This window comes from Actinoplanes sp. KI2 (assembly GCF_025630775.1).
In the GTDB taxonomy this organism is placed as follows: Bacteria; Actinomycetota; Actinomycetes; order Mycobacteriales; family Micromonosporaceae; genus Actinoplanes.
Genome location: NZ_JAOSZE010000009.1, coordinates 167,166 through 224,658, shown reverse-complemented (window position 1 = coordinate 224,658; position 57,493 = coordinate 167,166). Strand labels below are relative to the sequence as shown.

The 57,493-nt window shown below is 72.4% G+C and carries 46 protein-coding genes (1 of these 46 running past the window's edge); 21 read left to right on the top strand and 25 right to left on the bottom strand.

Going from position 1 to position 57,493, the window contains the following annotated elements:
- Nucleotides 1–35: 35 nt before the first annotated feature.
- Both ODJ79_RS12000 and ODJ79_RS11995 read left to right on the top strand, forming a co-directional pair.
- Entirely contained in the window at nucleotides 36–749 is a 714-nt protein-coding gene (locus tag ODJ79_RS12000; protein WP_263023459.1) for a DinB family protein, read from the top strand.
- Nucleotides 750–875: 126 nt separating this feature from the next.
- Entirely contained in the window at nucleotides 876–3,599 is a 2,724-nt protein-coding gene (locus ODJ79_RS11995; protein WP_263023458.1) for a glycoside hydrolase family 5 protein, read from the top strand.
- A 94-nt stretch (nucleotides 3,600–3,693) separates the two neighbouring features.
- Here ODJ79_RS11995 and ODJ79_RS11990 read toward each other — a convergent pair whose 3' ends face one another.
- Nucleotides 3,694–4,437, bottom strand: a complete 744-nt coding sequence (locus tag ODJ79_RS11990) for a hypothetical protein (protein WP_263023457.1) — start codon at nucleotides 4,435–4,437, stop codon at nucleotides 3,694–3,696.
- A 113-nt stretch (nucleotides 4,438–4,550) separates the two neighbouring features.
- Here ODJ79_RS11990 and ODJ79_RS11985 point away from each other — a divergent pair, with 113 nt between their 5' ends.
- Nucleotides 4,551–5,027 carry a CoA-binding protein gene (locus ODJ79_RS11985; RefSeq protein ID WP_263023456.1) on the top strand — a complete coding sequence of 159 codons (477 nt, stop codon included), beginning with the start codon at nucleotides 4,551–4,553 and terminating at the stop codon, nucleotides 5,025–5,027.
- Between the two features lie 46 nt (nucleotides 5,028–5,073).
- Here the strand turns inward: ODJ79_RS11985 and ODJ79_RS11980 are convergent, their stop codons facing one another.
- From ODJ79_RS11980 to ODJ79_RS11965, 4 genes are read right to left on the bottom strand one after another with little or no spacing between them, the layout of a single operon-like run.
- Entirely contained in the window at nucleotides 5,074–5,376 is a 303-nt protein-coding gene (locus ODJ79_RS11980; protein WP_263023455.1) for a ribulose bisphosphate carboxylase small subunit, read from the bottom strand.
- Between the two features lie 11 nt (nucleotides 5,377–5,387).
- The gene (locus tag ODJ79_RS11975) at nucleotides 5,388–6,815 is read right to left on the bottom strand and encodes a form I ribulose bisphosphate carboxylase large subunit (protein WP_263023454.1); all 1,428 of its coding nucleotides are present in this window, start codon (nucleotides 6,813–6,815) and stop codon (nucleotides 5,388–5,390) included.
- Between the two features lie 21 nt (nucleotides 6,816–6,836).
- Nucleotides 6,837–7,709 carry a phosphoribulokinase gene (locus ODJ79_RS11970; RefSeq protein ID WP_263023453.1) on the bottom strand — a complete coding sequence of 291 codons (873 nt, stop codon included), beginning with the start codon at nucleotides 7,707–7,709 and terminating at the stop codon, nucleotides 6,837–6,839.
- A gap of 29 nt (nucleotides 7,710–7,738) precedes the next feature.
- Entirely contained in the window at nucleotides 7,739–8,728 is a 990-nt protein-coding gene (locus tag ODJ79_RS11965; RefSeq protein WP_263023452.1) for a class 1 fructose-bisphosphatase, read from the bottom strand.
- Between the two features lie 80 nt (nucleotides 8,729–8,808).
- Here ODJ79_RS11965 and ODJ79_RS11960 point away from each other — a divergent pair, with 80 nt between their 5' ends.
- A complete protein-coding gene (locus ODJ79_RS11960; protein ID WP_263023451.1) occupies nucleotides 8,809–9,741 on the top strand; it encodes a LysR family transcriptional regulator in 933 nt (310 codons plus the stop codon).
- A gap of 34 nt (nucleotides 9,742–9,775) precedes the next feature.
- Here the strand turns inward: ODJ79_RS11960 and ODJ79_RS11955 are convergent, their stop codons facing one another.
- The 5 genes from ODJ79_RS11955 to ODJ79_RS11935 all read right to left on the bottom strand — a co-directional run bounded on the left by ODJ79_RS11955 (nucleotide 9,776) and on the right by ODJ79_RS11935 (nucleotide 15,543).
- Nucleotides 9,776–10,630 carry an FAD binding domain-containing protein gene (locus tag ODJ79_RS11955; RefSeq protein ID WP_263023450.1) on the bottom strand — a complete coding sequence of 285 codons (855 nt, stop codon included), beginning with the start codon at nucleotides 10,628–10,630 and terminating at the stop codon, nucleotides 9,776–9,778.
- Nucleotides 10,627–13,005, bottom strand: coding sequence for a xanthine dehydrogenase family protein molybdopterin-binding subunit (locus ODJ79_RS11950; protein WP_263023449.1), 2,379 nt, complete (start codon nucleotides 13,003–13,005; stop codon nucleotides 10,627–10,629). Before ODJ79_RS11950 ends, ODJ79_RS11955 begins: the two co-directional genes overlap by 4 nt.
- Nucleotides 13,002–13,499: a (2Fe-2S)-binding protein gene (locus ODJ79_RS11945; protein ID WP_263023448.1), complete on the bottom strand. Its 498-nt coding sequence runs from the start codon at nucleotides 13,497–13,499 to the stop codon at nucleotides 13,002–13,004. The genes ODJ79_RS11950 and ODJ79_RS11945 overlap by 4 nt, the downstream gene beginning before the upstream one ends.
- 105 nt (nucleotides 13,500–13,604) lie before the next feature.
- Nucleotides 13,605–14,669 (bottom strand): vWA domain-containing protein, encoded by a 1,065-nt coding sequence (locus tag ODJ79_RS11940; protein WP_263023447.1) that lies wholly within the window; start codon nucleotides 14,667–14,669, stop codon nucleotides 13,605–13,607.
- Nucleotides 14,659–15,543, bottom strand: coding sequence for an AAA family ATPase (locus ODJ79_RS11935; protein ID WP_263023446.1), 885 nt, complete (start codon nucleotides 15,541–15,543; stop codon nucleotides 14,659–14,661). Before ODJ79_RS11935 ends, ODJ79_RS11940 begins: the two co-directional genes overlap by 11 nt.
- 130 nt (nucleotides 15,544–15,673) lie before the next feature.
- On the opposite strand from ODJ79_RS11935, the gene ODJ79_RS11930 reads away from it, so the two are divergent.
- Complete coding sequence (locus ODJ79_RS11930) at nucleotides 15,674–16,267, top strand: hypothetical protein (RefSeq protein WP_263023445.1); 594 nt, start codon at nucleotides 15,674–15,676, stop codon at nucleotides 16,265–16,267.
- Nucleotides 16,268–16,299: 32 nt separating this feature from the next.
- Here the strand turns inward: ODJ79_RS11930 and ODJ79_RS11925 are convergent, their stop codons facing one another.
- Complete coding sequence (locus ODJ79_RS11925; protein ID WP_263023444.1) at nucleotides 16,300–18,528, bottom strand: putative bifunctional diguanylate cyclase/phosphodiesterase; 2,229 nt, start codon at nucleotides 18,526–18,528, stop codon at nucleotides 16,300–16,302.
- A 316-nt stretch (nucleotides 18,529–18,844) separates the two neighbouring features.
- Between ODJ79_RS11925 and ODJ79_RS11920 the strand changes: the two genes are divergently transcribed.
- The 9 genes from ODJ79_RS11920 (at nucleotide 18,845) to ODJ79_RS11880 (ending at nucleotide 29,240) form a co-directional block, all read left to right on the top strand.
- Complete coding sequence (locus ODJ79_RS11920) at nucleotides 18,845–19,822, top strand: quinone oxidoreductase family protein (protein ID WP_263023443.1); 978 nt, start codon at nucleotides 18,845–18,847, stop codon at nucleotides 19,820–19,822.
- Nucleotides 19,823–19,868: 46 nt separating this feature from the next.
- A complete protein-coding gene (locus ODJ79_RS11915) occupies nucleotides 19,869–20,771 on the top strand; it encodes a TauD/TfdA dioxygenase family protein (protein WP_263023442.1) in 903 nt (300 codons plus the stop codon).
- Between the two features lie 31 nt (nucleotides 20,772–20,802).
- Entirely contained in the window at nucleotides 20,803–21,855 is a 1,053-nt protein-coding gene (locus ODJ79_RS11910; protein ID WP_263023441.1) for a 3-keto-5-aminohexanoate cleavage protein, read from the top strand.
- Between the two features lie 108 nt (nucleotides 21,856–21,963).
- Nucleotides 21,964–23,298: an MFS transporter gene (locus tag ODJ79_RS11905; RefSeq protein WP_263023440.1), complete on the top strand. Its 1,335-nt coding sequence runs from the start codon at nucleotides 21,964–21,966 to the stop codon at nucleotides 23,296–23,298.
- Nucleotides 23,295–23,879: an RBBP9/YdeN family alpha/beta hydrolase gene (locus ODJ79_RS11900; RefSeq protein ID WP_263023439.1), complete on the top strand. Its 585-nt coding sequence runs from the start codon at nucleotides 23,295–23,297 to the stop codon at nucleotides 23,877–23,879. The genes ODJ79_RS11905 and ODJ79_RS11900 overlap by 4 nt, the downstream gene beginning before the upstream one ends.
- On the top strand, nucleotides 23,879–25,432 hold the full coding sequence (locus tag ODJ79_RS11895; RefSeq protein WP_263023438.1) for a long-chain-fatty-acid--CoA ligase: 1,554 nt from the start codon (nucleotides 23,879–23,881) through the stop codon (nucleotides 25,430–25,432). The genes ODJ79_RS11900 and ODJ79_RS11895 overlap by 1 nt, the downstream gene beginning before the upstream one ends.
- Nucleotides 25,433–25,459: 27 nt before the next feature.
- Nucleotides 25,460–26,632, top strand: a complete 1,173-nt coding sequence (locus ODJ79_RS11890) for an acyl-CoA dehydrogenase family protein (protein ID WP_263023437.1) — start codon at nucleotides 25,460–25,462, stop codon at nucleotides 26,630–26,632.
- Nucleotides 26,632–27,039 (top strand): hypothetical protein, encoded by a 408-nt coding sequence (locus ODJ79_RS11885; protein WP_263023436.1) that lies wholly within the window; start codon nucleotides 26,632–26,634, stop codon nucleotides 27,037–27,039. The genes ODJ79_RS11890 and ODJ79_RS11885 overlap by 1 nt, the downstream gene beginning before the upstream one ends.
- A gap of 110 nt (nucleotides 27,040–27,149) precedes the next feature.
- Nucleotides 27,150–29,240, top strand: a complete 2,091-nt coding sequence (locus ODJ79_RS11880) for a sensor histidine kinase (protein ID WP_263023435.1) — start codon at nucleotides 27,150–27,152, stop codon at nucleotides 29,238–29,240.
- Nucleotides 29,241–29,252: 12 nt separating this feature from the next.
- Here ODJ79_RS11880 and ODJ79_RS11875 read toward each other — a convergent pair whose 3' ends face one another.
- Genes ODJ79_RS11875 through ODJ79_RS11860 form a run of 4 tightly spaced genes read right to left on the bottom strand, consistent with a single transcriptional unit; the run spans nucleotide 29,253 to nucleotide 34,459 of the window.
- Nucleotides 29,253–31,034, bottom strand: a complete 1,782-nt coding sequence (locus ODJ79_RS11875; RefSeq protein WP_263023481.1) for an acetyl/propionyl/methylcrotonyl-CoA carboxylase subunit alpha — start codon at nucleotides 31,032–31,034, stop codon at nucleotides 29,253–29,255.
- Between the two features lie 31 nt (nucleotides 31,035–31,065).
- The gene (locus ODJ79_RS11870) at nucleotides 31,066–31,269 is read right to left on the bottom strand and encodes an acyl-CoA carboxylase subunit epsilon (RefSeq protein ID WP_263023434.1); all 204 of its coding nucleotides are present in this window, start codon (nucleotides 31,267–31,269) and stop codon (nucleotides 31,066–31,068) included.
- Nucleotides 31,270–31,283: 14 nt separating this feature from the next.
- Nucleotides 31,284–32,849: an acyl-CoA carboxylase subunit beta gene (locus tag ODJ79_RS11865; RefSeq protein WP_411267299.1), complete on the bottom strand. Its 1,566-nt coding sequence runs from the start codon at nucleotides 32,847–32,849 to the stop codon at nucleotides 31,284–31,286.
- 20 nt (nucleotides 32,850–32,869) lie between these two features.
- Nucleotides 32,870–34,459 carry a methylmalonyl-CoA mutase gene (locus ODJ79_RS11860; RefSeq protein WP_263023432.1) on the bottom strand — a complete coding sequence of 530 codons (1,590 nt, stop codon included), beginning with the start codon at nucleotides 34,457–34,459 and terminating at the stop codon, nucleotides 32,870–32,872.
- 98 nt (nucleotides 34,460–34,557) lie between these two features.
- On the opposite strand from ODJ79_RS11860, the gene ODJ79_RS11855 reads away from it, so the two are divergent.
- From ODJ79_RS11855 to ODJ79_RS11845, 3 genes are all read left to right on the top strand, one after another.
- Nucleotides 34,558–35,244 carry a TetR/AcrR family transcriptional regulator gene (locus tag ODJ79_RS11855; RefSeq protein ID WP_263023431.1) on the top strand — a complete coding sequence of 229 codons (687 nt, stop codon included), beginning with the start codon at nucleotides 34,558–34,560 and terminating at the stop codon, nucleotides 35,242–35,244.
- Between the two features lie 88 nt (nucleotides 35,245–35,332).
- Nucleotides 35,333–39,037 (top strand): S8 family serine peptidase, encoded by a 3,705-nt coding sequence (locus ODJ79_RS11850; RefSeq protein ID WP_263023430.1) that lies wholly within the window; start codon nucleotides 35,333–35,335, stop codon nucleotides 39,035–39,037.
- Nucleotides 39,038–39,093: 56 nt separating this feature from the next.
- Complete coding sequence (locus tag ODJ79_RS11845; RefSeq protein WP_263023429.1) at nucleotides 39,094–40,080, top strand: TrmB family transcriptional regulator; 987 nt, start codon at nucleotides 39,094–39,096, stop codon at nucleotides 40,078–40,080.
- Between the two features lie 45 nt (nucleotides 40,081–40,125).
- Here ODJ79_RS11845 and fadD8 read toward each other — a convergent pair whose 3' ends face one another.
- Genes fadD8 through ODJ79_RS11810 form a run of 7 tightly spaced genes read right to left on the bottom strand, consistent with a single transcriptional unit; the run spans nucleotide 40,126 to nucleotide 47,398 of the window.
- Nucleotides 40,126–41,670, bottom strand: a complete 1,545-nt coding sequence (gene fadD8 / locus ODJ79_RS11840) for a fatty-acid--CoA ligase FadD8 (RefSeq protein ID WP_263023428.1) — start codon at nucleotides 41,668–41,670, stop codon at nucleotides 40,126–40,128.
- Entirely contained in the window at nucleotides 41,657–42,820 is a 1,164-nt protein-coding gene (locus tag ODJ79_RS11835) for a thiolase C-terminal domain-containing protein (protein WP_263023427.1), read from the bottom strand. Before ODJ79_RS11835 ends, fadD8 begins: the two co-directional genes overlap by 14 nt.
- Nucleotides 42,817–43,974 carry a thiolase domain-containing protein gene (locus ODJ79_RS11830; protein ID WP_263023426.1) on the bottom strand — a complete coding sequence of 386 codons (1,158 nt, stop codon included), beginning with the start codon at nucleotides 43,972–43,974 and terminating at the stop codon, nucleotides 42,817–42,819. The genes ODJ79_RS11835 and ODJ79_RS11830 overlap by 4 nt, the downstream gene beginning before the upstream one ends.
- Entirely contained in the window at nucleotides 43,971–44,996 is a 1,026-nt protein-coding gene (locus ODJ79_RS11825; protein WP_263023425.1) for a lipid-transfer protein, read from the bottom strand. Before ODJ79_RS11825 ends, ODJ79_RS11830 begins: the two co-directional genes overlap by 4 nt.
- A complete protein-coding gene (locus ODJ79_RS11820; protein WP_263023424.1) occupies nucleotides 44,989–45,528 on the bottom strand; it encodes a Zn-ribbon domain-containing OB-fold protein in 540 nt (179 codons plus the stop codon). Before ODJ79_RS11820 ends, ODJ79_RS11825 begins: the two co-directional genes overlap by 8 nt.
- Nucleotides 45,525–45,953: a Zn-ribbon domain-containing OB-fold protein gene (locus ODJ79_RS11815; RefSeq protein WP_263023423.1), complete on the bottom strand. Its 429-nt coding sequence runs from the start codon at nucleotides 45,951–45,953 to the stop codon at nucleotides 45,525–45,527. Before ODJ79_RS11815 ends, ODJ79_RS11820 begins: the two co-directional genes overlap by 4 nt.
- Entirely contained in the window at nucleotides 45,953–47,398 is a 1,446-nt protein-coding gene (locus ODJ79_RS11810) for an aldehyde dehydrogenase (protein WP_263023422.1), read from the bottom strand. The genes ODJ79_RS11815 and ODJ79_RS11810 overlap by 1 nt, the downstream gene beginning before the upstream one ends.
- Before the next feature lie 154 nt (nucleotides 47,399–47,552).
- Here ODJ79_RS11810 and ODJ79_RS11805 point away from each other — a divergent pair, with 154 nt between their 5' ends.
- A complete protein-coding gene (locus tag ODJ79_RS11805) occupies nucleotides 47,553–48,095 on the top strand; it encodes a SigE family RNA polymerase sigma factor (RefSeq protein WP_263023421.1) in 543 nt (180 codons plus the stop codon).
- Nucleotides 48,092–48,964, top strand: coding sequence for a hypothetical protein (locus ODJ79_RS11800; RefSeq protein WP_263023420.1), 873 nt, complete (start codon nucleotides 48,092–48,094; stop codon nucleotides 48,962–48,964). The genes ODJ79_RS11805 and ODJ79_RS11800 overlap by 4 nt, the downstream gene beginning before the upstream one ends.
- Before the next feature lie 96 nt (nucleotides 48,965–49,060).
- Here ODJ79_RS11800 and ODJ79_RS11795 read toward each other — a convergent pair whose 3' ends face one another.
- The 3 genes from ODJ79_RS11795 to ODJ79_RS11785 form a co-directional block, all read right to left on the bottom strand.
- A complete protein-coding gene (locus ODJ79_RS11795; protein ID WP_263023480.1) occupies nucleotides 49,061–49,552 on the bottom strand; it encodes a helix-turn-helix domain-containing protein in 492 nt (163 codons plus the stop codon).
- A gap of 1,142 nt (nucleotides 49,553–50,694) precedes the next feature.
- Nucleotides 50,695–52,335: an ATP-binding protein gene (locus ODJ79_RS11790; protein WP_263023419.1), complete on the bottom strand. Its 1,641-nt coding sequence runs from the start codon at nucleotides 52,333–52,335 to the stop codon at nucleotides 50,695–50,697.
- A gap of 74 nt (nucleotides 52,336–52,409) precedes the next feature.
- On the bottom strand, nucleotides 52,410–55,262 hold the full coding sequence (locus tag ODJ79_RS11785; RefSeq protein WP_263023418.1) for a glycoside hydrolase family 3 C-terminal domain-containing protein: 2,853 nt from the start codon (nucleotides 55,260–55,262) through the stop codon (nucleotides 52,410–52,412).
- 343 nt (nucleotides 55,263–55,605) lie between these two features.
- On the opposite strand from ODJ79_RS11785, the gene ODJ79_RS11780 reads away from it, so the two are divergent.
- Both ODJ79_RS11780 and ODJ79_RS11775 read left to right on the top strand, forming a co-directional pair.
- On the top strand, nucleotides 55,606–56,124 hold the full coding sequence (locus tag ODJ79_RS11780) for an RICIN domain-containing protein (RefSeq protein ID WP_263023417.1): 519 nt from the start codon (nucleotides 55,606–55,608) through the stop codon (nucleotides 56,122–56,124).
- 104 nt (nucleotides 56,125–56,228) lie between these two features.
- On the top strand, nucleotides 56,229–57,493 hold the start of the coding sequence (locus ODJ79_RS11775; protein ID WP_263023416.1) for a helix-turn-helix transcriptional regulator. The gene runs 1,711 nt beyond the window's last position; 1,265 of the gene's 2,976 nt are visible here — the first part of the coding sequence; the start codon lies at nucleotides 56,229–56,231; the stop codon falls past the right edge of the window.

Sequence of the window (57,493 nt, the reverse complement as noted above, 5' to 3'; positions counted from 1 at the left end):
CGGGATTGTCGGTGGTCGGACCTAGTATGCGGAGCATGACGCGGTATATCGATGAGGATCTGCGCGGTGCGGAGTTCCGCGAGTGTGATCTGACCGGGGCACGCCTGATCGGGGTCGTCATGCAGGACGCCGTGATCGACGGGCTCGTCACCAACCTCGTGGTGAACGGTGTCGAGGTCACGCAGTACGTCGAGGCGGAGCTCGACCGGCGGCATCCGGTGCGGGTGCTGATCCGCTCCGAGGACCCGGCCGATCTGCGCGAGGCATCGCGCCGGCTCCAGGCCGGCTGGGCCGCCACGATCGAGCGGATCCGCCGTACGCCGGGCATCGAGCGCCGCAGCGTGCACGGCGAGTGGTCGGCGGCGCAGACGATGCGCCACCTGGTCTTCGTCCACGACTCGTGGTTCCGCCGCTGCTGCCTGGGCTCGACGGAGCTGTTCACGCCGATGGGCATCGGGACGACCGTCGAGCCCTACCGCGGAGCGCACGGGCTTGACCTGTCGCTCGATCCGGGCCTCGACGAGATCGTGAGCGTGCGTGCCGCGCAGGCCGCCGAGCTCGAGGCCTGGCTCGACGAGGTCACCGCCGAGCAGCTCGCCGCGCGGGCGCCGGTGCCCGACGACGATGTCTGGCCGCCGTACGCCCGGGGCCGCTCGGTGCGGCAGTGCCTCGGCACGGTGCTCAACGAGACCTTCGAGCACCACGGCTTCTGCGTCCGCGACCTCGACCTGATCGAGGACGCCGCGTAGGGCCGCCGCCGGTCGGAGCCCGTTACGCGCCTGTTTGTGCAGCGTGCGCCCGCTCTGCGCGGGATGGTGCGGTTGACCGCGGCAGGGGTTGACAACCCCGGAACACGAGTATTATTCGCGTCCACCATGACCAGCACCGTTCCTGTCACCGCGCGCCCTCGGTCGCGCTGGGTGGCGCCGCAGATCCGGGCCGCCGCGGCCGCCGTTGTCATGCTGCTTGCCGTGCTGGCGGTCGCCGCCGCGTCCGATCCTTCGGGTCTGCTCGCGCCGATCGGCGGCCGGGGGTTGCCGGTGCTCGGCTCGGGTGGCGTCTACCGCTGGGCGCCGCTCGTGGTCGGTCTCCCGGTCCTGCTGGCCGGCACCGCCGTACCGGCCTTCCTGGTCGCCAGGCAGTCGCCGGCCCGGTGGGTGTTCGCAGTCACCTGGATCGCGGTGGTCGGCGCCGGCGCCTGGGCGACGGCGGCGAGCGGCTTCGCGTCGGCCCTGCCGATGGTGGGGCCGCACCTGCCGGCCGGCTCGGCCCTGGCGTATGCGCTGGGCACGAGCGGCTTCGCGGCGATCAAGTTCCTCCTCGTCGGCTGGCTGGTCGCGGCCGGCGCGGCGCTCGCCGCCCGGTTCGGGCCGCGGCCGGTGTCCGGCGCCGAGACCGGCGGCTCCCGGGCGGCGTCGACGACGACCGCCGCCGAGGCCCGCGGCGAGGCGCAGACCGCCGCCGAGGCCCGCGAGGCGCAGACCGCCGCCGAGGCCCGCGGCGAGGCGCAGACCGCCGCCGAGGCTCGCGGCGGGGTGCAGGCCGCCGCTGGCGAAACGTTCCCGGTTGCACTCTCGATGGCCGTCATGGTGGCGGTGACCGCTCTGGCGGCGATCGGACCGGCCGCTCACTGGTGGCACGGCGGGCCGGTCGGCTACGCGTTCGCCGGCTTCGTGGCCGCACCGACGGCGGCCAACGGCGTGCTCGGCTTCCTCGCCGGCGTGACGGCGTTCCTGGCCCTGTTCGCCGGGGCGCTGTGGCTGCTCCGGCGCGGGCTGCAGCAAGGCGGTCCGTTGACGGTCTGCCTGGCGTCCGTGGTGGCGGGTCTCGGCCTCGGTGTGGTCGATGCCGTCCTCGTCGCGATGGCTCCGGACCACCTCGCCGGCGCCGGGCCGGACCAATGGTGGATCGCCACCTCGCTGATCAGCGTCGCGACCGGGATCGGCTACGGCGCAGTGGTCGGCCTCATCGGCGCTGTCGCGGCCGGGGCGGCACAGCGCCTGCGATCGAGGCCGGCGCCCCAGGCACGTACCGGCCGCCGGCCGGTCGTGCTGGTCGCGGCGATCGGCGTGCTCGTTCTGGCGCTCGCACCGGTGATCGGCGCGTCGGCTCCCGCCGGTCCGCCGGCCGCCGGGGCGGTCGCGGCGTCCGGCGGCATGGAATTCCTCCGGGTGCTCCCGGCCCCCGCCGGGAACGAGGCCGCGGACGGGCTCGCGACGATCGGCGACGTCACCGGCCGGCAGGTGATCCTCCGGGGCGTCAACGTGAACCAGCTGATCGACTACTACCTGCGCGATCCGGCCGTCCCGGCGACACAGGCGCTGACCGACGGCGACTTCGAGCAGATGGCGGCGATGGGCTTCAACGTGATCCGGCTCGGCCTGTCCTGGTCGCGGCTGGAGCCCCAGCGCGGCACCTTCGACCAGTCCTACCTCCGGCAGATCCAGGCCGCGGTGGCCGGTGCCAAGGCCCACGGCATCTACACCGTGCTGGACATGCACGAGGACGCCTGGGGCAACGCGCTCGCCCGCCCGGCCGAGCGGTGCGGCGGCGGGACGACCCCGACCACCGGCTGGGACGGCGCGCCCGCGTGGGCGACCATCACCGACGGCACCGCGCACTGCCAGTTCCTGGCCCGCGACCTGGCGCCGGCGGTGGCGACGGCCTTCGAGAACTTCTACACCGACCGCGACGGCATCCAGGGCGAGCTCGTGCGTACCTGGGCGTTCGTCGCGCAGGCCTTCGCCAACGAGCCCGCCGTGGCCGGTTACGACCTGCTCAACGAGCCCGGGATCGGGGCCGGGCCGCCGATCAGCTCGGGGCTGCTGCTCGGCCGGTACTACGACGCCGCGATCACGGCCATCCGCGCGGCCGAGCGGGCCGTCGGCGGGCACACCCACCTCGCGTTCTTCGAGCCCAGCGTGCTGTGGTCGGGCCTCGGCTTCGACGTGGCCCCGGCGCCCGGCTTCACCGACGACCGGCAGGTGGTCTTCGCCCCGCACCCGTACAGCGAGTCGATCAGCATGGACCAGGGCACGGGCCTGACGATCGCGTCGATCGAGCGGAACCAGGCCGTCTCGGCCCGCGCCGCCCGCGCGTACGGGGCCGCGTTGTGGTTCGGCGAGTGGGGCTGGTTCGGCGAGCCGGCGGTGGACGGTGCCAAGCTGCGGCGCTTCGCGGCGGCCCAGGACCGGCTCGGCGCCGGCGGCGCGTTCTGGGTGTGGCGGCAGGGGTGCGGCTCGCCGGAGACCGGCGACGACGCCACGACCTCCGGGAACCTGGTCGCCGTGGACTGCCGCACGGGTGCGTCGACCCCGCCGCCCGCGGCCTTCGCGCTACCCCTGTCGAGGGCCTTCCCGAGGGCGTTGCCGGGCCGGCTGGACTCGCTCACCTCGGGACCGGACGGCGGACTGCGGATCACCGCCACCGCCGCCGACAACCCGGCGAACTGCCTCGTCGACATCTGGGTGCCCGGCATCGTGGCGCCCCGCCTGACCACGACGGGGGTCGCCGATGCGTCGTCGGCGCAGGTCAAGGGCGGCTGGCGGATCACCGGCTGCGCCCGTGGCGCCTACACCGTGTCGGCCTCAGCGGCGTAGGCACCGCCGGCTGCGCCCACGGCGCCTACACCGTGTCGGCCTCAGCGGCGTAGGCACCGCCGGCTGCGCCCACGGCGCCTACACCGTGTCGGCCTCAGCGGCGTAGGCGCTGCACCGCGCGCATCTGGTCGGCCAGCGAGTCCATCACGTTCTGCGCGGTCTGCGAGTCGTAGGGGCCGGGCACCGGCACGTACCGGTACTGCCAGGACACCGTGTTGCTGAGGGCCAGCACGTGCACCGCCAGCTTGGTGCCGTCCCCGGAATCAAGAACATAAGCCAGCTGTACGCGATCGCGCCGCAGCCCGGCCAGCTGCCCGGTGGCCGTCAGCCGGCCGGTCACCGCGACCCGGGTGTCCCGGCAGCCGTCGTAGGCCGCGGCCAGCCGGGCGAACTCCCGGCCGGCCGCCGCGGGACCGGCGAACCGGTAGGTGAACAGGGAGACCCCGGCCGGGCCGAGCGCCCAGAACGTGCCCACGCCGTCCAGCGCCCCGGGCGGCGGCCGGTTGAGCACGCTCGCCTCGAACAGCGGCTCGCAGGCGCCCGGCGCGACCGTCTCGGCCTCCGCGGCGACGCTGCGGGGATCGATCACCGCCGCGTCGTTCTGCCCGTCCGAGCGCACCATCCCCGCGTACACCCCTTGCAGGTCGATCAGGCGGAACGGCGGCGCCGGCCGCAACCGCGCGGCCACCAGGCCCCCGGCCAGCGCCAGCCCGACCACGATCACGACGGCCAGGCCGCGCGGGGAGAGCCGGCGCGGCCGGTCGGAGCCGTGCGTGAGGATGTCGGTGGTGGACGCCGGCGTCACCGGGAGACCTCCGTCCTCGGTGGGTGGATCCACGCTGCCACACGATGAGCCGGTTGGCACTCCGGTGCTGACTTTCGTCCCTGGCCGGCCGGTGGTCACCGGCGGATCGTTCGGGGTGACGGCTCGACCCGGTTGAGGAGGCCGTGATGATCGAGATGAAGCAGGCCGCATCGGAGTTCCTGGCCCACAAGCGGATCGCCGTCACCGGGGTGTCGCGCAACCCGCAGGGTCACGGCAGCAACGCCGTCTACCGGCGACTGCGGGACCGCGGCTACGAGGTGTTCGCGATCAACCCGAACACCGACGAGATCGAGGGCGGCCGGTGCTATCCCGACCTGAGGTCGGTGCCCGGCGGGGTCGAGGCCGTCGTCATCGGCACCCGGCCGGAGACCGCGGAGTCCACCATGCACGAATGCGCCGAGCTCGGCATCAAGTACGTGTGGATGCACCGCGGGCCCGGCGCGGGCAGCGTGTCGGAGGCGGCCGCCGGGTACGGCCGGCAGCAGGGGATCACCGTCATCGACGGCGGCTGCCCGCTGATGTTCGCCCCGACCGCCGACTTCGGGCACAAGGCGATGCGCTTCGTGCTCACCCGCACCGGCAACGTCCCCCGGCAGGTGTGAGGCGGAGCCCGCCCGCGCCGAGGCGCGGGCGGGCTCGGTAAACCCGTCAGCGATGTGTCACGAACGCGAGCCCCACCGTCTGGCGCCTGGGGTCGTACCCGAGCACCCGCACCAGGTGCCCCGGGTTGGCGGCCCGGCAGGCGTCCAGCTCGGCCAGCACGACGTCCGCCTCTTGGACGCCGAACAGCGGGAGCTTCCACATCGACCAGTAGCTGGGCGGCGTGTCCGCGGGCGGGCAATGCTCGACGGCGGCGATCCAGCCCTCGGCCACGATGTGCTGTATCTGCCGGCGGATCTGCGCCGGGGTCAGCGGCGGCAGGTAGGAGAAGGTTTCCGTCTTCATCTGCATGAGCGTCTCCCTCAGGCCCGGTCGATCTTGTCGACCACGTCGAACTCGAAGCGCACGTCGCTCCAGGTTTGCAGGGCGGCCTCGAGCTCCGGGCTGTGCTTGGCCGCCGCGCGCAGGATCGCGGCGCCGTCGCGCTCGATGTCGCTGCCCTCGTTGCGGGCGAGCACGCAGGCCTCGACCGCGACCCGGTTCGCCGTCGCGCCGGCCGCGTTGCCCCACGGGTGCCCCAGCGTGCCGCCGCCGAACTGCAGGATCGAGTCGTCGCCGAAGATGCCGACCAGGGCCGGAATGTGTCCTACATGGATGCCCCCGGAGGCCACCGGGAACACCCCGGGCATGTGCCCGAAGTCCTGGTCGAAGAAGATGCCGCGGGAGCGGTCCTCGGCCACGAACGACTCGCGCATGACGTCGATCCAGCCCAGCGTCGCCTGCCGGTCGCCCTCCAGCTTGCCCACCACGGTGCCGGAGTGCAGGTGGTCGCCGCCGGCCAGCCGCAGCGCCTTGGCCAGCACCCGGAAGTGGATGCCGTGCCGCGGGTTGCGGTCCAGCACGGCGTGCAGCGCGCGGTGCACGTGCAGCAGCATGCCGTGCCGGCGGGCCCAGTTGGCCAGCGACGCGTGCGCGGTGAAGCCGGCGGTCAGGTAGTCGTGCATGATGATCGGCATGCCCAGCTCGCGGGCGAACTCGGCGCGCTCGTACATGGCCTCGACCGTGCCGGCCGTGACGTTGAGGTAGTGGCCCTTGCGCTCGCCGGTCTCCGCCTCGGCCTGCCGGATCGCGCGCGCCACCTGCTCGTACCGGTCGCGCCAGCGCATGAACGGCTGCGAGTTGATGTTCTCGTCGTCCTTGGTGAAGTCGAGGCCGCCGCGCAGGCACTCGTACACCGCCCGGCCGTAGTTGCGGGCCGACAGGCCGAGCTTGGGCTTGATGGTGCAGCCGAGCAGGGGCCGCCCGTACTTGTTCAGCTTGTCGCGTTCGACCCGGATGCCGTTCGGCGGGCCGCCGCAGGTCAGCACGAAGGTCAGCGGGAAGCGGACGTCCTCCAGCCGCAGCGACCGGATCGCCTTGAAGCCGAAGACGTTGCCGGCCAGCGAGGTGAGGACGTTGACCACCGACCCCTCCTCGAACAGATCGAGGGGGTACGCGACGAACGCGTAGAACGCGTCGGGATCGCCGGGCACGTCCTCGATCCGGTACGCGCGGCCCTTGTAGTGGTCGAGATCGGTGAGCAGGTCGGTCCACACGGTCGTCCAGGTGCCGGTGGAGCTCTCGGCGGCGATCGCGGCGGCCGCCTCCTCACGCGGCACGCCGTCCTGGGCCACGATCTTGAAGCAGGCGAGCAGGTCGGTCTCGGCGGGCAGGTATCCGGGGTCCCAGTAGGTCGCGGCGTACGGGTGCACGCCGGCCTGATACATCTTGGCCGGTACCGTCGCTGTCATTCGTGCTCCTCCTTGGGTTGGTCAGCCGGCTCGTCGGCTCTCCACGAGCCGCTGGATCATGGGGGTGAGGATCAGCTGCATGGCGAGATCGAGCCGGCCGCCGGGGATGACGATCGAGTTGGCCCGGGACATGAAGCTGTCGTGGATCATGGCGAGCAGGTACGGGAAGTCGATGCCGCTCTGATCCCGGAACCGGATCACGACGAGCGACTCCGCCGGCGACGGGATGGTGCGGGCCACGAACGGGTTGGACGTGTCCACCGTCGGCACCCGCTGAAAGTTGATGTCCGTCTTGGCGAACTGCGGCGTGATGGTCCCGATGTAGTCGGGCATCCGGCGCAGGATCACGTCGGTGACCGCCTCCGGCGTGTACCCGCGGCTGCTGCGGTCCCGGTGCAGCTTCTGGATCCACTCCAGGTTGATCACCGGGACCACACCGATCTTGAGATCCCCGTACGCGGCGAGGTCCACGGTCGGCGTCACCGCGGCGCCGTGCAGGCCCTCGTAGAACAGCACGTCGACGTCGGGCCCGAAGTCCCGCCAGGGGGTGAACGTGCCGGCCGGGCAGCCGTACGCCCGGGCCTCGATCTCGTCGTGCACGTAGTGCCGGGTGCGCCCGGTGCCCTTCGTGGCGAACTCCTCGAACGTCTCGCCGAGCTCGTCCAGGAGGTTCGCCTGGGGACTGAAGTGGCTGAAGTTGCGGTTGCCGCGGCTGTCCGCCTCGGCGATGGCGGCCACCATGCCCTCCCGGTCGTAACGGTGGAAGGCGTCCCCCTCGATGTAGGCCGCGCGTATCCCCTCCCGGCGGAAGATCTGGACGAAGGTGTTCTTGACGGTGGTGGTACCGGCTCCGGAGGAACCGGTCACCACGATGATCGGGTGCCGGACCGACAACAGACTCTCCTCGATCAGGACCGGAGGGATCAGGACCGGAACAGGCCGCGGTGGGCGAACAGCGGCGACTCCTCGTGCCGGGCGGGCGGGTCGGACAGGTAGCGGCGCACCCGGTCGACCTTGTTGCGGGAGCCGAACACCAGCGGCGTTCGCTGGTGCAGGGCGGCCGGAACCAGATCGAGGGTCGGCGTACGCCCGTCGGTGGCCGCGCCGCCGGCCTGCTCGCACAGCCACGCGACCGGATTCGCCTCGTACACCAGGCGCATCCGCCCGCGCCCGTGCCCCGGTCCGGTCTCGGCGGGGCAGAGGTAGATGCCGCCGCGGGACAGCACGCCGTACGCCTCGGCCGCCAGCGACCCCAGCCAGCGCATGCTGAAGTCCCGCCGCCGCGGTCCGCTGCTTCCGCTGACCAGGTCGGCCACGTAGGACCGGATGCCGCGGTGCCACTGCCGGGCGTTGGCGGCGTTGACCGCGTATTCGCCGGACTCGGGCGGCACCTCGACCCGGCGCCGGAGGCAGGTGAAGCCGTCCGGGCCCAGCGCGTACAGGTCGGTGCCCTCGCCGACGGTGAGTGCCAGCACGGTGGCCGGGCCGAACACGATGATCCCGGCGGCCAGCTGCCGCCGGCCCGCCTGCAGCAGCCCGCCGCCGATGACGTCGGTGACCGGCAACACCGAGAAGATCGTGCCGACGGCCGCGTTGATGGCGAGGTTGGCCGGCTCGTCGACGGCGACCAGGGTCACGACGACGCTGCCGTGGCGGTCGACGGGCACCGGCGCCGCCTCGCCCGCCATGCCGACGGTGGCGACGTCGGCTCCGGCGAGCGCGTCCCGGTAGAGGGCGCGGGCCCGGGAGTCCAGGGTGCACGGTTCGGCCGCTCGGGTCGAGATCAGGTGGGCCAGCACGGCGGCCGCCGCGGTCAGCCGGGCGACGACGTCGGCGGCGGCGAGGGCGGGCCGGCTGGACGGGCCGAGATCTCCGACCGGCGGCAGGGCGAGCGGTACGTGGTCGACAGCCATGACCGAGTGTGTGACCACCGAACACGCAAAGCCAAGGCATGGTTTTCTGCCATTGACAACAGCAAAAGTATGCTTCGGACATGAAGGACGTAACCCTTCGTCAACTGGAGTTCCTGGCCGAGACGATCCGCGCGGGCTCCCTGGCCGGCGCCGCCGAACGCCTGCACCTGACCGGCCCGGCCATCGCTCAGCAGCTGCGCCGGCTCGAGTCGGCGGCCGGGCTGCCCCTGCTGGAACGCGGTCCGCACGGGCAGCGCCCCACCGACGCCGGGCGGCTGCTCGCCGAGACCTACGCCCGCATCCGCGCCGAGCTCGCCGCCTGCGACGACGGCCTGCGCGCGCTGCGCTCGGCCGAGGCGGGCCGGGTCACCGTCGGCGCGGTGAGCACGGCGAAGTACTTCGCGCCCCACCTCATCGCCGCGTTCCGCCTGGCGTACCCGAAGATCGGCATCGAGCTCGCCTTCGGCAACCGCGAGGAGATCATCGCGCTCCTCGAGGGTTACTCGGTCGACCTGGCCGTCATGGGGCGCCCGCCGCAGGGGCTCGCCGTCGAGCAGCAGGTCTTCGGCGATCATCCGTACGTCATCGTGGCGCCGTCGCGGCATCCGCTGGCCGGCGCCGGTCGCCTGCCGTTCCCGCGGGTCGCGGAGGAGACCTTCCTGGTCCGCGAGCACGGTTCCGGCACGCGGCTGCACCTGGAGGCGATGTTCGCCGCGGCCGGCCGCGACCCGGCGATCGGCATGGAGCTGGACTCGAACGAGACCATCAAGCAGGCGGTGATGGCCGGGCTCGGCATCGCCCTGATCTCGGCGCACACCATCGCCGCCGAGGTGCACGACGGCCGGCTCGTGGTGCTCGACGTCGAGGGCCTGCCGATCCACCGGCACTGGCTGCTGGTCCGGATGGCGAGCCGGAACCCGGGGCCGGCCACCCGGTCGTTGTGGAACTTCGTGGCGCTGACCGGCGCCGACTACCTGCCCTCCGACGGGGACGGCGGCCAGGGCTCGGCGTGACGGCCGAGCCCTGGCCGCTCACCAAAGGCCGGCGCTAGACGCCGGCGGCCGCGGCCACCGCCCGCCCGGCCAGCACCCGGGCGAGATGACGCCGATACTCCGCGGAGGCGGTCAGGTCGTCGATCGGCGAGGTGCCCTCGGCCGCGACCGCGCACGCCTCCTCGATGGCGGCCCGCTCGGCGGCGCAGCCCGCGAGGGCCTGCTCGAGCGCGGTGGCCCGCAGCGCCGTCGGGCCCATGTTGGTCAGCGTCACCCGGGCCGACTCGATCGCGCCGTCGTTGCGCCGCACCATCGCCGCCACCCCGACGATCGCCCACGCCTGCACGACCCGGTGGAACTTCTCGTAGTGCGAGCCCCAGCCCTCCACCTTGGGCACCTGGACCTCGGCGAGCACCTCGTCGTCGGCGAGCGCCGTGGTGAACAGGTCGACGGCGAAGTCGGCGGCCGGGACCACCCGCCGGCCGGACGGCCCGGCCAGCACGTACCGCGCCTCCAGCGCGGCCGCCGCCGCGGGCAGGTCGGCCGCCGGGTCGGCGTGCGCGAGCGAGCCGCCCAGCGTGCCGCGGTGACGGACCTGCCGGTCGCCGATCGTGGCCGCCATCCGGGACAGCAGCGGCGCGTACCGCTGCACCAGCGGCGAGGACGCCACCTCGTCGTGCGTGGTCATCGCGCCGATGACCAGCGCGTCGCCCTCCTCGCGGACGCCGCGCAGCTGCGCCACGCCGCCGAGGTCGACCAGCACGCTCGGCGCCGACAGCCGCAGCCGCAGCACCGGGATCAGGCTCTGCCCGCCGGCCAGGACCTTGGCGTCCTCGCCGCCCTCGGCGAGCGCGGCGACCGCCTCGTCCACACTGGTCGGACGCAGGTAGTCGAAGGCAACCGGGATCATGACCGTCCACCCTCCGTTCCGGCTGTTCGGATCGCCCGCCAGACCCGCTCGGGCGTGCACGGCATCGGGACGTCGCTGACCCCGAACGGGCGCAGCGCGTCGACGATCGCGTTGACCACGGCCGGGGTCGCCGCGATCGCGCCGGCCTCGCCGACGCCCTTGACACCGAGCGGGTGCGTCGTCGCGGGGGTCTCGGTGCGGTCGGTGACGATGTCCGGCAGGTCGGCCGCCGTCGGCGGCGTGTAGTCGACGAAGGAGCCGGTCACCAGCGTGCCCGACTCGTCGTAGACCGCCTCCTCGTGCAGCGCCTGGGCGATGCCCTGGGCGACGCCGCCGTGCACCTGCCCCTCGACGATGGTCGGGTTGATCACCTTGCCGACGTCGTCGACCGCGACGTACTTGCGGATCGCCACGTGCCCGGTCTGCGTGTCGACCTCGACCGCGCACAGGTGCGTGCCGTGCGGGAAGGAGAACGTCTCCGGGTCGAACGTCGCGTCCGCGTCCAGCGTGGCCTCCACCCCGTCGGGCAGGTCGTGCGCCGCGAACACGGCGAACGCGGCGTCGGCGACCGTCTTGGCCGCGTCCGGCGTGCCCCGCACCCGGAACGCGCCGCCGGTGAACTCCAGGTCGTCGGGGCTACACTCGAGCATGTGTGCGGCCACCGTACGGGCCTTGTCACGTACCTTGCGGCACGCCTCCACCAGCGCGATCCCGCCGACCGCGAGCGACCGGGAGCCGTACGTGTCGAGGCCCTTGTGCGAGGTGCGGGTGTCGCCGTGCAGCACCTCGACGTCGTCGAAGGCCACGCCGAGCTCGTCGGCGACGATCTGGCTCCACGCGGTCTCGTGCCCCTGCCCGTGCGGGCTGGTACCGGTGACCACCTCGACCTTGCCGGTCGGCAGCACCCGGACCGACGCCGTCTCCCAGCCGCCCGCCGCGTACCGCAACGCACCGAGCAGGCGGGACGGCGCCAAACCACACATTTCCGTGTACGTCGAGGTCCCGATCCCCAGCTGCACCGGGTCGCCGGACGCGCGCCGGAGCTCCTGCTCCTTGCGCAACTCGTGGTAGCCGAGCAACGCGAGCGCCTTGTCGGTGGCGGCATCGTAGTCGCCGGAGTCGTAGACGAGCCCCGCGACCGTGGTGAACGGGAACTCCTCCCGCTTGATCCAGTTGCGCCGGCGGATCTCGATCGGATCGACGCCGAGCTCGACGGCCAGGTCGTCCATCGCCCGCTCGACCGCGAAGGTCGCCTCCGGCCGGCCCGCGCCGCGGTACGCGTCGGTGATCGTCGTGTTGGTGAACACGCCGCTGCACTCGAACCGGTAGGCCGGGAACTTGTAGATGCCGTTGTACATGAAGGCGCCCAGGATGGGCACGCCCGGCCCGACGAGGCCGAGGTAGGCGCCCATGTTGGCGATCAGCTTCACCGAGATGCCGGTGACCGTGCCGTCCCGGCGCGCGGTGAGCCGTACGTCCTGGATCATGTCGCGGCCGTGGTGCGCGGAGAGCATCGTGTCGCTGCGGGTCTCGGTGTACTTGACCGGGCGGCCGACCCGCCGCGCCGCCATGAACGTGATCAACTCTTCCGGGGTCACCTGGAGCTTGCCGCCGAAGCCGCCGCCGACGTCGGGGGCGATCACCCGCACCTTGTGCTCGGGCGTGCCGGTGAGCAGCGCGTAGAAGACCCGCAGGATGTGCGGGATCTGGGTGGCCGACCAGATCGTGTAGTCGCCCGCCCCCGGGTCCACGACGACGCTGCGCGGCTCCATGAACGCCGGGATCAGCCGCTGCTGGACGTACCGGCGTTCGATCACGACCTCGGCGTCGGCCGCCGCGACGTCGGTGCCCGTGCCGGCCTGCGCCGAGTCGAAGACCCAGGTGTACGACTTGTTGGTGCCCTTGTCGGGGTGCACCAGCGGGGAGCCCTCGGCCAGCGCCTGCTCGAGGTCGAGCACCGGCGTCAGCGGCTCGTAGTCGACCTCGATCGCCTCCAGCGCGTCCAGCGCGGCGGCCTGGTCCCGGGCGACGACCACGGCCACGGCCTCACCGTGGTGCCGCACCGTGCCGACGGCCAGCGGCGGCCGGTCGGGATGCACGAGGTCCTCGGTCACCGGCCAGGCGCACGGCAGGCTGCCCTGCACGTCGGCCACGTCGGCGCCGCTGAACGCGGCGACCACATTGGGCCGGGCCAGTGCCGGCGCGGTGTCGATCGAGACGATCCGGGCATGCGCGTACGGGCTGCGCAGGATCGCCATGTGCAGCAGGCCGGGCAGCGTGATGTTGTCGGTCCAGCGGGTGCGGCCGGTGATCAGCCGGGCGTCCTCCTTGCGCAGGCGTTCGCGACCGACCTCGCGGTCGTCGGTGACGGTCACGACGTCACCTCCTCGGCCGCGGCTGCTCGCACCGCTCGGACGATGTTCTGGTAGCCGGTGCAGCGGCACAGGTTGCCGGACAGCCCGTCGCGGATCTCGTCGTCGGTCGGGTGCGGGTTGTCGCGGAGCAGGTCGACCGCCGACATGATCATGCCGGGGGTGCAGAATCCGCATTGGAGGCCGTGCAGCTCGTGGAAGGCCCGCTGCACCGGGTGCAGGGAGCCGTCCGGGCCGGCCAGGCCCTCGACGGTGGTGATGGTCGCGCCGTCGGCCTGCACGGCGAGAACCGAACAGCTCTTGACGCTGCGAGCCGGCTCGTCGCCGGTGCTCAGGAGCACGGTGCACGAGCCACAGTTGCTGGTGTCGCAGCCGATGACCGTGCCGACCTTGCCGACCGTCTCGCGTAGATAGTGGACCAGAAGAGTTCGTACTTCGACGGTGTCGACGTACTGCTCGCCGTCGACGGTTACGGAGAGTTTGGAGGTGGAAGACACGGCGCCTCCCGCGGTGGCCGAGAACGGCCCGCGGCGGACGCACACGGGCCACGCACTTCTGGTGAGTTTCCTCACAGACCCGATCACGCGCAAGGGCTGATCGAGTCAGCGGGACACCTCGCGGAGAAGCTCTTCGATGGCCGCGACGCTGTGCCCGGCAACCAGGGCGTCGACGTGGGGGAGCGCGGCGGCCAGCCCGCCGGCCGTCGGCGCGAAGCCCGGCCGCCCGGCGTGCGGGGTCGCCCAGATCAGCCGGTGCGCGAGCCGGCGTACGTGCGCCGCCGCCTCGCCGAGCGGCGCCGGATCGCCCCGCTCCCAGCCGTCGCTGAACACGACCACGACGGCGCGCCGGGCGACCCCGCGGTGCCCGTACCGGCGCAGGAAATCGGTGAGCGTGTCGGCGAGCCGGGTGCCGCCGCGCCAGTCCGGAATGGCCTGTCCGGCCGCGCGCACGGCGGATGCCACGTCCGGAGCGTGTAAGTGCGGCGTGACCCGGGTCAGCCGGGTGCCGAGGGTGTACACCTCCGTCCATCGGGGACGGCTCTGCACCAGCGCGTGGCCGAGTCGCAGCAGGGCATCGGCGTACGGCGCCATCGACCCGGAGACGTCGGCGAGCAGCACGAGCCGGCGCGGCCGGGGGCGGCGGGCGCGCCGGGCCGGCAGGCGGGGCTCGCCGGCCGCGCGCAGCATCGCCCGCATCGTCCGCCGCGGATCGGTCCGTCCCCGATGCCACGGCCGGTAGCGCCGGCCGGGTCGTCGCGGATCGACGGCCGCGGCCAGCGTCAGCAACCGCATGGCCTCGGCGCGCTCGGCGGCCGACAGGGTGGCCAGGTCCCGGTGGCGCAGCACCTCGGCGTCGGCGGCCTGGACGGCGAGGCCCGGGTCGCCGGCGACGGCTTCGTCCCGCGCCGCTCCGGTGCGGAACAGCGCGCGCTCGGGCAGCCGGCGCACCTGCCACGGGGTGCCCCTCGGCTCGGTGTCCCGGGTGAACCCGGCGAACGCCGCGTCGAACCGGGCGATGTCGTCCGGCGAGCCGCACAGCGTCAGGCGGGCGGCCCAGTACAGCAGGTCGGTGCCGGTCGCGTCGACCGCCCGGACCATCGCCTGGACCCGGTCCGGCGTCGCCGGGACGCCGGCCGCGCGCACCGCGGCGACCAGGTCAAGGAGCATCGGTCAGCTGGCCCGGCGGCAGCGCGCGGACCCGGTCGATGTCGTCCCGGACCTTGAGCACCGCGCCGAGCGTCAGCGCCGTGATCTCGGCGGTGAGCGCGGCGGCGCCGAGCGCCCCGACCGCCGCCGCCCAGTCCACGGCCTCGGCCACGCCGGGCGGCTTGACCAGGTCGAGCGCGCGGAGCCGGGCGGTCGCGACGGCGATCTGCCCGGCCAGCCGCTCGGTCACCTCGGGCAGCCGTACCCGCAGGATCGCGGCCTCGCGCTCCGGCGAGGGATGCCCGACCCAGTGGTACAGGCACCGGCGCTTGAGCGCGTCGTGCACCTCCCTGGTCCGGTTGCTGGTCACCACGACCAGGGGTGGCTCGGCCGCGACGATCCGGCCCAGTTCCGGGATGGTCACCGCGGCGTCGGCCAGCAGTTCGAGCAGGAACGCCTCGAACTCGTCGTCGGCCCGGTCGACCTCGTCGATCAGCAGCACGCAGGGCGCCCGCTCGATCGCCTGCAGCAGCGGCCGGGCGACCAGGAAGCGCCGGTCGTAGAGGCCGGCCTCCAACTCCTCGACGCTGCGCGCGCCGCCGGCGGCGGCCTCCACGGCGCGCAGATGCAGCACCTGCCGCGGGAAGTCCCAGTCGTACAGCGCCTGCGCCGCGTCGAGCCCCTCGTAGCACTGCAGCCGTACCAGCGGGAGGCCGGTCGCCTCGGCCAGGGCGCTCGCGAAGGCGGTCTTGCCGACCCCCGCGTCACCCTCCAGGAAGACCGGCCGGTGCAGCCTGAGCGCGAGGAAGCCGGCGACCGCCAGGCCCTCGTCGGCGAGATAGCCGGCCGCGGCCAGCGCCTTCGCCAGGGCGGCGGGATCGTCGTATCCGTGCACGACTCCACTATGCGCGCACCGGCCGCCGCGGGGTCACCCCCAAGATTGCGAAGATCGCCCCGTGGACCTCGTCGGCGCCTATCCTATTTGAGGGTATTTACGCACATCTTAGGACCGGGGAGCATCGGCCATGCGCGCGGCATTCGACAAGTTGATCTCAGGGGCCGGATTACTGCTGGCGATCGTTTTCCTCGTGGCGGGCGGGATGCTGGCGTACGCGTCCTCGTACGTCGCGGGGGAGGTGAAGGACCAGCTCGGAGCACAGGACATCACGATGCCCGAGGGCGCCGCGCTGGAGAAACTCCCGAAGGCCGACCAGGATGCGCTGAAGCCGTACGCCGGCAGTCCGCTGGACACCGGGCCGGAGGCCAAGGCGTACGCCGATCACTACATCCAGGCGCACATGAACGCGATGTCCGGCGGAAAGACCTACTCAGAAGTCAGCGCTCAGTACCTCGCGATGACGGACGAGCAGAAAGCCTCGCCGGAAGGCCAGCAAATGGGCCAGCTGCGCCTCACCCTGTTCCAGGGCAACACCCTGCGCGGCCTGCTGCTCTACGGCGCCGCGTTCGCGACGATGGGAACTCTCGCGGGCTACGCGGCGATCGTCGCCTTCGTCGGCGCGGCGATCCTGCTGGTCCTCGGAGTCCTGGGTCTGCTGCACGCGCGGCGCGCGGCACCGGCGGCGCCGGCGGCGACGGCGACTCCCGAGCCGGAGTCGTGACCGGCTGACCACAGCCGGCGTGCGGCCGACGGCTACGCGGCGGCCTGCGCCTGACCGAGTGCGAACGGCTGCTCCGTGGGGCGTCCGAAGTGGTAGCCCTGCGCCAGCCGGTAGCCGAGCCGGTACAGCTCGGCCGCCTGCTCGGCGGTCTCGACGCCCTCCGCGACGGCGTTCATGTCGAGCGCCTCGGCGACCTGGATGAGCGTGGCCGCGATGACCGCCCGGCGGCCGCCGGAGGTGACCTCGTCGACGAAGGACTTGTCGACCTTGAGGGCGTGCGCCGGCACCGTCTGCAGCAGCGTGAGCGACGAGTGTCCGGTGCCGAAGTCGTCCAGGGCGATCCGCACACCCATCTCGTGCAGCCGGTGCAGCATCTCGAGCGCGCGTTCGCTTTCGAAGACGGCGGTCTCGGTCACCTCGACCGTGAGGCACGAGGCAGGCAGTCCGCTGTCGGCCAGCGCCGACGCCACCGTCTCCACCAGGCCGGGACGGGTCAGTTGCCGGGCGGAGACGTTGACGCTCACCCGCTGCGGCGCGGCCGCACCGTGCTCGGCGCGCCAGCGCGCCGTCTGGTGGCACGCCTCGCGCAGGATCCAGGCGCCCATCTCGACGATCGTGCCGTTGCTCTCGGCGACCGGGATGAACTCGGCGGGCGAAACCATGCCGCGCTCGGGGTGACGCCAGCGCACGAGCGCCTCGACCCCGACCGTGCGGCCCGTCGGCAGCTCGACGATCGGCTGATAGACCAGGTGCAGCTGGCCGGCCTCGAGTGCGGTGCGCAGGTCCGCGCTGATCCGCGCCTCCTCGCCGGCGCGCCGGTCGAGCTCGGGGAGATACCAGGTGTGCGGCTCGCCGAGTCCCTTGGCCGCGTACATCGCGACATCGGCCCGGCGCAGCACCTCGAGCGGGTCGGTGAGCCGCTCGGTGTCCACCAGGCCGATGTTCGCCCCGATCACCAGGTCCTGACCGGCCACCTGGATCGGCTGGGCGAGCAGCTGGACGACGCGCTCGGCGACGCCGAGGGCGACCTCCGGGGTCCCGCCCGGTATCAGGAAGGCGAACTCGTCCCCACCCAGCCGGGCCACGGTGGCCGTCGCGCCGGCCGCCGCCGTCAACCTCGCGGCGACCTCGACCAGGAGCTGGTCGCCGACGTGGTGACCGAACTGGTCGTTGACCTTCTTGAAGCCGGTCAGGTCGAGCAGGGCGACACACGAGCGGCCGTCGGCGAGAGCGGGGACCAGCGCCGCCTGGAACTGCCGGCGGTTGCCCATGCCGGTCAGCTCGTCGCGCAGGGAGAGGTCCGCCAGCCGGTCGGCCTGCTTCTGCACCTGTTTCACGAAACCGGACATCCGGTAGGACACGAGCAGGAACAGCACCACCGCGCCGGCGGCCACGACCATCCAGTCCCCGCGGCGGGTGGCGACGCCGGGCGCGAACAGGATGGCCGGCGCCAGCAGGGAGCTCGCGGTGAGCAGCACCTGACGTCCGCCGCCGAGCCCGGTCCGGTGGACGCGCGAGGTGGCCTTGCCGCTCTTCGCCATCGACGGGTGCAGCGCCGCGCAGGCCCACAGGACGTACGACAGCATCCACACCGCGTCCAGCGGGTTGCCTTCGGTGTAGGTCAGGTAGTCGGTCAGCACGGAGTAGCCGATGTCGGCGACCAGGAGCGCCAGGGCGGCCACGCCGAGCATCCGGGTGCTGGCGTTGCGGGTGCCGGCGGCGATGAACAGGCCGGTCAGGATGGCCAGCAGCATGGCGTCGGTGGCCGGATAGGCGGTGTTGATGATGCGTTCGAGCGTCGTGTCCGCCTGGGCCGCGGCCGCGGGATGCAGCACGAAGACCCAGAACACCAGGCTGAAGCCGGTCGCCACGATGGCCGCGTCGAGCACCGCACGCGGGTCGCGGTCCCGCAGCTCGCGTGCCATCAGGAGGAAGCCGGCCGCCAGCAGCGGATAGCAGCCGAGGTAGAACACATCCGCGATCGAGGGAAACGGCTCCTGGTGGAGCACGTACACGTAGATGTCCCAGATCAGGTCGCCGGCGGCCGACATGAGTTGGCCGGCCGCGAAGCAGTACCACACCGCCGGCCGAGCCGGCCGGTGCAGCCGCACGCCCACGAGGATCAGCGCCCCGCAGCCGAATCCGACCACGTTGTAGGTCACGGCCTGCGCCAGGCCGCCGCCGGGGAGAAGGAAGTAGCCGCCGATGACGGCGACCCCCGCCGCCAGCACCAGCCACCACCACGACCGCTCCCACTTCACGTGGGTGCTATCGGTCGTACGGCCGCCGAATTCAGGCTTTGCGCCGGCCGAAAGGGGTCGCCGGCGCCACGTCCGGGCGCACGATCCGGCCGGCACAGCCGGGTCAGCGGTCGTCCGCCCGGAAGGGGCGTACCGGACGTTGTGCCCTAAATCTCTCCGCACTGTCCCGGAAAGATAAGAAATTTGTCCCGGTAGGTAAAGGATATGGCCCTTATCACGCCTATTGTTGCCCCCATCACAGGCCCTGGCGGTCGATAGGGCCAGCCGAGCAAAGAGCAACGGCGGGTACTCCCGCCGCTTCGTGAGGGGGCAGTTCGTGGCGAAGGCCATCCGCTTTTACCGTACCGGCGGCCCGGAGGTCATGACCTGGGAGCCGGTCGAGGTCGGCGACCCGGGGACGGGCGAGGTCCGGGTGCGGCACCACGCGGTCGGACTCAACTTCGCCGACACCTACTTCCGCAGCGGCCTGTACCCCGCGGCCCTGCCGGCCGGGATGGGCGTCGAGGCGGCCGGCGTGGTCGAGGCGGTCGGACCCGGCGTCACCGGGTTCGCCCCGGGCGACCGGGTGACCTACACCGGCAGCCCGCTCGGCGCCTACAGCACCGAACGGGTGATGCCCGCGGCCTCGCTGATCAAGCTGCCGGACGCCATCGACTTCGAGACCGCCGCCGCCATGACCATGCGCGGCCTGACCAGCGCCTACCTGCTGCGCCGGATCGCCACGCTGAACGCCGGCGACACCGTGCTGCTGCACGCCGCGGCCGGCGGGGTCGGGCTCATCTTCACCCAGTGGGCGAGCCTGCTCGGCATCAACGTGATCGGCACGGTCTCCACCGAGGAGAAGGCGGCGGTGGCCCGGGCGCACGGCTGCGCGCACACCATCCTCTACAAGCAGCAGGACGTGCCGGCCCGGGTCCGGGAGCTGACCGGCGGGGCCGGGGTGCCAGTGGTCTACGACAGCATCGGCGCCACGACCTTCCACCAGTCGCTCAAGTCGGTGCGGCGCCGCGGGCTGCTGGTCTGCTTCGGCACCTCGTCCGGCCCGATCCCGCCGATCGACGCGATGCAGCTGGCGATCCACGGCTCGGTGTTCGTCACCCGCCCGGCGCTGGCCGACTACATCGCCGACCCCGCCGAGCGGGCCGAGCTCGCCGGCGAGCTGTTCGACCACGTCGCGGCCGGGCGGATCAAGATCCAGATCAACCAGCGGTACGCGCTGGCCGACGCGGTCGCCGCCCACCAGGACCTGGAGTCCGGCCGCAGCATCGGCTCCTCCGTCTTCACCCTCGACTGACGCTCTTCACCCTCGACTGACTTCCGAATTCCCCTGGGAGGCAACCATGCAGGACACCATCGCCGCAGCCGTCGAGCCGGTGGCGACGCCCGAGAGCCCGTTCGAGGTGCACCCGATGACGGTGCACATCGGCGCCGAGCTGCGCGGCATCGACCTGGCCGAGGTCTCGCGCAGCGACGAGCTGTTCGGCGAGCTGCGGTCGCTGCTGCTGCGGTACAAGGTGCTGTTCGTCCGGGACCAGCCGATCAGCCGGGCCGAGCACGTGGCCCTCGCGGAGCGGTTCGGGCCCCTCGAAGACCACCCGGTGGCCGGCAGCGACCCCGACCACCCCGGCCTGGTGCGCATCTACAAGGACCTGGACAGCCCGGCGGAGCACTACGAGAACGCGTACCACTGCGACGCGACCTGGCGGGAGGCCCCGCCGCTGGGCTGCGTGCTGCGGATGGTCGAGGGTCCCGCGGTCGGCGGCGACACGATCTGGGTGAACATGGCCGAGGCGTACCGGCGGCTGCCCGAACAGATGAAGGCCCGGATCGAGGGCCTGCGGGCGCGGCACAGCATCGAGGCGAGCTTCGGCGCGAACATGCCGATCGAACAGCGGCTCGCGCTGCACGAGCGGTTCCCGGACGCGGAGCACCCGGTGGTGCGCACGCACCCGGAGACCGGCGAGAAGGTGCTGTTCGTCAACGCGTTCGCCACGCACTTCACCAACTACCACACGCCGGAGCGGGTCCGGTTCGGCTTCGACTACACGCCGGGCGCGAGCGAGCTGCTCAACTACCTGATCCGCCAGGCCGCCGTGCCGGAGTACCAGGTGCGCTGGCGGTGGACGCCGAACAGCTTCGCGATCTGGGACAACCGCAGCACCCAGCACTACGCAGTGCAGGACTACTGGCCCGCCGTGCGCAAGATGGAGCGCGCCGGGGTCATCGGCGACAAGACGTTCTGATCCCCTCCCACCCCGGACAGGAGTAACCCCCATGTACTTCCACGACGACTCGCTGTGGCCCGAGACCCAGGAGAAGCTGGTCATCACCGCCGCTCCGTACGCGCCGGAATGGGAGCCTGGCGACTTCCCCGAAGACATCCCGGTCACCATGGACGAGCAGATCCAGACCGCGGTCGACTGCTACAACGCCGGCGCCACCGTGCTGCACATCCACGTCCGCGAGCTGAACGGCAAGGGCTCGAAGCGGCTGTCGATGTTCAACGAGATGCTCGGCCGGCTGCGCGAGGCCGTGCCGGACATGATCCTGCAGATCGGCGGCTCGATCTCCTTCGCCCCGGAGAACGAGGGTGAAGCGGCCAAGTGGCTGGAGGACGAGGCCCGGCACCTGCTGACCACCCTGGACCCGGCGCCCGACCAGGTCACCATCGCCATCAACACCAACCAGTTCAACATCGTCGACCTGATGACCGCCGACGACATCGCCGGCACCTCCATCGAGCGGCCCGCGCTGTACGAGGCGTACCGCAACATGATCGTCCCGGCCGAGCCGGCCTGGGTCGAGGAGCACCTCAAGCGGCTGCGTGCGGCCGGCATCCAGCCGCACTTCCAGCTGGCACACAGCGCGCAGCTGGAGACCGTCGAGCGTCTGGTCCGCCGCGGCGTCTACACCGGACCGCTGAACATCAGCTGGGTCGCGATCGGTGGCGGCTTCGACGGCCCGAACCCGTACACCATGATGGACTTCATCCGGCGGGTGCCGGACGGGGCGAGCCTGACCATGGAATCGGTCATGCGCGCGGTGCTGCCGATCAACACCATGGCCGTCGCGATGGGTCTGCACACCCGCTGCGGCAACGAGGACAACCTCTGGTACGCCAAGGGCGAGAAGATGAAGTCCGTCCAGCAGGTCGAGCAGCTGGTCCGCATCGCCGGCGAGCTCGGCCGCAAGGTCGCCGACGGCAAGGAAGCCCGCGACATCTACAAGATCGGCGAGTACTGGAACAGCGCCGACGAGGCCCTCGCCAAGCTGGGCTACGCGCCGAACCGCAAGCCCGGCCAGGTCGGCTTCACCTTCCACTCCTGAGCATTCAATCTCTGACCGTTCGCGTGGGGTGCGGTTCGCCGCGCCCCACGCCCGCACCCCTCTGGTAATCGATATACCCCTAACCCCCGGCTCATTCTTGGAGCAATCATGGCCATACAAGTCAGCGCGGGCGCCGAGTCGCCGGCTTCACCGTTAGCCCGTATCTCCCGGGTCTTTCCGTGGGTCGTCTTCGCGCTCACCTTCGGGTTGCTGCTGTCGGACTACATGTCCCGGCAGGTCCTGTCGGCGGTCTTTCCGTTCCTGAAGCAGGAATGGGGCCTCACCGACACCGAGCTGGGCAGCCTGACCAGCGTCGTCGCCCTCACCGTCGGCATCCTGGCGGTGCCGCTGTCGCTGGTCGGCGACCGCTGGGGCCGGGTCCGGGCCATCGTCGTGATGGCGGCGGTGTGGAGCCTCGCCACGATCGGCTGCGCGCTGGCCGCCAACTACGGCCAGCTGCTCGGCGCCCGCCTGCTCATCGGGGTCGGCGAGGCAGCGTACGGCAGCGTCGGTCTCGCGGTCGTCCTCGCGGTCTTCTCCGCGCGGCGGCGGGCCTCGCTCACCGGCGCGTTCATGGCCGCCGGCTCGTTCGGGTCGGTGCTGGGCGTCGCGCTCGGCGGCGTGTTCGCGACCCACTTCGGCTGGCGCTGGGCCTTCGGCATCATGGGCATCTTCGGCCTCGTGCTCGCCGGCCTCTACTGGGCGCTGATCAGCGAGCGCAAACTGGCCACCCACAAGATCGAAGACGGTGCGGAAACCGGGCCGGTGCTCGCCGCCGGGCAGCAGCGCGCCAAGCTGCGGACCCTGTTCTCCACCCCCGCGGTGGTGCTCGCGTACCTCGGCGGCGGCCTCCAGCTGTTCATCGCCGGCTCGCTGTTCGCCTGGCTGCCCAGCTACTTCAACCGGGCCTACCATCTGCCGGCCGGCCAGGCCGCCAAGGTGGCCGCGCTGTTCATCCTCATCATGGGCGCCGGCATGGTCGTCTGCGGCATGATCACCGACCGGATCGGGCGGAACCGGCCGATCAGCAAGTGGACCATCGCCATCGTCTTCGCCGCCCTGACGGTGCTCTTCCTCGGCGCCGCCTTCGCGATGCACCCGGGCGGTGGGCAGAAGCTGCTGCTCGCGCTCGGCTGCTTCTTCGCGGCCGGCACGACCGGACCCACCGGTGCCATGGTCGCCCGGCTCACCCACGAGTCCATCCGGGCCACCGCGTTCGGCACGCTGACCTTCTTCAACAACGTGCTCGGCCTGGCCGCCGGCCCGATCGTCACCGGCGCCCTCGCCGACCGGTACGGCCTGGTCACCGCGATGAAGTACGTCCCGCTGGTCGCCGTCGTCGCCGTGGTGCTCCTGCTGATCGGGCGGCGTGCCTACCCGTCCAGCATTCAGCGGCTCGAGACCGCCGCGGCGGCCGACGCCGCCGCCGGAGGAGCCGAGTGACCCCCCGCCCGGGCACGGTGATCGTCACCGTGCCCGGGCTCCGGGGAGAAGTGCCCGATCACTGGCAGACCCATCTCGCCGCCGACCTGCCGAACGTCCGGCCCGTCCCGCCGTTGGGACGGCAGAACCCCAGCCTCGACGAGCGGGTGGCGGCCCTCCAGGACACGATCGAGGCGGCCGGCGGACCGGTGCTGATCGTCGCGCACAGCGCCGGCGTGATCATCACCGTGCACTGGGCCGCCCGCCGGCCCGGCGACGCCGCCCGCGTCCAGGGCGCGCTGCTGGTCACGCCGCCGGTGCTGGCGGCGGAACTTCCCCCGGAGTACCCGTCCCTGTCCACTCTGGCCGATCTCGGCTGGCTTCCGATTCCACGGCAGCCGCTGCCGTTCCCCAGCATCGTCGCCGCCAGCACCAACGACTCGCTCGGCGATTCGGCACAGGTCCGGGCCCTCGCCGACGATTGGGGCAGCAGGCACCACGACCTCGGCGCGGTGGGCCATCTCAACCCCGCGTCCGGGTACGGCTACTGGCCCGGCGCCGCAACCCTCATCAAGCAACTCGATCCACCGGAGGCACCCTGATGGCCCTGAACCTCGCCACCCTGCTGGAGGACAGCGCCCGCCGGCACCCGACCCGTGACGCGGTCGTGCTCGGCGACACCAGGCTCTCCTACGCCGCGCTCGACACGGCCGCCGGTCAGGTCGCCGACCTGCTGGTCAGCCGGGGCGTGCGGCCGGGGGACCGGGTCGCCCTGTCCTGCCCGAACCTGCCGTACTTCCCGATCGCGTACTACGGCATCCTCAAGGCCGGCGCGGTGGTGGTGCCGCTGAACGTGCTGCTCAAGCGTCGCGAGATCGCGTACCACCTGGCCGACTCGCAGGCCACGGCGTACCTCTGCTTCGAGGGCACCGCCGACCTGCCGATGGGCACCGAGGGCTTCGCCGGCTTCGAGCAGACCCCGGGGTGCGAGCACTTCTTCCTGATCACCGCCGACCCGGCGGCCGACTCGCCGATCGCCGGCGCGCCGACCCTCGGGCGGGAGCTCGCCGGGCGTTCCGGCGCCTTCGACGCGGTGAGCACCAGCGAGACCGACACGGCCGTCATCCTCTACACCAGCGGCACGACCGGGCAGCCGAAGGGCGCCGAGCTGTCGCACGCCAACCTGGTGCTCAACGCGGTCACCTGCAACCGGCTGTTCGACTCGGCGGCCGGCCGGCACGAGCGGCACCTGATCACGCTGCCGCTGTTCCACTCGTTCGGCTCGACGTTGCAGATGAACGCCGGGATCGCGGTCGCCTCCACGCTGGTGCTGCTACCCCGGTTCGCCGCCGACGAGGCGGTCAGGCTGCTGCAACGGGAGAAGATCACCTTCTTCGCCGGCGTACCGACGATGTACTGGGGTCTGCTCGGCGCCCTCGACGAGAGCGTCGACGTCGCGGAGATCGCCCGCAACCTGCGGGTGGCCGTCTCCGGCGGCGCGTCGCTGCCCGTGGAGATCATCAAGCAGTTCCAGGAGCGGTTCGGGGTCCAGATCCTGGAGGGCTACGGCCTGTCCGAGACCTCGCCGGTGGCGACCTTCAGCGACCCGGAACGCGAGCCGCGGGCCGGCTCGATCGGCGTGCCGATCTGGGGCGTGCAGGTGAAGCTGATCGACCCCGACTGGAAGACGATCGAGGGCACCGACGAGGTCGGCGAGATCGCCATCCGCGGCCACAACATCATGAAGGGCTACTACAACCGGCCCGAGGCGACCGCCGAGGTGATGCGCGACGGCTGGTTCCGCACCGGCGACCTGGCCCGCCGCGACGGCGACGGCTTCTACTACATCGTCGACCGGGCCAAGGACATGGTCATCCGGGGCGGCTTCAACGTGTACCCCCGCGAGATCGAGGAGGTGCTGCTCACGCACCCCGCGGTCTCCCTCGTGGCGGTCGTCGGCGTGCCGCACGACAGCCTCGGCGAGGAGGTCAAGGCGTACGTCATCCGCAGCGGCGAGGTCACCGAGGACGAGCTGGTCGCGTGGTGCCGGGAGAACATGGCCGCCTACAAGTACCCCCGCCTGGTCGAGTTCGTCGAGGCGCTGCCGATGACCGCGACCGGCAAGATCCTCAAGCGCGAGCTGACCGGCAAGTGACCGCCAACCGATGGGAAAAGACCAGCAATGAGCAGCACTGACTTCGACCTGTTCCGGATCTCCGAGGACCACGAGGCCCTGCGCGAGGCGGTCCGCGCGGTCGCCCGGGACAAGATCGCCCCGTACGCGGCGGAGGTCGACCAACAGGCGCGGTTCCCGCAGGAGGCCTACGACGCCCTGGTCGCGACCGACTTCCACGCGCCGCACGTGCCGGAGGAGTACGGCGGGGTGGGCGCGGACGCCCTCGCCACCTGCATCGTGATCGAGGAGGTGGCGCGGGTCTGCGCCACGTCGTCGCTCATTCCCGGCTGCAACAAGCTGGGCAGCCTGCCGGTGATGCTCGGCGGCTCCGAGGACCTCAAGCGGCGCTACCTCACCCCCCTCGCCCAGGGCACCGCCGCGTTCTCGTACGGCCTGTCCGAGCGGGAGGCGGGCAGCGACACCGCCTCGATGACCACCCGGGCCACCGCGGCCGGCGACGAGTGGATCCTCAACGGCCAGAAGTCGTGGATCACCAACGCGGGGTTCTCCGAGTTCTACACCGTGCTGGCCGTGACCGACCCGGACGGCCGCCGCGGCGCCAACATCAGCGCGTTCGTGGTGGAGAAGTCCGACCCCGGGTTCTCCTTCGGCGCCAAGGAGCGCAAGCTCGGCATCAAGGGCTCACCGACCCGGGAACTGCACTTCGACAACGTACGCCTGCCGGCCGACCGCATGATCGGCGCGCCCGGCGAGGGGCTGAAGATCGCCCTGCGGACGCTGGACCACACCCGGGTGACGATCGGAGCGCAGGCGGTCGGCATCGCACAGGGCGCGCTGGACTGCGCGCTGGAGTACGTGCAGGAGCGCAGCCAGTTCGGCAAGAAGATCGCCGACTTCCAGGGCATCCAGTTCATGCTCGCGGACATGGCGATGACCCTCGAAGCGGCGCGGCAGCTGGTCTACGCGGCCGCGGCCAAGTCCGAGCGCAACGACCCCGACCTGCCGTTCTTCGGGGCGGCCGCGAAGTGCTACGCCTCGGACGTCGCCATGCGGGTGACCACGGACGCGGTCCAGCTGCTCGGCGGGTACGGCTACACCCAGGACTTCCCGGCCGAGCGCATGATGCGCGACGCGAAGATCACCCAGATCTACGAGGGCACGAACCAGGTGCAGCGGATCGTGATGGCGCGGCAGTTGCTGGCCCGGGGCGGAGCCTGATGTCAGGCACCGCGCTGGCCGTGGGCGGCGACCCGCTGACCCTTGCCCGGCAGGCCGACCAGCTCGAAGGGGCCGGTCGGCCGGCCGAGGCCGAGCGGTTGTGGCGCGGCGCCCTCGCCGGGCCGCTCGCCCGGTTCGCCCGGTTCCGCCTCGCCGCTCTCCTGGAGCGGCTGGGCCGCACCGGCGACGTCGAGCAGATCTGGCGCGAGGCCGCCGAATCGGGCGACCCACTCGCCCGCATCCACCTCGCCGTCCTCCTGGAACAGCGAGGCGACCTGGCTGCGGCCGAACCCCTGTGGCGCGCCGCCGCCGACGCCGGAGACGCACGCGCCCGGCGGCGGCTCGTCGACCTGCTCCACCGGCAGAGCCGCACCGCCGAGGTCACCGGGCCGGTCAGGAGGCGCTGACCCCTCGGGCGACGGCACGGCCGCCGTCCGGCCGCGCCGAGCCGCTCAGTTTCCGTCGGTTTCGGCCGATAAGGGGTAAGTCGGACGCTTCCGGGGAGGCCTCGGTCACGATGAGCTACCGGCGCTCTCTCGCCCGGACCGCATCGTTCGCGCTTCTCTACGGCGCCGCGGTGCTGCTGGGGCGGAAGACTGCGCTCGGGCCGGCCGGTATCGGCCTGGTGTGGCCCGCGGCCGGAGTGTCCGCGGTGTGGTTCTGCGCCCAGTGGCGCGCCCGCGCTCGATGGGCGGACGCCGTCGCGCTCCCGCTGGTGCTCCTCGCGACGACGCTGGTGATCAGGCCTCCCGGGGTGGCCGCCGCCATCCTTGCCATCGGAGTGGCCGGGGTGGTGCAGGCCGTCGTCTTCTGCCGGTTGCTGTCCTGGCTCAGGCCGAATCTGTGGGGCGCCGGCGGTACCGAGCCGTTGCTTTGCACCCGAGACCTGTGGGGTCTGCTCGGCGCGGCGGCGGGAGCCAGCCTCTGCGGAGCGGGCCTCGGGGTGGCCGGCGAGTGGATGGTCCACGGTGGTTGGCACTGGTCGCACTTCGCGCTCTACCTGACCCGGCACGTGGCCGGCATCCTGGTCGTGGGTTCGGTCGGGGTGTTCGCCGGGTCGGCTCTCGCCACGTTCCGCGACCGCTACGGTTCGGTGGCCGAATGGCGCCGGTGTCAGGCTCGGATGCTGGCCGGCACGTCGCGGTGGCGGATCGCCGAATACGTCGTGATCATCGCCGGCACCACCGGCGCCTACCTGATCTGCTTCGGATACGCCGGGCGTCTGCCGGTGTCGTTCACGCTGCTCGGCGGGAGCGTGCTGGTGGGCGCCCGGCTCGCCTCACCCCTTGTCGCGCTGTACAACGTCGCGGTGGCCGGCATCGCCGTGCGGTACACGCTCGGCGGGACCGGCCCCTTCGCGCACGTCGCGGACCCGCTAACCCAGAACGTCATCTTCCAGCTCTTCGTCACCCTGGTCGCGGTGGTCGGGCTCGCCCTGTCCCTGGGGCGCGACGAACGGGCCGCGCTGCTGGCCGAGCTGGCCGAGGAGAAGGCCGAGCTGGCGGTGCAGCAGACCCGTACCGCCGCGCACGCCGGGCTGCTCACCACCATCATCGACTCGATGGCCGACGGCCTCGCCGTCATCGAGGCGGACCGCCGGATCTCCCTGCGCAACCCGGCCTTCACCCGGCTGATCGGGGGAGCGACGCACCCGTACGCCGATGAGGCCTTCGGGATCTTCCACCTCGACGGTTCCCGGTACACCGACGACGAGTTCTGCTATCTGCATGCTCTCGCCGGCGAGGACGTTCATGACGTGGACGTCCTGGTGCGCCGCGACGGCGGGGCGGAGAGCAGCATCGTGCGGGTCACCGCCACGCCGTTGCGCCACCCGGACGGCACGTGCAGCGCGGTCATCCTGCTGCACGACGTGACCGCGGAACGCCGGCACCGCGACGAGCTGACCAACTTCGCCGGTGTCGTCGCGCACGACCTGCTCAACCCGCTGGCCAGTGTCGACGGCTGGACGGTCGCCGCGATCGACGCGCTGTCGGGCCTGCCGCACCAGCCGGGCCTGGACGAGGCGCTGGCCGACCTGGCCCGGCTGGGCCGGGCCGCCGCCCGGATGCGGGGCCTCATCGACAGCCTGCTCGCCTATGCGACCGCCCGCGAGGCCACCGTCTCCCCGATGCCGGTGGATCTGGCCGGGCTCGTCGCGGATGTCGCCGACGCCCGCCGGGACGCGGCGGTGGCCGCGGGCCGGCCGGAACCCCGCTTCGTCATCGATGAGCTGCCGCCGGTGCAGGCCGACCCGGTGCTGCTGCGCCAGCTGCTGGACAACCTCATCGGGAACGCCATCAAGTACACCGCCGCCGGGACGACGCCGACCCTGACCATCACCGGGCACCGGGACGGCTCGATGATCGAGATCCGGATCGCCGACAACGGCATCGGCATCCCGGAGGGTCAGCACGACGCCATCTTCGGCAACTTCCACCGGGCCCACCCGGGCGAGGGATACCAGGGCACCGGCCTGGGCCTGGCGATCTGCCGACGGATCGTGGAACGCCACCACGGCGCGATCCGCGCGACCGACAATCCGGGCGGCGGCACCTGTTTCGTCTTCACCGTCCCCGCGGCGGCCCTTCCGGCCCTCGCCCCGGCCTGATCCGGCGAACCGTCAGGCGGGGGAGGAGATCACCTCGCAGATCGTCGTCCCGGCGGTGACCGCGGCGCCGATCTCGGCGGTGAGCCCCTTGACGATGCCGGAGCGGTGCGCGGTGAGCGGCTGCTCCATCTTCATCGCCTCCAGCACGACGACCAGGTCGCCCTCCTTGACCTCCTGGCCCTCCTCGACGGCGACCTTGACGATGGTGCCCTGCATCGGTGCGGTCAGGGCGTCCCCGGAGGCGGCCGACGCGGACTTCTGCGCCGCCCGGCGCGGCGGCCGGGCGGCGGCGCCGCGTCCGCCGCGGGCCGTCGACATTGCCAGGCCGGCGGGGAGGGAGACCTCCAGCCGTTTGCCGCCGACCTCGACCACCACGGTCTCCCGGGGCTGGTCGGCCGGCGCCTCACCGGCCGCGGGCACGGCGTACGGCGGGATGTCGTTGACGAACTCGGTTTCGATCCACCGGGTGTGCACGACGAACGGCTCGGCGGAGCCGGACAGCTCGGGGGCGAAGGCGGGGTCGGTGACCACGGCCCGATGGAACGGGATCGCGGTGGCCATGCCCTCGACCGTCAGCTCCGCCAGCGCCCGTGCGGCGCGCTGCAGCGCCTGCTCCCGGGTGGCGCCGGTGACGATGAGCTTGGCCAGCAGCGAGTCCCAGGCCGGACCGATCACGCTGCCGGTCTCGACCCCGGCGTCGACCCGGACGCCGGGCCCGGCCGGCGCCTCGAACCTGGTGATCGTGCCCGGGGCCGGGAGGAAGTTGCGTCCCGGGTCCTCGCCGTTGATCCGGAACTCGAACGAGTGGCCACGCAGCGGCGGGTCGGGGTAGCCGAGCTCCTCGCCGTCGGCGATCCGGAACATCTCCCGGACCAGGTCGATCCCGGAGACCTCCTCGGTGACCGGGTGCTCCACCTGCAGCCGGGTGTTGACCTCCAGGAAGGAGATCGTGCCGTCGCTGCCGACCAGGAACTCCACGGTGCCGGCGCCGACGTAGCCGGCCTCCTTCAAGATGGCCTTGGAAGCCGAGTAAAGCTCGGCGACCTGCGCCGGCGACAGGAACGGCGCGGGCGCCTCCTCGACCAGCTTCTGGTGTCGCCGCTGCAGGGAGCAGTCCCGGGTGGAGACGACGACCACGTTGCCGTGGCGGTCGGCGAGGCACTGGGTCTCGACGTGCCGCGGCTTGTCGAGGTAGCGCTCGACGAAACACTCGCCCCGGCCGAAGGCGGCGACCGCCTCGCGGACGGCCGACTCGTACAGCTCCGGAATCTCCTCCCGGCTGCGGGCGACCTTGAGGCCCCGGCCGCCGCCGCCGAAGGCAGCCTTGATCGCGACCGGCAGGCCGTGCTCGTCGGCGAACGCGACGACCTCGGCCGCGCCGGACACCGGGTCCGGGGTGCCGGCCACCAGCGGGGCGCCCGCCCGCTGAGCGATGTGCCGGGCGGCCACCTTGTCGCCCAGGTCGCGGATGGCCTGCGGGGGTGGCCCGATCCAGATCAGCCCGGCGTCGAGGACGGCCTGGGCGAAGTCGGCGTTCTCCGAGAGGAACCCGTAGCCGGGGTGCACCGCGTCGGCGCCCGACGCGCGCGCGGCGCCCAGGATCTTGTCGAAGTCGAGGTAGCTGCCGGCGGGGGTGTCACCGCCCAGGGCGAAGGCTTCGTCCGCGGCCCGCACGTGCAGGGCGTCCCGGTCCGGGTCGGCGTAGACCGCCACGCTCGCGATCCCGGCGTCCCGGCAGGCCCGGGCCACCCGGACGGCGATCTCACCACGGTTGGCGATAAGTACCTTGGTCAGCATGGCGCGTTCACGGTCTCTCTGATCGGTTTCAGTGCGGAAGGGATGAGGATTGCCAGCCGGCCAGGCCGTAGGCGTGCGGCCGGCGCAGCAGGCGGTGGGGAGCGTGCCAGGCGCCGGTACGCGGACGGCGCGGCCCCGGGTCCGCGGCCGCGGTCGCGGTGGCGGAGAGCAGGACCAGCACGGCGGCCAGCTCCTCGGCGCTCGGGTTACCTCGTACCACCTTGATCGTCAATGGGGGCTCCACAATCAGAGGGGGATGTTGCCGTGCTTCTTCGGGGGCAGGCTCTCCCGTTTGCTGCGCAGCCGGCGCAGGCCGAGCACGATCTGCCGCCGGGTGTCGGCCGGCATGATCACCGCGTCGAGGTAGCCGCGCTCGGCCGCCACGTACGGGTTGAGCAGCGTGTCCTCGTACTCCCGGATCAGCCGGGCACGCTGCGACTCGTCCTCGGCGAGGGTGCGGCGATGCAGGACGCTGACCGCGCCCTGGGCGCCCATGACGGCGATCTGCGCGGTCGGCCAGGCCAGGTTGAGGTCGGCGCCCAGATGCTTGGAGCCCATCACGTCGTAGGCGCCGCCGAAGGCCTTGCGGGTGATCACCGTGATCAGCGGCACGGTCGCCTCGGCGTACGCGTAGATCAGTTTTGCGCCGCGCCGGATGATCCCGTTGTGCTCCTGGGCGACGCCGGGAAGGAAGCCGGGTACGTCCACAAAGGTGAGTACCGGAATGTTGAAGGCATCGCAGGTGCGCACGAAGCGGGCGGCCTTCTCACTGGCGTCGATGTCGAGACAGCCGGCGAACTGCGTCGGCTGGTTCGCGACGACGCCGACCGGCCGGCCCTCCACCCGGCCGAAGCCGGTCACGATGTTCGGCGCGAACAGCGGCTGGGTCTCGAGGAACTCCGCCTCGTCCAGCACGTGCTCGATGACCGTGCGCATGTCGTACGGCTGGTTCGCGCTGTCCGGGATCACGGTGTCCAGCGCCCGGTCGTCGTCGGTGACCGAGGTGTCCGCCTCCTCGTCGAAGGCGGGCGGCTCGCTGAGGTTGTTCGACGGCAGGTACGACAGCAGCTGGCGGACGTAGTCGACGGCATCCTTCTCGTCGCCCGCCAGGTGGTGGGCCACGCCGGAGACCGCGTTGTGGGTGCGCGCGCCGCCGAGCTCCTCGAAGCCGACGTCCTCGCCGGTGACCGTCTTGATCACGTCCGGGCCGGTGATGAACATGTGCGAGGTCTGCTCGACCATGACGGTGAAGTCGGTGATGGCCGGGGAGTAGACGGCGCCGCCCGCGCACGGCCCGACGATCAGCGAGATCTGCGGGATGACACCGCTCGCGTGGGTGTTGCGGCGGAAGATCTCCCCGTACGCGCCGAGCGCGGCCACACCCTCCTGGATGCGCGCGCCGCCGGAGTCGCTGATCCCGATCACCGGGCAGCCCGTCTTGAGCGCGAAGTCCATGAGCTTGGCGATCTTCTGCCCGTGCACCTCGCCCAGCGCGCCGCCGAACACGGTGAAGTCCTGCGAGAAGACCGCCACCGGCCGGCCGTCGACGCTGCCGTAGCCGGTGATGACGCCGTCGCCGTAGGGCCGGCTGGCGTCCAGGCCGAAGTGCGTGGTGCGATGCCGGGCGAACTCGTCGAGCTGGACGAACGAGTCCTCGTCCAGCAACAGATCGATGCGCTCGCGCGCGGTCAGCTTGCCCGCCGCGTGCTGCTTGGCCACCGCCCGCTCGGAACCGGCGTGTGCCGCCTCCTGCGCGCGCCGCCGCAGATCCGCGAGCTTGCCGGCGGTGGTGGTGATGTCGATGTCGGCCATGGTGTCCATCCGGAGGGTGATCAGAAGGTGTCGTGCGGGACGTAGACGCCCCAGACGTCGCGCAGGGCGTGCGATACCTCGCCGACGGTGGCGCGCAGGCGCAGCGCCTCGCGCATCGGGGGCAGGACGTTCTCCGAGGCCGTGCGGGCGGCGTCGCGGAGCGCGTCCAGCGCCCGCTCGACGGCGTCGTGGTCGCGCTCGGCGCGCAGGGCGGCGAGGCGCTCCCGCTGGTCGATCTCGATGCTCGGGTCGACGCGCAGCGGCTCGTAGACCTCTTCGGAGTCCAGCACGTACCTGTTGACGCCGACCACGGTCCGCTCGCCGTTGTCGATCTGCAGCGCGGTGCGGTAGGCGGAGTTCTCGATCTCGGACTTCTGGAAGCCCTGCTCGATCGCGCGGACGGCGCCGCCGCGGTCCTCGACGGCCCGGATGAGCTCCATGGCGGCGGCCTCCAGGTCGTCGGTCATCGACTCCATGACGTACGACCCGGCGAATGGGTCCACGGTGTGGGTCAGGTCCGTCTCGTAGGCGATGACCTGTTGGGTGCGCAGGGCGAGGCGGGCGGCCTTCTGGGTGGGCAGCGCGATCGCCTCGTCGTAGGAGTTGGTGTGCAGCGACTGGGTGCCGCCGAGCACCGCGCCCAGGCCCTGCAGGGCCACCCGCACGAGGTTGACCTCGGGCTGCTGGGCGGTCAGCTGCACGCCGGCGGTCTGGGTGTGGAAGCGCAGCATCTGCGACTTGGGGTTCTTGGCGCCGAACTCGTCGCGCATGATCCGCGCCCAGATCCGGCGGGCGGCGCGGAACTTCGCGACCTCCTCCAGCACCGTGGTACGCGCGACGAAGAAGAACGACAGCCGCGGCGCGAAGTCGTCGACATCCAGGCCGGCCGCGATCGCGGCCCGCACGTACTCCTTGGCGTTGGCCAGGGTGAAGGCGACCTCCTGCGCGGGCGTGGCCCCCGCCTCGGCCATGTGATAGCCGGAGATGGAGATCGTGTTCCAGCGCGGCAGCTCCCGGTGGCAGTACGCGAAGATGTCGCTGATCAGCCGCAACGACTGCTGTGGCGGGAAGATGTAGGTCCCGCGGGCGATGTACTCCTTGAGCACGTCGTTCTGGATCGTGCCGGTCAGCCGGGAGCCCGGCACCCCCTGCTCGGCCGCGACCAGCTCGTAGAGCAGCAGCAGCGGGGCGGCGGGCGCGTTGATCGTCATCGAGGTCGACACCTGGTCCAGGGGCAGGCCGTGGAACAGCGTGCGCATGTCCTCGATCGAGTCGATCGCGACGCCGACCTTGCCGACCTCGCCCGCCGCGATCGGGTCGTCGGAGTCGTAGCCCATCTGCGTCGGCAGGTCGAAGGCCACGCTCAGGCCGCCGGTTCCCGCGCCGACCAGCTGGTGGTAGCGCTCGTTGGACTCCTTGGCGGTGCCGAAACCGGCGTACTGCCGCATCGTCCAGGGCCGGCCGGTGTACATCGACGGGTAGACGCCCCGGGTGAACGGGAACTGCCCCGGCGCGCCCAGCTTGGCGTCGGCGTCGAAGCCCGCCAGCGCCCGGCTGTCGCACACCGGCGGGATCGGCAGACCGGACTCGGTCCTAGCTACGGCGTCCATACCAACCTCCGGTACTCAGTATCTGTAATACGGTACTTGGTACCATTGGCCCGGGCAAGGGGTCCCTCGGCGCCGCCGACAAGGAAGGATGAGCGCCCATGAGCAAGCCATCCACGCGCGTCCGGCTCGCCGACGCCGCATTCGCCCTCTTCGACGAGCGCGGCTACGAGCAGACCACCATCGACGACATCGCCGAACGGGCCGGCGTGGGACGAACGACGTTCTTCCGGAACTACCGGTCCAAGGAAGAGGTCATCTTCCCGGACCACGACCGGCTGCTCGAGCTGATCCGGGACCGGCTGGCGACCTCGAACCACCGAACCGCCCTGATCGCGGTCTCGGACGCGGTCCGGCTGGTGCTGCTGCACTACCTCGACGAGGGCGAGATCGCGCGCCGGCGGTACGCGCTGACCAGCAAGGTGCCCGCCCTGCGCGACCGCGAGATCGCCAGCGTGGCGCGCTACCAGCGGCTGTTCCGCGAGTTCATCGCCGACTGGATGGGCGACCCGACCGAGTCGGCGTCGCTGCGGGCCGAGCTCATGGCGGCATCCGTCGCCGCGGCGCACAACCATGTCCTGCGCCGGTGGCTGCGCGGCGAGTCCGCCGATCCGGTGACCGAGGTCGACGACGCGATGGGCGAGGTGCTGCGCCTCTTCCCGGCACCCGGCGGCGAGCGCGACGGCGCCGGGCAGGGGACCACCGTCGTCGCGTTCCGGACGTCCGTCGATCTCGACGCGCTGCTGCCGTCGCTGCGGCGGCTCGTCGAGGAGGGGCCCGCGCGCTGAGTCGTGGGGGTGGCGGAGTTTTGCCCTGGCGCGACTTCGCCACCATCAGCCATTCACCGGCGTCGACCTGAGCGATAGAAAAGGTCGCATGCCTTCCCCCACGCATCCCCCGGCTCCCGGCGCGACACCGCGCCGGCTGCTGGCCGCGGTCGCCGCGGCCGGCCTGATCACCGGCGCCGTCGCCGCGATCCCGACACCGGCGACGGCGGCCACCCCTGCCCCGCCCCCGGCGCCCGTGACCATCTCCACTCACAAGATCACCCTGATCACCGGCGACGTGGTCACCGTGACCGACTCCGCCGCCGGTGCCCCGCAGACGGTCGACGTGGATCGGCCGGACAACGCCCTCGGCGGTGTCCACCTCCAGCGCAGCGGCGGCGATCTGTTCGTCCTGCCGGACGAGGCGCTGCCGTTGCTCAGCAGCGGCAAGCTGGACCGCCGCCTGTTCGACGTGACCGACCTCCTCGCGATGGGCTACGACGACGCGAAGACCGGTGTCCTGCCGGTGATCAGCAGCTATGCGGCGGCCGGGGCACGCGCGGCCGCACCGGCCACGCCGCGCGGCGCGAAGCTGGTGCGCGACCTGCGTGGGCTCGGCGCCGCGGCGCTGACGGTGGACAAGAAGCAGACCCGCCCGTTCTGGACCACCATCGCACCGAGCGCCGGTACTGCCCCCACCGCGCTCGGCAGCGGGGTGGCCAAGCTCTGGCTGGACGGGCGGGTCACCACCAGCCTCAAGGACAGCGTGCCGCAGATCGGCGCGCCCGAGGCGTGGGCCGCGGGCTACGACGGCCACGGCGTCAAGGTCGCCGAGCTGGACACCGGGGTCGACAAGACCCACCCGGACCTCGTCGGCCAGATCGACGACACGGTCAGCTTCGTGCCGGACGAGGACACCTCCGACCTCAACGGCCACGGCACCCACGTCGCCTCGACGATCGTGGGCACGGGCGCCGCCTCCGGCGGCTCGTACAAGGGTGTCGCGCCGGGCGCGCGCCTCATCGTCGGCAAGGTCCTCAGCAACAACGGCTCCGGCCAGGATTCGTGGGTGCTGGCCGGCATGCAGTGGGCGGCCGCCTCCGGGGCGAAGGTCGTCAGCATGAGCCTCGGCGACTCGACGCTCTCCGACGGGACCGACCCGATGTCGGTCGCGGTGGACACCCTGTCCGCGCAGTACGGCACGCTGTTCGTCATCGCCTCCGGCAACAACGGGCCGCAGAGCATCGGCTCGCCCGGTGCGGCCGCCGGCGCGCTCACCGTGGGCGCGGTCAGCAAGCAGGACGCGCTGGCCTCGTTCTCCAGCACCGGCCCGCTGATCCACAGCGGGGCGCTCAAGCCGGACATCACCGCACCCGGCGTCAGCATCACGGCCGCCCGTTCGCAGCAGATCCCCACCGGCAGCGGCTTCTACCAGACCATGAGCGGCACGTCGATGGCCACTCCGCACGTGTCCGGGGCGGTGGCGATCCTGGCCCAGCGGCACCCCGACTGGACCGGCCCGCAGCTCAAGGAGGCGCTGATGAGCACCGCCAAGGGCCTGGCCGACAAATACACGCCGTACGACGTCGGCACCGGCCGCGTCGATGTCGCCGCCGCCGTGCGCACCGGCGTCCGGGCCACCGGCTCGGTCTTCCTCGGCAGCTTCCTCTGGCCGCACGAGCCCACCGACGCGCCGGTGACCAAACAGGTCACCTTCACCAACACCGGCAGCACCGACGCGACCCTGAACCTGGCCGTCGCCGGTTCCGGCCCGTTCTCGGTGGGTGCCTCCTCGGTGACCGTCCCCGCCGGCGGCCAGGTCACCGTCCCGGTCACCGGGGACCCCACCAAACCCGGCACCGGTTCGTTCGCGGCGACCCTGGTCGGCACCGACGCCACCACCGGCGCCGCGGTCACCCGCACCTCGCTCGGCCTGTTCAAGGAGGCCGAGCGGTACGACCTGACCATCAAGCTGCGCGGCCGGGACGGCAAGCCCGCGACCTCGACCGTGGTGCTCAAGAAGGACGGTGAGGCCGACCCGTACTACTACACCGTCGATGGCGACCTGACGCTGCGGATGCCGCCGGGCACGTACACCGTCGAGTCCTTCATGGAGGTTCCGGGGGAGCGGGCCGACTCGCTCGGCTACGCCGTGCTGGTCGATCCGGAGACCGTGCTGCAGGGCAGGGCGGCCACGGTGGTGCTGGACGCGAGCAAGGCGCGCCGGCTGGACACCGTCGCGCCGCAGCGCAGCGAGAATCGACTGCGCAAGGTCGACTACACCGTGACGTACGCCGACGGCGACAGCTTCCGGGACGCGTTCCTGAGCCCGGTCAAGTACGACGACATCTACGTCTCGCCGACCGAGCAGGTCACCCAGGGGTCGTTCACGCTGGTCAACCGGTGGCGTCAGGGTGAGCCGATGCTGAGCCTGGCCGCCCTCGGACTGCCGCCCCTGGCGGCCACCGTCCAGCCGGGCAGCACCCTCACCGCCGGCTGGTCGAGCCTGCCTCTGGTCTACGCCGGCACCGGCACGGCCGCCGACTACGCCGGGCTCGACGCCAAGGGCAAGGCCGTGGTCGTGACCCGCAGCGACGCGATCGGCGGCGCCGGCCGGGCCACCGCCGCCGCGGCCGCCGGAGCCAAGCTGCTGCTGGTCGTCAACGACGGCGCCGGCGTGCTCAACGAGTCGGTCGGTGCCTCGCCGATCCCGGTCGCCACCGTCCACCGCGACGCCGGGGCCCGGCTGATCGACCTCGCCCGGAGCGGCCGGCGGCAGATCCTCACCGAGCAGGTGCCGTACGCCGGCTACGTCTACGACCTGGCCCGTACGTACACGGGGAAGGTTCCCGATCGGCCGCTCACCTACCATCCGAGCAACCACGACCTCGCCAAGATCGACGCGCACTACTACAACCTGACGCAGGCGATGCAGGGCAGCGGGATGCGGTACGACGTGACGTTCGTCCCGGCGATCGGGTTCGCCGAACGGGAATGGCACCCGTCCACCCGCACCGAATGGGTCACCCCCGGTCAGATCTGGTCCGAGGCGCACGCCCAGGGCGGCTGGACGGATGTGGCCAACCGCAACACCTACGCCCAGGGAACCACCCGCCTCGACTGGTTCGCACCGGCCGTCCGGCCCGCGTTCAACCGGGGGTTCGCGGTGCAGAACAGCCGCTACCGCGACTACATGACGATCAACGTGCAGGCCTGGAGCGCGTCGGGGGACACCATCGAGCACGGCGGCTACCTGCCGTACGGCTCGGTGCCGAGCAACCTGAAGCTGTACCAGGGCGACGCGCTGCTGTACGAGGACAAGCACGGTGCGTCGATCCAGTGGAAGTCGGTGCCGGCCGGGACCCTGCCGTACCACCTGGTGCTGGACGCCTCCCGCCCGGCCGACCAGTGGCGGCTGTCCACCCGTACGCACAGCGAGTGGGACTTCGTCTCCAGCTCCAACACCTCGGACAAGTTCGAGCCGATGGCGCTGCTGCAGATGGAGTACCGCCTCGACACCGACCTGCACGGTGACGTGCGGGGCGGCTGCACCCAGCAGATCCGGGTCAAGCCGATCCCGCAGGCCGGCGGCGGGCCCAGCACGGGCAACGTCACCGCGGTGACGCTGGAGGTGTCCTACGACGACGGTGTCACCTGGCAACCGGTGACCCTGCGCGCCGCCGGCGGCTGGTGGAACGGTGCGCTCCGGCTGCCGAAGCAGCCCGGCGGCTTCGTCTCGGTGCGCGCCACCGGCACCACCGACGCCGGGTTCGGCATCAAGCAGGAGATCATCCGGGCGTACGGCCTCAAGTGATACCCCTCGGAGGGCCCCGGGACGGTGACGTCCCGGGGTCCGCTCCCCGGCAGCGGATGCTGGGTTCGCTGGGACTGGCCCCGGAACACGAGGCGGTCTACCGCGCGCTCGCCGGGCGCGTCCGGGCCGGCCTGACCGAGCTGGGCGAGATCCTGCAGGTGCCCACGCCCGAGATCGAGCACGTGCTGTCCTCTTTGGTCCGGGACGGTCTCGTGCAACCCGCTCCCGGCGGCGCCTTCGCCGCGGCGCCGCCCGCGGTCGCGCTCGGCGCCATGCTCAGCGAGCGGCGAGCGGAGCTGCGCGCCGCCGAGCTGACCATGGTCACCCTCGCCGAGGAGCACCGCAAGGCGATGGCCGGCCGCACCATCAGCGAGCTGATCGAGGTGGTCACCGGCGTCGAGGGCATCCGGCACCGGTTCGCCCAGGTGCAGCACGCCGCGTGCACCCAGGTTCGCAGCTTCGTCACCAGGCCCTTCGCCGCCGTGCCACCGGGCGCCAACCCGGTGGAATCGCAGATGCTCGCCCGGGGCGTGCGCTACCGCGTCGCCATCGACCGGTCCGCGCTGGCCGAACCCGGCGTGGTCGCCGAAACCATGCAGTCACTGCGCCTCGGCGTCGAGGTGCGGGTAGCCGAGTCGCTGCCGATCAAGCTGATCCTGGCCGACGACGACCTCGCCCTGGTTCCGCTGACGGTCACGCCCGGGGAGGATCCGGGCGCGGTGCTGCTGCACCGCTCCGGGCTGCTGGCCGCGATGGACGCGCTCTTCGAGATCGTGTGGCGGCACGCGCACCCGCTCGACGCGTCGGCCCTCGGCGACCCGACCGGCGAGGAGGCCGGGGGCCTGGCCGTGGACGCCCCGGGTGCGCTGGACCGGAAGATCCTGGCGCTGCTGCTCGCCGGGCTCACCGATCAGGCCGTCGCCACCCAGCTCGGCCTCTCGATGCGCACGCTGCAACGCCGCCTGCGCCGCCTGATGGACCTGGCCGGCGTGCGGAGCCGAATGCAGCTCGGCTGGTACGCCGCCCGCCACGACTGGGCCTGACGGTATGGGGATGGCGTGGGCGCCGATCAGCTCCCAGGTGCGCGCTCAGCCGAAATCGTGGTCGGCGTAGGCGGCGCGGAGGGCCTTCTTGTCCGGCTTGCCGAGGGCGGTCAGCGGCAGCCGGTCCGCCACGATCACGTGCTTCGGCGCCTGGACCGGGCCCTTCCGGTCACGCACCAGCGCCTTGAGATCCGCGGCCAGGCCGTCCGCGGCAGAACCGTCGCGCAGCACCACGATCGCGGTGACCGCCTCGCCCCAGGTCGCGTCCGGCACGCCGATCACGCCCACCTGCGCCACCGCGGGGTGGGTCGCGATCGCGTCCTCGACCTCGCGCGGGAACACGTTGAAGCCGCCGGTGACGATCATGTCCTTGACCCGGTCGACGATGTGCCAGTAGCCGTCCGGGTCCTCGCGGGCCACGTCGCCGGTCCGCAGCCAGCCGCCGCCGAACGCCGCCGCGGTTGCCTCCGGCTGGTTCCAGTAGCCGGCGGCGAGCAGCGGGCCAGCCACGCAGATCTCACCCGGCTCGCCGGGCGGCACCCGGTTGCCGTGCTCGTCGAGCAGGGCCGTACGCAGGAACGCGGACGGCCGCCCGCACGAGGTCAGCCGGGCGTCGTCGTGTTCGCCGCGGGGCAGGTAGCTGATCGCCATCGGCGCCTCGGACTGCCCGTAGTACTGCGCGAAGATCGGCCCGAACCGGTCGATCGCCTCGCGCAGCCGCACCGGGTTGATCGGCGCCGCGCCGTAGTAGACCGTCTCCAGGCTGGACAGGTCGCGGGTGCCCGAGTCGGGGTGGTCGAGCAGCGCGTACAGCATGGTCGGCACCAGCATGGTGGCGGTGATCCGCTGCTCCTCGATGGTGCGCAGCACCTCGGCCGGGTCGAAGCGGGGGAGCACCACCAGCGATCCGCCCTTGAGCAGGGTGGGCACGAAGAACGCGGCGCCGGCGTGCGACAGCGGCGTGCACACCAGGAACCGGGGAGCGTCCGGCCACTCCCACTCGGCCAGCATCACCTGCGACATGGTCAGCATCGACTGCGCGGTGCCCATGACGCCCTTGGGTCGGCCGGTCGTGCCGCCGGTGTAGGTGATCGACACGACGTGGTCGGGCGCCAGCGAAGCCGGCCGCAGCGGCGCCGGCTGATAGTGGGAGGCGGCGGCGACCAGGTCGACCGCGCCGGCCAGGGACGAGGGCGCCGGGCCGATGGTGAGCACCTGCTTCAGCCCGGGCACCCGGTCCAGCAGCCCCAGGGCGCGTTCCGCGAAGACCGGGTCGACGATGAGTGTCCCGATGCCGGCGTCGTTGATCGCGTACGCGTGGTCGTCGAGCGAGCCCAGCGGGTGCAGCGCCGTGCGCCGCGCGCCCAGCACCTGACCGGCCGCGACGATCAGCAGCACCTCGGGGCGGTTGGTGGACAGCAGCGCCGAGGCGCCCACCCCCAGGGCCTCCAGCGCCTGCACGTAGCGGCTGGCGGCGGCGGCGACCTCGCCGCCGGTCAGGGTGCCGCCGCCGAGCTCCATCACCGGCTTGTCGCGGTGCCGGCGCAGTGCCGCGACGACCAGGTGGCCCAGGTGGTTAGGTTCCCGCATTCCCATGGCTTCCTCCCCTGAACAGCGTCACTACACACGCGCCGCCGAGCCCGAGATTGTGGGCGAGCGCCAGCCGCGCCCCGGGCACCTGGCGGTCGCCGGCCTCGCCGCGCAGCTGCCAGACCAGTTCGGCGCACTGGGCCAGGCCGGTGGCGCCCAGCGGATGCCCCTTGGAGATCAGCCCGCCGGACGGGTTCACCACCCATGTGCCGCCGTAGGTGGTCGCGCCGGATCGCACGAGCTCGCCACCGCCACCCTCGGGACACAAACCCATCGCCTCGTACGTGAGGAGCTCGTTGATCGAAAAGCAGTCGTGCAGTTCGATCACGTCGATGTCGTCGATGCCCACGCCGGCGTCGGCCAGCACCTCAGCGGTGGCCCGGCGGGTCATCGGGGCGCCGACCACGGCGATCGCCGACCCGCCGGCGAAGGACTCGGCGGTGTCGGTCACCATCCGCTGCGAGACGATCTCGACGGCTCGGGCGGTCCTCTCGCTCACGACGACAGCGGCGGCGGCGCCGTCGGACAAGGGCGAGCATTGGGTACGGGTGAGCGGCCCCGAGACGGTTTTGTCGGCCAGCACCTCGTCGAGCGTGAACGCCCGGCGGAACTGGGCGAGCGGGTTACGGGTGGAGTGCTCGTGGTTCTTGACCGCGACCCGGGCCAGATCCTCGACGGTGGTGCCGTGCCGGCGCATGTGCTCCTCGGCCGCCCGCGCGAAGAACCATGCGGTCACCGGAGTACCGGCGCCGGGCAGCGCGGCCAGGTGTGCGTCTATCGTGGACACTCCGGTGGGCCGGCCGGCCATCGCCTCCCGGGTCATCTGCTCGAAACCGACCGCCAGCGCGACGTCGGCCACGCCGCTCTGCACCCATTCCCGGGCCAGCATCAGCGCGGTCGACCCGGTGGCGCAGTTGTTGTTCACGTTGACCACCGGGATGCCGGTGAGCCCGACGTCGTACAGGGCGCGCTGGCCGGCCGTGGACGGCTGGAACACGTAGCCGACCGCGGCCCGCTGCACGTCGCCGTAGCCGAGGCCCGCGTCGGCCAGCGCGTGCCGTACCGCCTCGGCGACCATCCGCGGATACGTGGTGTCACCGCCGATCCGCGTGAACGGCGTCATCCCGACCCCCGCCACGTACGCCCTCATCGGGGTGCCTCGCTGCCGACCACCCAGAGCGCGTGGAACTGCGACGCCCCGCCCATGGCGTGCCCCACGGCCCGGCGGGCGCCCGGCACCTGGTGCTCGCCGGCCAGGCCGCGCACCTGCAGCGCCGCCTCGGCGAACCGGAGCAGGCCGGTGGCGCCGGTCGGGTTGCCGGACAGCACCCCGCCGGACGGGTTGACCGGCAGGTCGCCGCCGAACGCGGTGCGGTCCGCGTCGACCAGCCGCCAGCCGGCGTGTTCCTCGGCCAGCCCGGTGTTCTCCAGCCACATCGGCTCGTACCAGCTGTACGGGATGTAGAGCTCGGCCACGTCGATCTCGCGGGCCGGGTCGGTGATGCCGGCCTGGCGGTAGGCGTCGGCGGCGCAGTCCCGCCCGGCCCGCGGGTTCACCTCGTCGCGGCCGGCGAAGTGGCCGGTCTCGGTGCGCCAGGCCAGGCCGTGGATCCAGGCCGGCGGCCGGGGCGCGCGGCGGGCCAGACCGGCGCCGGTGAGCACGATCGCGCAGGAGCCGTCCGACGACGGGCACGACTCGAGGTAGCGGATCGGATCCCACAGCATCGGCGACTGCCGCACCTCCTCGATGGTCAGATCGGCGCGGCGGAGGTGCGCGTACGGATTGCGGGCCGCGTTCTGCCGGTGGTTGACGGCGACCTTCCAGCCGATGTGCTCGGGCGCCCGCGACCGGCGGATGTACTCCCGGATCACCGGCGCGAAGTGTCCGCCCGCCCCCGCGCCCAGATGCGAGCTGAACGGCAGGCCCCGGGACAGCGCCCAGGTGAAGTTGCCCTCCGACTCCTTCGAGTACGCGACCACCAGCACCCGCCGGGCCAGGCCGGCCGCCACCAGATGGGCCCCGAAGATCGCCGCGTGCCCGCCGACGCTGCCGCCGGTGAACACCCGGGTCACCGGCAGACCCACCGCGCCCATCGCGTCGGCCAGGTACAGCTCCGGGTTCATCACCCCGTCGAACAGGTCGGGCGTCTTGCTCAGCACCACCGCGTCGATGTCGGCGAACCCCAGTCCCGCGTCGGCGAGGGCCTCGTCGACCGCCTCGCGGACGAGCGCGCCGATGGTGACCTCGCGGCGCTTGGCCTGCTTGCTCTGCCCGACGCCGATGACGGCCGGCGGGGTGCTCATCGCGGCTCCCCGGCGAGCAGGCAGACCAGGTTGTGCTGCAAGGCCGGACCGTTGGTGGCGTGCGCGAGGGCCTTCTCTTCGGAGCCGTCCATGATCCGGCGGGCGGCCTCGCCGATCCGGATCAGGCCGGTGGCGGTGGCCGGCCGGCCCGCGAGGGGACCGCCGGACGGGTTCACCGCCGCCTTCTCCAGGCCGAGCGCGGACACCAGCAGCGGCTCCTGGTAGCTGTACTCGGTGTGCAGCTCGGCCACCTCGACGTCGGCCGCGGCGAACCCGGCCATCTCGGCGGCCCGCGCGGCGGCCCGACGGGTCGAGGCGGAGCAGGTCAGGTCGCGTACGCCCGGGTAGTGGGTCTCTATCCGGTGGTCGAGCCCGCGCACCCAGGCCGGGCGGGCAGCGAGCCGGCGTGCGGTGTCGCCCTCGGCGAGGATGAGCACGGCGGCGGCGTCGCCCGGTGGCGCGATGTCGTGAGCGCGCAGGGGAGAGGCCAGGTACGGCGAGGCCATCGAGACGTCGGCCCGATATCGGGACACCACCTCGGCGAGCTGCGGTTCGCTGATCAGCCCGGCGTCCAGCAGCGCCCGTGCCTGCAGGCCGGCGAGGGCGTCCCGGTGCGGCCGCAGCGGGGCCAGCAGGTAGGGGTCGAGCTGGGCGGGCATCACCTGGTCGAGGTCGGCGGCCAGCGAGGAGCGGCCGATGCCGTACACCAGAGCGGTGGTGCCCTCGCCCAGCTGAAGCCACGCCCAGGCCTCGGCGAACGCCCAGGCCGCGTCCATCTCCACATGGGACTCAGAGATCGGCGGCCAGGCGCCGACCGCGTCCAGCGACTCGATGTAGGAGAAGGTGCGGCCCTCGTAGAAGTCGTGGCTGCCGGAGGCGAAGAAGTCGATATGGTCGCGGTCCAGCCCGCATGCGTCCAGGGCCTGGCGGATCACCGGCTGCACGATCTCGGCCATGTCGTGCTCGCGGTCGGCGGGCACGAACGGCGACCGGGCGTAGGACACCACCGCGACCTCACGCATCGGCGGACCCGGCCGCTGTGGACGGCGCCGAATTATTGTCGTATCCGGGTGCTTCACTGGGTCCCCACCCGAACCGGGTGGGGACCGGCCGGAAGTACCGGATGCTGGTGGTCGACGTGTCCAGCTCGTCGTCGTCGACCCACACCGGCTCCACCCGCAGGCCGATGGTCACCCGCTCCGGCGCCACCTCGCGCACCAGATGCATGAGCCGGGTGTCGGCGCCGTCCAGCCGGATGTGCGCCACCACGTACGGTGGCTTGTAGACCTGCCCCGGGAACGGGAAGCTCACCACGCAGAACGTCGACACCTCGCCGCGCCCGGTCAGCTCGAACGGCGGTCCGAGCCGGCGCAGGCAGCGGGAGCAGAGCTCGGGCGCCGGCGAATACACGCGGGAGCAGCCGGGGCAGCGGGCGGCCAGCAGGCGGCGCTGCGCCAGGCCACGCAGGAACACCGACCGGCCCGCGCCGGCCACATACGTGTAGTCCATGCGCAGCGGGCTCGCCATGGTGCCGACCGGCTCCGGCAGGGTCACGGCAGCACCTCGAAACACCAGAGGTCGCGCAGGTCGCCGCTGCGGTCGGGGCGCCACCTCGCGCGTACGCGAAGCCCGGTGTGCATTTGATTGTGATCGCCGCCGACGTCGACGCAGTGGAACAGCGCGCCGACCGTGCCGTCGATGGCGACCAGCGCCCAGGCGAAGTCGTGCTCCACCGGATCGCCCGGCCGGGCCGGCACCCAGGTCCAGGCCGTGACCGTGCCGACCGGCTCCAGTTCGACGAGCTCGCCGGTGGCCGCGCCGCTGACCGGATCGAACTCGAGCGGCGGGCACAGCACACCCCGCGCGGTCCGCACCCCGAACAGGCGCGCTTCGCGCAGCCCCGCCAGGAACGTGCCGATCTTGGGACCGACCGTGCGCCGGAACGGAAATTCTATGGTGTACGGCGCGGACAGGCTCATCATCCGAGGGGGAGTGCGACCGACTTGAGCTCGACGTAGCCGTCGATGCCCTCCGGCCCGAACTCGCGGCCGATGCCGCTGGCCTTGAAGCCGCCGAACGGCGAGTTGAAGTCGAGCAGGTACTGGTTGATGCCCACGGTGCCGGTGCGCATCCGGCGGGCCACGTCGAGGCCGTGCTCCACATCGGCCGTCCACACCGTGCCGGCCAGCCCGTACTCGGAGTCGTTGGCGATCCGCACGGCCTCGTCCTCGCCGTCGTACGGGAGCACGCACAGCACCGGGCCGAAGATCTCCTCCCGGGCGATCCGCATCCCGTTGTGCACGTCCGCGAACAGGGTCGGCCGCACGTACCAGCCGGTGTCGAGGCCGTCGGGCATGCCCGAGCCGCCCAGCACCAGGCGCGCGCCCTCCTGCTCGCCGAGGTCGATGTACGAGCCCACCCGCTCCTGCTGGCGGCGGGCCACCATCGGGCCGATGTAGTTGGCCATGTCCAGCGGGTCGCCCACGGTCAGCGCGCCCATCATCGCCGCGACCGCGTCGACGACCTCGGCGTACCGGGCCCGCGGCGCCAGGATGCGGGTCTGCGCGATGCAGGCCTGCCCGCTGTTCATCAGCGAGGCCATCTGCAGGCCCTGCGCGACCTCGCCGGGGTCGGCGTCGTCGAGCACGATCGCGGCCGACTTGCCGCCCAGCTCCAGGGTCACCCGGCGCAGGTCGTTGCCGCACAGCGCGGCGATCCGGCGCCCCGCCGCGGTCGACCCGGTGAAGGCGACCTTGTCGACGCCCGGATGCGTGACCAGATGCTCGCCGACCTCGCGGCCGGCCGGCAGGATGCTGACCACCCCTTCCGGCAGCCCGGCCTGGTCGAGAATCTCACCGAGGACCAGGCCCGACGCGGGTGTCTCGGGCGCCGGCTTGAGCACCACGGTGCACCCGGCCAGCAGCGCCGGCACCAGCTTGGCGATCGTCACGAAGTGCGGCACGTTCCACGGCGTGATCACCCCGACCACCCCGGCCGGTTCCCGCCGCACCACGACGGGGCTGCCGAACGAGCCGGTCCGCCGCTCCTCCCACGGATAGCTTTCGGCCGCGGTGAGGAACGCGTCCAGCGCCATGGCCGTGGCGCCCACCTGCCCGACGTGCGAGAACCAGAGGGGCGCGCCCATCTCGGTGCTGATCAGCTCGGCCAGCTCCTCCTGCCGGGCCAGGTAGGCGGCGGCGAACCGCTGCACCGCTTCTCGTCGCGCGGCCGGATCGGCGCGTGACCAGGGCCCGTCGTCGAACGCGCGGCGCGCCGCCTCGACCGCGCGGTCCACATCCTCCGCGGTCGCCTCGGGCGTGCCGGCCAGGGGTTGCTCGGAGTGCGGCGAGATCAGCTGGATCCGCCGGTCGGAGGCCGGCGCCGCCCACCGGCCGCCGACGTAGAGCTCCTTGTACTCCAGCATCGTTGCTCCTCACCGGAACGACCCAGAAACTAGAACACGTTCTCGTTACCATAGGCCAGGAACCCGCCTCGATGGAACTGTTGGAGCCCGAGCAACCTGACGGGGCTTCCGTCCCGTGTCTATCCCGACCGGGAACGAAGGGACAGGATGATCGATGGGTCCGCTGCGGAAGGGATTCCGGCGCGCGTACGACGGCGAGTTCGTCGCGTACTACAACGCTCGCGCGGCAATGCTTCGCAACACGGCATACCTGTTGTGCGGTGACTGGCACCTGGCCGAGGACCTGACCCAGGTCGCCTTCACGAAGCTGTACCGGGCCTGGCCGCGGATCGAGCGGCACGACACGCTCGACCAGTACGTGCGCCAGGTCCTGCTGCGCACCTTTCTCGACGAGCGGCGCCGGCCCTGGCGCCGGGAGAAGCCGACCCCGCCCGAGGATGCCGTGCTCGACGTCACGGCGCCCGAGACGGGCGGCACGGAGGATCGCGAGGTGCTGCGGAACGCGCTGCAGCAGGTGCCCAAGCGGCGCCGCGCGGTGCTGATCCTGCGGTTCTGGGCGGACATGCCGGTCGAGCGGGTCGCGGACGTTCTCGGTTGCTCCACCGGAACGGTGAAGAGCCAGACCTCGCGGGGCCTGACCGACCTTCGCGACGCGCTGGGCCGGCTGTCGCCATCGACCACGGGAGGACGGAAATGAACGACGTCAAATTCCTTTGCGAGCAGCTGCTCGACGCTCCGCCGCCGATGCGCGACGGCGCCCAGGTGCTGGCCGAGGTGCACCGCTCGACCGCCCGCCGATCGGCGATCCGGGCCGGTGGTGGCCTCGCCGTCACCGCGGCGCTCACCGGTGCGGCGGTGTTCGCCGCGCCGCTGGTGGCCGGCCACCGCCCCGCCCCGGCGGTTCAGGCCGGCGCCTCGCCCGCGGCGACCCCGCCGAGCTCTCCCGTGCCGGCCGAGGTTCCGTACGCGCAGGCGGCGGGGACGCACGACCGGAAGATGTTCCAGGCGATGAAGCGGGCACTGCCGCCGGGCTACGCCGCCACCTCGCAGTACGCGTTCTCCACCAGTCGAACCCCGTATCCGACCGATCCCGCCGCGCCGATCGGCAAGGACGGCGGGGCGCTGCTGGCCGCGAACACCAGCGTCCTGGTGTCGAAGGACGGCCGGGTCGGGTGGCTCGCCGCCGACATCGTCAACGACGGCAAGCCCGTGCCGGCCGGCGACCTGTGCGGTCCGGAGATCGCGAAGCGCAACGGCGACCAGCCCGGCACGTTCTGCAAGACCGTCGACGTCAACGGCACGGCGATCCGGGTGACCCGGGAGCACTGGACCAACACCGCCCCGGAGATCGACGTGATCACCGCGACGAGGTACCTGCGCAACGGCGCCCTCAGCATTACCGAGAGCCGGAGCGTGCCCGACTTCCAGTCCGAGAAGGACCAGCTGCCGCCCGACGCGGTGAACAAGCACCCGAAGAGGCAGACGCCGACCTCGGCCCTGGGCGACTGGTTCCTCACGGCGGACCAGCTCGCCGCGCTGGCCGCCGACCCGGCGATGCTGCCGTGACGGTTCCCCAGTCCCGGCGACGACTACCGGAACGGCACCGACCTGTCCGGCGCGGGCAGCGTCCGGGCCGTGGGCTGGGCCACGACCCGACCGTCGTCAGCCGGTGGCCAGCAGGCCGAGCCGGTGGGCGGTGGTCGCGGCCTCCGTGCGGCTGGAGACGCTGAGCTTGGCCAGGATGTTCGACACGTGCACGCTGGCGGTCTTCGGGCTGATGAACAGGGCGGTGGCGATCTGACCGTTCGAGCGGCCCTCGGTGACCAGCGCCAGCACCTCCCGCTCCCGAACGGTGAGGCGCAGCGGGACCGTCCCGGCCGGCTCCGGGCGCGGGCGGGCGCTGCCGGTCGGCTCCGGGCGCAGCCGACCGCTGCCGACCAGCGCGCGCACGTCGGTGGCCGTAGCCGACCCGAGCTCTTCGGCGAGGCGCAGGCACTCCGCGGCGGCCGATGCGGAACGCTCCACCTCGGCCAGCCGGAAGAGGCAGTAGCAGAGCGGGTACGCCTCCGCGGCGTTCCGGGCGGCGGCGACCGCGGCCTGCCAGGCCTCGCGCTCGCCCTGCCGCACCCGGCGGGCGGCCTCGGCCGCGGCCATGGCCCGGTAGGCCCGCATCGGCGGCGTGGTCGCCGGGGTCGTTGCCGCGAAGACCCGCAGCGCCTCGGCCCGTTCCGCTCCCGTCGCGTCGTCCCGCCCGGCCCGTGCCGCTCCGGCTGTGTCGTCTCGTCCGGCCCGCGCCGCTCCCGCCGGGTCCGGTCCGGGTCCTTCTGCTCCCGCGTGGTCCGGTCCGGGCAATCGTGCTTCCTGCCGGGTCGTCGCGATGTCGGCCTCCACCCGGGCACCCAGCCAGGCCAGCGGCCAGCGAAAGCGCGTGTCGAGCGCGGTCGCCGGCCTTTCCAGCCCGTCCCGGATCAGCTCGCGCGCCTCGGTGTACCGGCCCTCGCCCCGGCTCCGCTCGGCCATGATGAAGAGCATCGGCGCGGTGACGCGGGCGGCCGCGCCGTGGCCGATGTGCCGGCGTGCGTCCTGGACGTCCTGCACGGCGCCGGCCGCGTCGCCCTGCCACGACCGCAGGCCGCCGCGCATCATCAGCAGCGTGTACGCGACGATGCCGGTGGGCTCGTCGGCGAGCGTCTGCGTGATCAGGTCGAGCCCTTCGCGCCAGCGGCCGAGCCGGATCAGCGGCTCGGCCAGGGTGCCGGTCAGCATGGCGGCCCAGGGCCGGGTGCGGCCGAGCCGGGCGGCCAGGGCCATCCCGGCCCGCGCGCCGTCGGCGGCGTCCTCGTGCCGGCCCAGGGTCTCCAGGATGTCCGCGTAGTTGATGTGCCCGCGGACCGCCACGTCGACGATGCCGTGTCGCTCGGCGAGCGCGATGCCCTCGCGCAGCGGGCCGAGGCCCTCCTCGCCGCGCACGTATCCCGAGACGCTGCCCTGGGTGATCAGCGCGTCGGCCTGCTGGGCCGTCGCGCCGACCGCGGCCGCCGTGCGTGCCGCCTCGGCGGCGACGGCGCAGGCTTCCTCGGGCCGCCCGATCCACCGGATCGAGGTGGCCAGGGAGGCGAGAACGACCGCGCGGGTCGCGGTGAGGTCGGCGGCGGCACCGATGCCGCTCGGGTCCGCGCCGGCCACGGTCGCCGCCGCGGCCGGTTCCGGTGGCAGCAGGGCGAGAGCCTCGCGCAGCTGAGTGGCGGCCTCCTCCTCGCGGCCCAGGGCGCGCAGCATGAACGCGCGCCGCTCGATCATCCGGGCCCGCTGCACGGGCCCGACGCCGCCCCTGCCGCCGCCCGTGGCGCCCGCCCCACCCGCGCTGCCCACGCCCGCGCCCGCGCTGCCCACGCCCGCGCCCGCGCTGCCCGCGCCCGCGCTGCCCGCGCCCGCGCTGCCCGTGGCGCTCGCCCCACTGCCCGTGGCGCCCGCCCCGCCGATCTCCGCGCCCGTCCCGCCCGGCTTGGTCGCGGCCAGCGTCCGGTCGACGATGGACAGTCCGCGGGCGGGGTCGCCGGCCGCCCAGGCCGCCTCCGCCGACAGCAGGCTGAGCTGGATCCAGTCCACCCCGGCCACCTTTTCCGCATCCGGCACGCGGGGCCAGATCCGCATGGCCCGCTCGAGGTGGCTCCCGGCGTCCGCCGACGCGTACGCCGAGGTGGCCTGGCGGGCGGCGCGCACCGATGCGGCGAGCGCCCGGGGCAGATCCAGCGCCGCGTACCAGTGGTGGGCGAGTGTCGCCGCCACGCCGCCGTCGTCGCCGAGCAGCGCGGGCTCCGCCGCCAGGGCGCTGCCGTACGCGGCGTGCAGCCGTACCCGTTCGCCGGGAGCATGTCGTCGTAGACCGCGTCGCGGGTCAGCTCGTGCCGGAACGCGTACCCGTGACCGGTGGCGTCGACGACCAGCAGATGGTGCTCGACGGCCTCGCGTACGGCGGCGCACACCTCCGCCCCGGTCATGCCGGCCACCGCCTCGAGCAGCCGATGGTCGACGCGGGATCCGGCCGCCGCCGCGGTGCGCAGGACGCGCTGCGTCGGCTCGGACACGGTCTCGGTGCGCGCCAGCAGCACGTCGCGCAGCGATGAGGGCAGGTCGCCGGGGTCGGCGCCGTCGTACACCGCGGCGACGATCTCCTCGACCAGGAACGCGTTGCCCTGGGAGCGTTCGAACACCACCGACGCGAACGCCGCGGGCGGCCGGGCCTCCCGGATGGCGTGCAGCTGGCACACGACCTCGTCGCGGGTGAAGCGGCCGAGCTCGATGTGCTCGACCGCGCGCGCACGCTCCCAGGCGGTCAGCAGCGGTCGCAGCGGGTGCCGGCGGTGCAGCTCGTCCGAGCGGTAGGTCATCAGCAGCAGGACGCCGTGCTCGCGCAGGGTCCGGGCGAGGAACACCATCAGGTCGCGGGTGGACCGGTCGGCCCAGTGGAGATCTTCGACGATCAGCAGCACGGGCCGTTCCGCGGCCAGCTGGGTGACCAGCGCGAGGACGTGCTCCAGCAGCTGGGCCGGCGAGCCGTCGGCAGCGGACGCACCGGCGGCCGACGGGTCGAGCTCGGGCAGCAGCCGCGCGAACTCCCGCCGGGCCGGGCCGAGCAGCCGATCGAGCTCGCCGGCCGGGGCGGACCGGGCCAGCGCCCGGAGCACGTCCACCAGCGGTGCGAGCGCGAGGCCCGCACCGCCGAGCTCCGTGCAGCCGCCGCTGAGCACCCGCATCCCCCGCGAGGCGGCCGTCCGGCTCAACTCCCGCACCAGGCGGGACTTGCCGACGCCCGCCTCGCCGCCGAGCAGCGCCACCGCGGCTCGGCCGCCGGCGGTCCGATCGAGCAGGGCGTGCAGCCGGGCGAGCTCGCCGCGACGGCCGACCAGGACGGGGCTTACGACGTCATGCTTCACCACGTCAAGTTAGGGGAGTGGCGGGCGCGCTCCCATCGGCGAGCCGACTCTGTCAAGGAATCGACATCGGCGGATCAGGGGTAGAGGTTGAGCTCGGCTATCGACCACCAGGAGGACGCCGATCCGGTCTGGGTGATCCGCAGGTAGCGGGCGGTCCGGCTGCCGATCGTGGCGGTGACCACGGCGGTGCTGCCGGTGCCGGTGCCGACGGTCTGCCAGGTGCTCGCGTCCGGCGACACGTCGATGCGGTAGCCGCGGGCGTAGTCGGACGCGCTGCCGCCGGAGTCCATCACCACCTTGCCGAACGTACGGGGGGATGCCAGGTCGATCGTGACGGTGTTTCCGTCGGTCATCGGGGTGCCCGAGCTCCAGCGGGTGCCCGGGTTGCCGTCCAGCATCCGGGCCGGCACGTCGGTGGTGCTGGACGGCGCGGCGGTGGCGGTCCATCCGGTACGGCTCAGCGGCGCCGAGCCCGTGGAGCCGACGGTCACCGAGCCGGTCAGGCGGATGTCCCGGGAGGACGCGCCGACCATGATCTGGTTGGCGCCGGTTGCCGTGGCCCAGGCGCCGTTCCAGTACTGGAAGCTGCGGGCGTCCAGGGTGACGGTGACCCGCTGGGTCTGTCCCGGCGTGAGGCTGACCTTGGCGAAGCCGCGCAGGTTCTTCGGCGGCTCGCCGGTGGACGACGGTTGCCCGACGTACACCTGAGCCACCTCGGCGCCGGTACGCGCGCCGGTGTTGCTCACGTCGAACGACACGGCGACGTTGCCGGCCGCGTCCGGCGTGCCGACGGCCAGATCGGCGTACGCGAAGGTGGTGTAGGAAAGGCCGAAGCCGAAGGGGTACGCGGGCGTGCGGTTCTGCCGGTCGTACCAGCGGTATCCGACGTCGATGCCTTCCGAGTACTGCACGGTGTTGTTCTGCCCGGGCCACTGGGCCGCGGTGTGCGCGGGCACGTCGGCGAGCGACGCGGGGAAGGTCACCGGCAGCTTGCCGGACGGGTCGGCGTCGCCGAACAGCAGCGAGGCCAGCGCGGTGCCGTACTCCTGGCCCGGGTACCAGGCCTCGATGATGCCGCGGACCGCGCCGGCCCACGGCATCGCGACCGCGGAGCCGCTGGTGACCACCACGACGGTGTTCGGGTTGGCCGCGGCCACGTCGGTGACCAGCTGGTTCTGGTCGGCGGGCAGGTTGATGTCGGCGAGGTCGCTGCCCTCGGACTCGAACTTGCCGACGAACACCACGGCCAGGTCGGCGGCCCGGGCGGCGGCCACCGCCTGGTCGTGACCGGCGCCGGTGGGCAGTTTCCACTGCTGGCCGGCCGAGCCGTTGCAGGTGCCGAGGGTCAGCTGGGTGCCGTTGGCCGAGGCGCCGGCGGTCAGGCACCGTCCGGAACCGGTGTTGACCAGGGTCCCGTTGGTGGCGGTCCACTTCTGTGCGCCGGTGCCGTTGCAGTCGTACAGCTGGATTTTGGTGCCGTCGGCGGTGCCGGCGCCGGTCACGTCCATGCATTTGCCGAGCGCGCGCAGGCTGCCGTCCGATCCGGTGGTCCACGCCTGCGCGTTGGTGCCGTTGCAGTCGTACAGCTGGACCGCGGTGCCGTTGGCGGTGTTCGCCGCGGCCACGTCGATGCACTTGCCGGCGAGCCCGGTGATTCCGGCGCCCGCGGTGCCGGGTGAGTAGGTCACGCTGATTCCGCTGCCGGCTCGGTTGAGGATGCCCTGGTAGGGGCTGACCGAGCCGGACGGGTTCACGCCCGCGCTGCCGCCGCCCTGGTACATCGGCGCGCTGCCGCCGCCGGTGCCCAGCACGGCGATGCTTCTGGTCGTGGCCGGCACGGGCAGCACCGCGTTGCTGTTCTTCAGCAGCACGCTGCCGTCGGTGGCAACCTGGCGGGCCAGCGCGGTGTGCGCCGCCGACGTCACGGTGCTTGCCAAACTTCCATTTTGCGTACGATCGAAAAGCCCTTGCCGGAACATCGGGGTGAGGATGCGCCGCACGTGATCGTCGATGGTCGCCGGCGACACCTGGCCGTTGGCGACCGCCGTGGTCAGGGCGCCGCCGTAGTAGGTGTTGCCGGGCATCTCCATGTCGAGCCCGTTGGTGGCCGAGGCGACCGTCGAGTGGGTGGCTCCCCAGTCGGAGGTGATGAAGCCGTCGAAGCCCCAGTCGCCCTTGAAGACCTGGTTCTGCAGTGGACCGTTCTCGCAGGCGAACGGCCCGTTGATCGCCGAGTACGAGCACATCACCGAGTCGGCGCCGCCCTGCTTAACCGACGTCTCGAACCCGGGCAGGTAGATCTCCCGTTCGGCCCGGTCGGAGACGATCGCGTTGTCCGCGGCGGTGTTGCGGGCGGTCTCCTGGTTGTAGACGGCGTAGTGCTTGACCTGTGCGAGGGGTCCCTGGCTCTGGATGCCCTGGATGTCGGCGGCGCCGATCTGACCGGCCAGGTAGGGGTCCTCGCCGAACGACTCGAACGCGCGTCCCCAGCGGGGATCGCGGACGATGTTGATGGTCGGCGCGAGCACGACGTTGGTGCCCTTGCCCCACTGCTCGGCGCCGAGCGTGCTGCCGTACTGCCGCATCAGCGCGGTGTCCCAGCTCGCCGCGCCGGCCACCGGGGCGGCGAGCTGGGTGACGCCGGTGGCGCCGTCGCCGACGCCGACCGGGCCGTCCTGCAGGCGCAGCGCGGGGATGCCGAGGCGGGCGTTGGCCGGTACGCAACCGGCGTACCCGCAGGATCCGCCGCCGTGCATCATGGTCAGCTTCTCGGCCTGGGTCATGGCCGCGAGCAGCAGATCCGCCCGCGCGGCCGGCGTCAGGGAGGTGTCCGTCCAGGGCGGGTCGGCGGCCCGGGCCGGTGCGGTGGAGAGGGCGGTGGCGGCCAGCACGGCGGCGGCCACCGTCGCGATTCGTGATCGGAACACGGGGACTCCCAGGGGATGGGGAAGGCACGTCGACGGGGAAATCGACGGTGGTAACTTCGCCATCCAGCATGACTTCATTCATGCCTTGATGGAAGTGGCGGCCGGTTCCGGATCTCGCTTCGGCACGCATCTGAGGTAGCGCGCCTAGGCGAACGTCCGGAACGCGACAGGGCGGCGTCATGCGGCGCTATTGTGCTTTTCCCGAATATCTTATATGCGGTCTGAGGTACCTGGCCGAATGGTAAATACGGCGCCTTCCCAATATTCGATGCGCCGCCGATTCCGTAGCGTTTTCGGCATGCCACCGCCATTCCGGCGGGGCCTTCCGAAAGGACGTGCAGAAATGATCCGCATTCCGTTCCGCAAGACGCTCGCGGTCGCCGCGACCAGTGCCGCCGCCTTCGCCGGCCTGCTGCTGGGCGCCCCGGGCGTCGCGCACGCCAGCGGTCAGCAGGTCCGCCTCGCCCCGGTGTCCAACCCGTTCCTGTACCTGGACGTGCAGGGCGGGTCGCACGGCGACGGCGCTCCGATCATCCAGTGGACGCTCTCCGGCGACAACCAGCTGTTCACGCTGCAGCCCTCGGGCGGCTACTTCGAGCTGGTCGACAAGGCCAGCGGCAAGTGCATCACCACCGACGGCGTCGCCGGGAACCAGGTCTACCAGTGGAACTGCCATGGCACCGCCAACCAGCTGTGGGACACGTCGCTGGTCGCCAACAACCTCATCGGATACTCGATCAGGAACGTTTCCAGCAACCTCTACCTGGAGGTGGCCGGCAACAGCGGCGCGCGCGGTGCGGCGATCGACACCTGGTACTGGAACGGCGGCAACAACCAGTTCTTCACCGGGACCGGCAGCTGAGGCCGAAACGCCGAGCCGGCGCCGATTTTCAGGCGCCGGCATCGCGCCGTCCGCTGTCCGATGTCCGGCTGTGCAATGGCTCGGCCGAACCTATGGTTCTCGATGTGACGCGTGAGGTGGTCAGCCCGGTGCTGGTCGGCCGGCGCGACGACCTCGACCGCTTGCGAGCCCTGCTCGACCTGGCCGGTGGCGGCGAACCGGCGGTGGCCCTGGTGGCCGGCGAGGCCGGGGTCGGCAAGACGCGGCTGGTCAACGAGATCAGCCGCGCCGCCGCCGAGCGCGGCTTCCGGGTGCTCAGCGGCGGCTGCGCCGAGCTGGGCGGCGAAGGCCTCCCGCTGGCGCCCCTGGTCGACATCCTCCGCACGGTCATCCGGGCCACGCCCGAGCACGACCTCGACAGCTGCTTCGGGCCGGCCCGGCGAGAGTTCGCCCGGCTGCTGCCCGAGCTCGACCCGGTGGCGGCCAAGGCGCCGCCGCAGGAGTTCTCGGCCGGGCAGCTGCGCGAGCACGTCCTCGCCCTGATCACCCGGCTGGCCGCCACCCGCCCGATGTTGCTGGTGGTCGAGGACCTGCACTGGGCCGACCGGTCGACCCGCGAGCTGGTCGCGTTCCTGGTGCAGACGATCCGCGAGCTCGGGGTGTTGCTGCTGCTGACCTACCGGTCCGACGAACTGCACCGGCGGCACCCGTTGCGGCCGCTGGTCGCCGCCTGGGAGCGGGTGCGCAGCGTCGATCGCATGGAGGTCGGCCGGTTCACCCGCGACGAGGTCGCCGCCCAGCTGCGAGCGATCCGCCGCTCGACGCCGCCGGCGCAATTCACCGACATCGTCTACGAGCGCTCCCAGGGCAACGCCTTCCTGGTCGAGGAGATCGTCGCCGCGGTCGACGCCGGCGCCGATCCGGGCGACCTCCCGCCCTCGCTGCGCGACGTGCTGCTCGCCCGCACCGAGACCGTCTCCGAGGCGACCCAGCGGATCCTTCGCGCGGCCGCCGCGGCCGGGCCGTGGGTCGACGACCGCCTGCTCGAGGCGGCCGCGGGCGCCTCCGAGGCCGAGCTCCACCCGGCGCTGCGCGAGGCCGTCGAGCACCACCTGCTGGTGGTCGACCGCACCGGCCGCGGGTTCAGCTTCCGGCACGAGCTCACCCGCGACGCCCTCTACGACGACATGCTGCCCGGCGAGCGGGTCCGCCTGCACGCCGCGTACGGCGAGGCGCTGGCCGCCGACCCGTCGCTGCTGGGCGACGACGGCGGCGTGGCCGCGACGCTGGCCCACCACTGGTACGCCGCCCTCGACCTGCCCCGCGCCCTGGCCGCCTCGGTGCAGGCCGGCCGGCAGGCGGTGGCCGGTTTCACCCCGGCCGAGGCGCT

Excerpts from the sequence above, each read along its gene's own strand:
- ODJ79_RS12000 (WP_263023459.1), top strand. The coding sequence starts at position 36 with ATGACGCGGTATATCGATGAGGATCTGCGCGGTGCGGAGTTCCGCGAG.
- ODJ79_RS11995 (WP_263023458.1), top strand. The coding sequence starts at position 876 with ATGACCAGCACCGTTCCTGTCACCGCGCGCCCTCGGTCGCGCTGGGTG.
- ODJ79_RS11985 (WP_263023456.1), top strand. The coding sequence starts at position 4,551 with ATGATCGAGATGAAGCAGGCCGCATCGGAGTTCCTGGCCCACAAGCGG.
- ODJ79_RS11980 (WP_263023455.1), bottom strand. The coding sequence starts at position 5,376 with ATGCAGATGAAGACGGAAACCTTCTCCTACCTGCCGCCGCTGACCCCG.
- ODJ79_RS11975 (WP_263023454.1), bottom strand. The coding sequence starts at position 6,815 with ATGACAGCGACGGTACCGGCCAAGATGTATCAGGCCGGCGTGCACCCG.
- ODJ79_RS11965 (WP_263023452.1), bottom strand. The coding sequence starts at position 8,728 with ATGGCTGTCGACCACGTACCGCTCGCCCTGCCGCCGGTCGGAGATCTC.
- ODJ79_RS11960 (WP_263023451.1), top strand. The coding sequence starts at position 8,809 with ATGAAGGACGTAACCCTTCGTCAACTGGAGTTCCTGGCCGAGACGATC.
- ODJ79_RS11955 (WP_263023450.1), bottom strand. The coding sequence starts at position 10,630 with ATGATCCCGGTTGCCTTCGACTACCTGCGTCCGACCAGTGTGGACGAG.
- ODJ79_RS11940 (WP_263023447.1), bottom strand. The coding sequence starts at position 14,669 with ATGCTCCTTGACCTGGTCGCCGCGGTGCGCGCGGCCGGCGTCCCGGCG.
- ODJ79_RS11930 (WP_263023445.1), top strand. The coding sequence starts at position 15,674 with ATGCGCGCGGCATTCGACAAGTTGATCTCAGGGGCCGGATTACTGCTG.
- ODJ79_RS11915 (WP_263023442.1), top strand. The coding sequence starts at position 19,869 with ATGCAGGACACCATCGCCGCAGCCGTCGAGCCGGTGGCGACGCCCGAG.
- ODJ79_RS11910 (WP_263023441.1), top strand. The coding sequence starts at position 20,803 with ATGTACTTCCACGACGACTCGCTGTGGCCCGAGACCCAGGAGAAGCTG.
- ODJ79_RS11905 (WP_263023440.1), top strand. The coding sequence starts at position 21,964 with ATGGCCATACAAGTCAGCGCGGGCGCCGAGTCGCCGGCTTCACCGTTA.
- ODJ79_RS11895 (WP_263023438.1), top strand. The coding sequence starts at position 23,879 with ATGGCCCTGAACCTCGCCACCCTGCTGGAGGACAGCGCCCGCCGGCAC.
- ODJ79_RS11890 (WP_263023437.1), top strand. The coding sequence starts at position 25,460 with ATGAGCAGCACTGACTTCGACCTGTTCCGGATCTCCGAGGACCACGAG.
- ODJ79_RS11885 (WP_263023436.1), top strand. The coding sequence starts at position 26,632 with ATGTCAGGCACCGCGCTGGCCGTGGGCGGCGACCCGCTGACCCTTGCC.
- ODJ79_RS11880 (WP_263023435.1), top strand. The coding sequence starts at position 27,150 with ATGAGCTACCGGCGCTCTCTCGCCCGGACCGCATCGTTCGCGCTTCTC.
- ODJ79_RS11865 (WP_411267299.1), bottom strand. The coding sequence starts at position 32,849 with ATGGCCGACATCGACATCACCACCACCGCCGGCAAGCTCGCGGATCTG.
- ODJ79_RS11860 (WP_263023432.1), bottom strand. The coding sequence starts at position 34,459 with ATGGACGCCGTAGCTAGGACCGAGTCCGGTCTGCCGATCCCGCCGGTG.
- ODJ79_RS11855 (WP_263023431.1), top strand. The coding sequence starts at position 34,558 with ATGAGCAAGCCATCCACGCGCGTCCGGCTCGCCGACGCCGCATTCGCC.
- ODJ79_RS11850 (WP_263023430.1), top strand. The coding sequence starts at position 35,333 with ATGCCTTCCCCCACGCATCCCCCGGCTCCCGGCGCGACACCGCGCCGG.
- ODJ79_RS11845 (WP_263023429.1), top strand. The coding sequence starts at position 39,094 with ATGCTGGGTTCGCTGGGACTGGCCCCGGAACACGAGGCGGTCTACCGC.
- fadD8 (WP_263023428.1), bottom strand. The coding sequence starts at position 41,670 with ATGCGGGAACCTAACCACCTGGGCCACCTGGTCGTCGCGGCACTGCGC.
- ODJ79_RS11835 (WP_263023427.1), bottom strand. The coding sequence starts at position 42,820 with ATGAGGGCGTACGTGGCGGGGGTCGGGATGACGCCGTTCACGCGGATC.
- ODJ79_RS11830 (WP_263023426.1), bottom strand. The coding sequence starts at position 43,974 with ATGAGCACCCCGCCGGCCGTCATCGGCGTCGGGCAGAGCAAGCAGGCC.
- ODJ79_RS11825 (WP_263023425.1), bottom strand. The coding sequence starts at position 44,996 with ATGCGTGAGGTCGCGGTGGTGTCCTACGCCCGGTCGCCGTTCGTGCCC.
- ODJ79_RS11815 (WP_263023423.1), bottom strand. The coding sequence starts at position 45,953 with ATGAGCCTGTCCGCGCCGTACACCATAGAATTTCCGTTCCGGCGCACG.
- ODJ79_RS11810 (WP_263023422.1), bottom strand. The coding sequence starts at position 47,398 with ATGCTGGAGTACAAGGAGCTCTACGTCGGCGGCCGGTGGGCGGCGCCG.
- ODJ79_RS11805 (WP_263023421.1), top strand. The coding sequence starts at position 47,553 with ATGGGTCCGCTGCGGAAGGGATTCCGGCGCGCGTACGACGGCGAGTTC.
- ODJ79_RS11800 (WP_263023420.1), top strand. The coding sequence starts at position 48,092 with ATGAACGACGTCAAATTCCTTTGCGAGCAGCTGCTCGACGCTCCGCCG.
- ODJ79_RS11795 (WP_263023480.1), bottom strand. The coding sequence starts at position 49,552 with ATGGCCGCGGCCGAGGCCGCCCGCCGGGTGCGGCAGGGCGAGCGCGAG.
- ODJ79_RS11780 (WP_263023417.1), top strand. The coding sequence starts at position 55,606 with ATGATCCGCATTCCGTTCCGCAAGACGCTCGCGGTCGCCGCGACCAGT.